The sequence below is a fragment of the Oceanicaulis sp. LC35 genome, assembly GCF_052055585.1.
Classification (GTDB): Bacteria; Pseudomonadota; Alphaproteobacteria; order Caulobacterales; family Maricaulaceae; genus Oceanicaulis.
On record NZ_CP170485.1, the window covers coordinates 1 to 54,340 of the forward strand.

Sequence of the window (54,340 nt, forward strand, 5' to 3'; positions counted from 1 at the left end):
ATGGGGTATTCTCAAGATGCGACGGCGCGCCGGGACGGGATGGATATGACGGATTCCAGCTCGATCGTCGCCGTCTGGCGCGCTGTCCGTGCGCGCTTGCGCGAAGAATGCGGAGACCTGGTCTATGCGGCCGAGATCGCCCGTCTGCGTGTTGAGCTCGATGCGGCGGGCCGCGTCTGCGTAATCTGTCCGAACGAGTTTGGCCGCGCCTGGGTCGAGGACAATGTGGGCGTCCGCCTGCGCGCGCTCTGGGCGAGCGTCGCCGAGCAGGCCTGCGATATTGTCATCTGTACGGAGAAGACGCTCTCCAACACGAAATCGCAGAGCGTCAGCGTGGCGGCTCTGAATGCCGGCGGGGTGTCTGAGACTGCGGCCCTGCCGCCGGTCGAGGCCGTTGAGGCCGAAGCCAAGCGCGAGGCGCGGTTCACCTTTGACACTTTCATGGTGGGCTCGGCGAACATGATGGCGGCGACCGCAGCGCGTGCTGTGGCCAGCGCCGATGCGCCGCCCTTCAATCCGGTCTTCTTCCATGGCGATTACGGCGTGGGCAAATCCCACCTTCTGGCCGCCATCGCCCATTCCGCCTCGCTCAGCGGCAAGCGCCGCAAGGTGCTCTATCTGACGGCGGAAGAATTCCTCAACGGCTTCCAGTCCGCCCTGCGCGCCCGCGACGTCCAGCCCTTCAAGGATCTGGTGCGCGATTGCGACATGCTGCTGATCGACGATGTGCACTTCATCTGCGGCAAGCCGCGGACCGAAGACGAGTTCCTGCAGACCGTCACCGCGCTGATCAGCGCCGAGAAACAGGTCGTGCTCGCCTCTCATTGCGCGCCGTCCCAGCTCAGCGTGTCCGATGACCGTCTGCGCAACATCCTGGCCGGCGGCTTCAACTGCCCGCTGCAGGGCCCCGATCTCGACCTGCGCCGCAAGATCCTCGACTGCAAGATCGCCCAGGCGCGCAATCACTGCCCCGATCTTGAAGTGCCCGAGACCGTGCGCGACTTCCTCGCGGCGCGTGTCACGAGCTCCGCGCGGGAGCTGGAAGGCGTTCTGAACAATATCATCGTGCGCACCGCCTATATGAACCGTCCCGTCACCATGGAGACGGTGGAAGAGGCGCTGGGCGAGCTGCCGGTCAAGGCCGAGCGCCGCATCACGGTGGATGACATCCAGAAGACCGTGGCGTCCTATTTCTCCATCAGTGTGGACGATCTCATCTCCAAGCGCCGCACCAAGGCGGTCGTGCGTCCGCGTCACATCGCCATGTATCTGGCCAAGACGATGACCACGCGCTCGCTTCCGGACATTGGCCGTCGCTTTGGCGGGCGGGACCATTCCACGGTCATTCACGCGGTGAACAAGATCACTGAAACCCTCACCTCGGACGCGGTGCTGGCCGAGGATGTGGAGGCGCTTCGCCGCCGCTTGCGGGGTTAAGCAGCATCAATTGAAAAACGACCGCAAGACCCCCTTCTTGCGGTCGTTTTTTTTAGGCTATGGTGCTTGACCCAAATCAGGCGATTCTCGCCCCCTGTTCTGAATTCTCTGTTCGAGGCGACACATGAAGCTCACGATAGAGCGCGCGATCCTGCTCAAGGCTCTGGGCCACGTTCAGGCCGTCGTGGAGCGCCGCAACACCATTCCGATCCTGTCCAATGTCCTGATCAACGCGTCGGACGGCTTCGCCCGCTTCACCGCGACCGACCTCGACATGGAGATCGTGGAAGAGGCGGAAGCCTCGGTGGAGCGCGAGGGTCTCATCACCGCGCCTGCGCACACCCTGTATGAGATCGCCCGCAAGCTGCCTGAAGGCAGCCAGGTGACGCTGGAGCTGGGCGGCGATGATCCGCGCATTCTTCTGTCGGCCGGCCGGTCACGCTTCAACCTGCCGATCCTGCCGCCGGGCGACTTCCCGGTCATGCCGAGCGAGGATCTGGCGGTCAGCTTCACCGCGCCCGCCAGCGAGATCGCTCGCCTGATCGACAAGACCAAATTCGCCATCTCCACCGAAGAGACGCGCTATTATCTCAACGGCATCCATCTGCACGCCGCCGAGCGCGACGGTCGCAAGACCCTGCGCGCCGTGGCGACCGACGGCCACCGCCTCGCGCTGGCGGAAACCGATCTGCCTGACGGCGCCATGGGCATGCCGGCGGTGATCGTGCCCCGCAAGCCGATCCAGGAATTGCGCCGCCTGCTCGAGGATCTCGACGGCGACGTGGATGTGTCGGTCTCTGAAGGCAAGATCCGCTTCCAGCTGGGCGCGGCCGTGCTGACCTCGAAACTGATCGACGGCACCTTCCCCGACTATGAGCGGGTGATCCCGCGCGGCAATGACAAGGTGATGCGCATTGATCGCGCGCCCTTCGCCCAGGCCGTGGACCGGGTCGCCACCATCAGCCAGGAGAAATCCCGCTCGGTGAAGCTGTCGCTCGCGCCGGGTCAGGTCACCCTCACCGTGAACAATCCTGAAAGCGGCGCCGCCAGCGAAGAGCTGGTCGCCGACTACAGCGCGGACGAGATGACCATCGGTTTCAACGCCCGCTATCTGCTGGATGTGGCCAGCCAGATCGAAGGCGATGAAGCGATTTTCGAGCTTGCTGATTCCGGCTCTCCCACCCGCGTCACCGATTCCGGCGACAAGGATGCGGAATATGTGCTGATGCCGCTGCGGGTGTGACCTCAAGCGGCCCTGATACCGGTGGGCCCGCCGTCACGCGGCTCAAGCTCACCGGTTTTCGCAACTATGCCCGTCTCGATCTCGCGCTCGATGCGCGACCGGTCGCCCTGTTCGGCGAAAACGGCGCGGGCAAGACCAATCTTGTGGAAGCGGTGTCGTTTCTCGGCCCGGGGCGCGGCTTGCGCGCCGCCGGGGCCGACGCCGTGCGTCGTCGCACAGACCAGGGCGTTGATCCGCTCTGGGCGGTCTATGCCGAGGCGATCACGCCTGAAGGCCCGGTTAGCCTCGCCACCGGCGCCGATCCCCAGAACCCGACCCGACGCCGCACGAAACTTGATGGCGCCGCGGCGACCCAGACCGAGCTGGCGCGCCTGATCCCCATGCTGTGGCTGACCCCGCGTGAAGACCGGCTCTGGGCCGGGCCGCGGGCGGACCGGCTGCGCTTCTTTGACCGACTGGTGCTCGCCGCTGCGCCCGATCACGCCAGCTCTGCCAGCGCCTATGAGAAATCCATGAAGGAACGTCAGCGGCTGCTGGACCGGGTGGCCGAGGGCGGTCGGGCTGATCCGGACTGGCTCAATGCGCTGGAAGCGGAAATGGCGGCGTCCGGCGTGGCGCTGGCGGCGGCGAGGCTTGATGCGCTCGCACGTCTTCAGGACGAGATCGACACCCGGCCTGAAAGCCAGTTCCCCAAAGCTGATCTGGCGCTTGATGGCGCGGTGGAGGCGAAACTCGCAGACGGGATGAAGGCGGGAGAGGCGGAAGACTGGTTCGCCGATGAGCTCAAGCGCGTGCGCCCTCGCGACGGCGCTGCTGGCCGGGCGCTGACCGGACCGCATCGCACCGAGCTTGAAGCGCGCCATCGGACCAAGGACCAGCCGGCGGCTGATTGCTCGACCGGAGAACAGAAATCCATGGTGCTGGGTCTGGCGCTGGCGCAGGCCGCTGCGATCCGGCGTCTGTCGGGGCGCGGCCCGGTGCTGATCTTTGACGAGGCGTGCGCGCATCTGGACGCCGCGCGGCGCGACGGGCTCGCTGAAACCGTGCTCGATCTTGGCGTCCAGGCTTTCATGACGGGGGTGGAGCCGGTCTTGTTTGAAGCCTTCGGGACCGGCGCCCAGCGGGTGGAAGTTCGCGATGGCGACGCCCGGCTCTTGGATCAGGGCTGAAGCGGATATTCCGTCTCCACCCGGTAGAGATTGGGGGTGTGCGATTTGCGCGCCCAGCTCGAATACAGATGGAAGCGATCCACCGTGAAGGGCTCGGATTTGAACAGGCCCAGACGTTGCTCGAAGCGCTGCACCCGGCCCGGCTCCACATCCTTGTTCAGATAGGCCAGTGTCACATGGGGCAGATAGGCGCGTGTCTCGATCTCGACGCCGGCCTGTCGAGCGGCTTTGCGACACTGTCGCGCCAGATCCATCAGGGCGGGATGGGGCTCAACCCCCAGCCAGATGGCGCTGGGATCGCCGCCGCCAAAACGGCCCGCCCCTTCCAGATGTAACTCAAACGGCGCAAGCCGGACCTGGCCCAGGGCGGAATCCAGCTCCTCAACCGTGCGCTCATCCAGCTCGCCATAATAGCACAGCGTGATGTGCAGGTTCTCGCGCGGCCGCCAGTTGGCGTCGGGCACGCCGGTCATTTCGGCGCAGGCCTGATCGGCGACGGTTTCAGACAGGGGCAGGGCGGCGAAGACACGGAGCGACATGGCGTCAGGGGGCACGGATGAGCGGATGGCGTCAAGCCGAAGACCGTCTGCATTGATGAAATCCCTTTAATTCTAAAGGGTATTGGCAGGCTTGATAGTTCGGTTTCTCTTGAAACCTGAGCGGAAAACTCCGATATTCGGTTTCAGAACGCGCGCACAGACGCGCACCGGTTTTCTGGTTGAGAAGGACATCATGAACCAGTTTTCACACCCTGCTTATGGCGCACAGACGCTCGACACCTCTGTGGATGCCGGCCTGCGCAGCTTCATGCTGGGCGTTTACAACAAGATGGGCCTCGGCCTGCTGCTCTCCGCCGTGCTTGCCTATGTGGCCGGCACCGTGGATCCGGTAACGCAGCTTGTCTTCAACTCGCCGCTCTACTTCGTGGTGCAATGGGGCCCGATCGTCCTGTTGTTCGGCTCCATGTTCTTCATGCGCAATCCGTCCCCTCTGGGCGCGGCGGTGCTGTACTGGGCGGTCGTCTCCCTGATCGGCACGGGTCTGGGCATCTGGGTGCTGATGGCGGTTGGCGGTACGAGCGCTGAAACCCTGACCGGGACGATCTCGATCACCTTCGGCACGATCGCGCAGGCCTTCGTGATCACCGCGGCGGCCTTCTTCGGCCTCTCGCTTTATGGATACACCACCAAGACGAACCTGCAGCCGATCGGCAGCTTCCTGGTGATGGCGATGATCGGCGTGGTGCTGATCTCCCTGATCAACGTCTTCTTCGTGGAAAGCTCGGCCCTGCAATGGATCATCCAGTTCGCGATCCTCGCCCTGATGGCGGGCGTCGTGGCCTGGCAGACCCAGTCGCTGAAGCTGACCTATGCCGAAGCGCGGGGCGATCAGCGTTCGCTGGGCGTGCTGACTTATTACGGCGCGCTGAACCTCTACATCGCCTTCATCAACATGTTCCAGATCGTCCTGATGATCCTGGGCAATCGCGACTAGGCGAACAGCCTTTCCAGCAAAAACCCCGGAGCCTGGCTCCGGGGTTTTTTGTTGTCAGGACCCGCTCCAGCTGAGCTTTTTGAGCTGATTGTCAAAGACCTTCAGGACATTGGGAAGCTCATGGCCGCGCTTGAGAATGGCGCCGCCCGGCGCCACCACTTTCCATGCGCCCTGTTTGCGGCTGTCCGCCGGTGTTTTCACGATCCGGTAGATCGGCACTTCGGCGGCGTTTCGGAAGATGGAGAACTCGGCGCGATCCTTCAGGCCGTCAATCGCGTAGTCGCGCCATTCGCCGCCCGCGACCATCATGCCGTAGACGCGCAGGATCTGGTCCAGCTCCGTGCGGTGAAACATGACCCGGTCATCACGGGGCCGCGGCGTGGGGAGGGGAGTCAAAGCCATGTCGTTTTGGAAGTCACCTTTGCTCTGGACCTTACGAAGTTTTCACAGTCTGCCGCAATCTCGCCTCAATTTCGTCCTCGGGCAGCCTAACCCCGTCACCACCTTAATCGCGTCGGCTGGCGCATACAAAACCCGCCTGATCTGGATTCACAGCCCCCCCAGCCCCCCGGGTCTGGCGGTGAGCGCCGGTCGACACCTGCTTCCTGACATCGCCAGCAGAATTTTCAGGCTTTGGTCACTCGCAGCCTCTAGAAAGCTGGTGTGAGGGGATGAGGTAAGCTACCCCTGTTACGCCGTTTTTCGCAGCTGACGGGATGATCCGCCGCCCATGATCCGCGCTGACCGCCTGATCAAACGCTTCGCCGGCTTCACCGCCGTGGACGAGGTGTCGTTTACGGTCGAACGCGGCGAGGTGGTTGCGTTCCTCGGGCCCAATGGCGCGGGCAAGTCCACGACCATGCGCATGCTGGCGGGCTGTCTGGAGCCCGATGACGGCCGCGCCCTGATCGCCGATTTCGACTGCCATATCGACCGCCGCGCCGCGCAAACCCATCTGGGTTATCTGCCTGAAGGCGCTCCGGCCTATCCATCCATGACGGCCCGCGGGTTTGTGCGCTTTGGCTTGCGCGCGCGGGGGTATTCCGGCGCCAATCTGGATGAAGCGACGCGTGTGGCGCTCGATCGGGCGCAATTGGGAAAGATGGCGGACAAGGCCATTGGCGCCCTGTCCAAAGGCTACAAGCGCCGCGCGGCGCTGGCGGCCGCCATCGCCCATGATCCGCCCGTACTGATCCTGGATGAGCCCACCGACGGGCTGGACCCGAACCAGAAAGATGGCGTGCGCGCGCTGATCTCCGAGATGGCGCCCAAAAAGGCGATCCTGATCTCCACCCACCTGCTTGATGAGGTGGAGGCGATGTGTTCGCGCGCGGTCATCATCGCTGAAGGCCGGATCAAGGCGGATGCGACGCCTTCTGAAGTGATGGCTCGGTTCGGCGGCTCTCTGGAAAGCGCCTTCCGGGGCCTGACCCGCCCGAGCTATGATCCTGTCCTGTCTGATCGTCCGGGGCCGCGCGCATGACCGGTCTGATCGCCATCTACCGGCGCGAGGTTGCGGCGTATTTCGAGACGCCTCTCGCTTATGTCTTCCTGTCGGTGTTCGCCTTCGCCGCCCCCGCCTTCGCCTGGCGGGTCGGACGCCTGTTTGACACCGGACGCGCAGACCTCAGCCCGCTCTTTGACTACATGCCCTGGCTGTTGCTGGTGCTGATGCCGGCGCTGGCCATGCGCGCCTGGGCGGAAGAGCGTGACCGGGGCACGCTGGAAGTGCTGCTGGCGAGCCCGATCGCGCTGTATGAAATGGTGCTGGGCAAGTTTCTCGCCGCGCTCAGCGTGGCGGCGCTGGCATTGGTGCTGACCTTCCCGATGTGGATGGCGATGAATTATCTGGGCAGTCCCGATAACGCCGCCATCGCCACTGCCTATCTGGGCGCGCTCTTGTTGGCGGGCGGGTATCTGGCGCTCGGTCAGGCGCTGTCCGCCTCCACGCCCAATCAGGTGATCGCGTTTGTGCTGGGTGTAGGCGCGTGCTTCCTGGTCACAGTGTCAGGCGCGCCCTTTGTGCTCGACGCGCTGTCTGCGCACATGCCGGGCGCTGCAGCGGAAGCGCTGGCGGATCTGTCGGCATTGGCCCGGTTTGACAGCCTGCGTCGGGGCGTCATCAGCCTTGCCGATCTCATTTACTTCCTCTCCCTGATAGGCCTCGGGCTCGGGCTCGCCATGGCGCTGATCGATGCGCGCCGGGGAGGCGGACGATGAGCCGGGGCCGTTTCCTGTGGGTGATGATCGCGAGCCTTATCCTGGGCTTTGCGGGCCTGAACATGGCCGCGCGCATCGGGCTGGATGGCGCCCGGCTCGATCTGACCGAACGCAGCCTCTATGCGCTGTCAGACGGGACGCGCGATGTGCTCGAACGGCTCGATGAGCCGATGGCGCTCGATTTCTATTATTCGCGTGCGGAAGCGGCGGGCTATCCCGAATTGCGGGCCTATGGCGCGCGGGTGCGAGAACTGCTGCGCACGCTGTCGGCCCGGTCGGGCGGGGCGCTGCGCCTTGAAGAGATTGATCCGGCGCCGTTTTCTCCGGATGAGGATGCGGCGATTTCCGCCGGCCTCCAGCCCGTGCCGGTCGAAGGTGGCGGGCAAATCTTCTTTGGTCTGGTGGGCCGCAACGCCGTGGATGAGGCGCGCATCATCGGCTTCTTTGATCCGCAGGACGAAGCGCGGCTGGAATATGAGATCGTGCGCCTGATCGCCGAGCTCGAGCGCGCCCGCACCCCGCATCTCGCCATCATCTCCGACCTGCCCTTTGCGCCCGATCGTGAGGGCCGCAGCGGCAATCGCATCATCGACGAGCTCGGGGCGACCTATGAGCTGAGCTGGCTGGAGCCTGATTTCGACGCCATCCCCGAAGAGGCGGATGCGCTTCTGGTGATCCATCCGCCCCTGATGAGCGAGCGTCAGCTCTATCGCATTGACCAGTTCACCCTCGCCAAAGGCCGGGTGATGGTGGCGGTCGATCCGATGGCGCATGTGGCGCTCAAGCCCGGTCCCGATGGCTTGCCGCCGCTCAACGCCCAGCGGGCCACCGATCTGGCGCGCCTGTTTGCGAGCTGGGGCGTGCTGTACGATCGCAATACCGTCGGCATGGATGGCGAGACGGGTTTGCCGGTGCAGATCGTCGAGGCGGGCCGCACCCGCATGCGCGCTTATCCTCTGTGGTTCTCTGTGCCGCCTGCGGGTCTGAACCAGTCCCTGCCGGGTCTTGCGGGCCTGTCGCGGGCGGTCAATCTGGGCTCGCCGGGGGTTCTGGGTTTTGAGCCGGAAACGGGCCTGAACTTTACGCCGCTTCTGTCCACCAGCGCCCAGGGCGCACGGCTGGACGCTGATATCGCCGCTTCAAGCCCCTCGCCGGAAGAGCTGATGCGCGGCTTTGAAGCGGCGCCTGACGCGCCTCTGACGCTGGGCCTGCTGCTGGATGGCCGCTTCCGCACCGCCTTTCCCGACGGTCCGCCCGTGGATGACGGCGCGCCGATCCGGACCGCGCATCTGGACGAGAGCGCCGGGCCGGGCGAGGTGATCGTCCTGGCGGATGTGGATCTGTTTGATCCGGCTTTCTATTTGCGCGCCGATCCGGTTCAGGGCGAACAGGTGGTGGCGGACAATCTGTCTCTGGTGCTCAATCTGGTGGACCGGCTGGCGGGGGATCGCGCGCTTGTGACCTTGCGCTCGCGCTCGCGCTCGGATCGTCCCATGACCCGGGTGGATGCCCTGCGCACGGCGGCCGAAGCGCGCTATCTGACTTTGCAGGACAGCCTGCAGGCGGAGCTGAGCGACGCTGAAGGCCGGCTTGAGGAATTGACGCGTCTGGGCCGGGCTTCGGCGCTGGGCGGGGCGGGGAGTGCAGACGCGGCCGAGGCGGACGCCTTGCGGGCGCAGATCCTGGACGCGCGCGAACGCCTGCGCGAGATCGAGCGCGGCTTCCGTATCGAGATTGATGCGCTGGAAAACCGTCTGATGCTCTGGACGCTGTGGCTGCCGCCGCTGATGGTGCTGGTGTTTGGCGTGATCGCTGCGGTCTGGCGCAGGAGGCATCGGGCATGAGCCGGCCAACGCCGTATAAACGCCGCGGAGTTCAGGCGCTGATCAGCATCGCCGCTGCGTTGGGGCTTCTGGTGCTGGGCAGCGCTGTGGTCTGGCGTGACGCCCGCATCGGTCTGGCGCCAGAGGTTAGCGGCCCGGTCGTGCCCGGCTGGTCCGGGCAGGCGTCCAGCGCTTCGCGGATACGCATCGAGACCGCCGAGGGCGAGTTCGTGATGGCAGAGCGCGAGGGACGCTGGGTCATGGCGAACCGGGGCGATTATCCCGTGCGCGCCGAACGCATCGCCGAGCTTGATACGCTGCTGCAGGGGCTTGAGTTCGCTGAAGCCATGACGCGCGACCCGGACAAGTTCGACCGTCTGGGTCTGGGCGCGCCAGAAACGGGCGGCGACGGCGTCAGGGTGACAGTCAGCAATGATGCGGGCGAGACCCTGGCCGATCTGATCGTCGGGCGCCTGCGCGGTGAGCGCGGGCTTTATGTGCGGCGTCCGGGCGGGGTGCGCGCCTACGCAGCGTCCGGGCCGGTTGCGGGGGCGGATAGCCTGGGTGATGCGGGCCGCTGGATGGGGCTCGATTTCTGGAGCCATGACGCCTCGGCCATTGCACGAGCAGAAATCCAGCCTGAATTCGGGCCTAGCTGGCGCGTCATGCGTGCGGGCGAGGCGCAGCGCTATTATGAGCTGCGTGAACCGTCAGGCTGGCGTCTTGTGACGGCGGGCGCGGCCAATGGCGTGGCGACGGCAGGGGCGCAATTGCGCTTCCGCGACGTCAAACCGGATCAGGAGCTGGTGGGCGCCTATGTGGCCCGCCATGCGGCGGTGACCTTCTCCGGACTTGCTTATGAAATGCTGTTCTTCGCTGAAGGGGATGAGCGCTGGGTGAGCATCGAACTCGCCGCCCTTGCCGATGACGCCGCCCCGCGCGCGGAGCACTTCAACGCCCGGGTCGAGGGCTGGGCGTTTCTGGTCAGCGAGGACGCCTATGAACGTCTGACGCGGGCGCTTGATCAGGTGGCCGAGCCCGTTCGTTAACCCGTATTCACTTTTTGCCTTTGCAACTGTGGGTCACACTTCCAGCTTCACAAGTCTGGGAGGGCGTCATGGAAATCAAACCGATCGTGCTGGCTGTGGCCGCACTTGGCCTGCTGACAGGAACAGCTCTGGCGCAGGAGGATGTGTCTGCGCGCCAGCTTGCGGCCATGGCGCGACTTGCGCCGCTGGCGGGCGACTGGGTGGTCACCGGCGAGGTGATGGGCCCTGAAGGCGCGCAAGCGATGACGCCCGGCACGGCGCAGGCCCACTACGCGTTCAATGAGCGCGGGATCGAGGAGACGGCGCAGATTGATCTGGGCTCTGTGGACGGGCTGACCGAGCTGCGCACCCTCTTTACCTATGATCCCTATCGCGAAGTCTACCGGCTCAGCGTCATGGATGGCGCCTACGGACTTCTGGATATCTATGAGGGCGGGTTTGACGAAGAAGGGCGTCTGGTGACGACCAATCTGCGCGCCGACACGGCCTTCCCCATCGAGGGCGGCCAGCTTCACTTCAAGCTGGTGCATGATTTTACGGGGTCAGAGGGCCATGATTTTGCGGTCTATATGACCGCGGATCGCGGCGAGAGCTGGCTTTTGTACTTCGACCAGCATTTCGCTCCGGCCGATTAGGGCAGCCGCGCGGCGGACAACAGGCGTCCGCCCGGCCCGTCCTGAACCAGCACGACCGCGTCCAGCCCTTCGGCGGTGTCGGGCAGGACGAAGCTCGCCTCCCCGCCCGTCCAGTCCGCAAGCTTCTCGACGGCGCGGACCATGTTGAAATGGGTCATGCGCAGGCCGGCATTGCGGCCGCTCTCGATCTGGCGCTCCTGCACGCCGGGCGCATATTGCACCACCCAGATTTCCGCAGGCGTTGGGCGGTCGCCGGACAGGAAGAGGGTCAGGGCGCCATCGTTCGCCGTTTCAACCCGCGCTGTGGGGATGGGCGCGCTGGCTTCAAGCGCTGATCTGATCCGGTCGGCGTCAAAGCGCAATTGCTCGGGCGCGCCATTGAGGACGAAATGCGGGGTGTAGACCCGCATGGCCTCGCCCGCCTCCACATAGGCTTTCTGACGATCCACAAATTCGGGCATGGCGAACTGGTCGGTCCAGCCATAGGCGTCCCAGTAATTCACGCCCCAGGCCAAAGCGATGACGTCGTCCTCTTCGCCAAATTCGGCCAGAAGCTGATTGGCGGCAGGGCAGAGCGGGCAGCCTTGAGAGGTGAACAGCTCCGCCACGCGCACAGTGTCAGAGGCGGCGGACACAGCCCGCTCGGGCGTCGCCCGCGTCTCTTCAGACGGGGCGGCATGGGCCTGAAACAGGACGGCCAGAACGGAGAGCCACGTAAGCATAAGTGCTTACTAGCCCATATCCGGCTCTCATGTAATTCACAGGGCCGTTATGGCCTGTTTCAAAAGACGGTCTGGCTGAGATCCCGCGTCGCGGGGCACCATTGCGGTTCAACAGGCTTGGGGGTGTCGAGGCGGATGGCGTTGGCGTCTTCGAGTGCGACCTCGCCTTGCTGGACGTCAAATTCCAGCCACATCAGATCGTCTCGCACTCTCGCCTCTGAGAGGCTCATACAGCTGCACTCATTGAGGGAACGTCCTCCCAAGACGAGGGGGCCATAGATGCGCTCAGGCGGGCGTTTGGTGGACCAGTATTCATATCCGGGTCCGGCTTCCACGAGGAATGTTTCGCTTGCTAGTCCTAGTCTGGCGACGACCCACCCCTGACGCAGGCTGTCACTGACCGGCTTGAACAGCGAATAAGGGCTGATGAAGCTCGACCAGGTGGTCATCACCGTCAGGATGGCGATGAAGAGGATCGCTTGAACGCTGGTGACCCAAATCGCCGGGCGTCGATTACGGACGCGAACAAGGTCGATAATCCAAAGGCAAAAGACGGCGGTGAAAGCCAATGCAAAGACGCCGAGAAGGGTCGGCCCGACAGGCGCCTCGCCGTACCAGAAACGCAACAGTTCGCCACAGCCAAACTGGGTGACAACAAACAGCTCTGTCAAACGCCAGCACAGGCCCAACGTGAGCAAGCTGACCAACAGCATCCAGCTGACCGGGCTTTGATAGGCGGCGGTGCTGCGATGCAGGCGGCGTTGGCGTAAGCGTCTCACCGCTCAAGACTATTCCGGGCGGGGAATTGCGGCAAGAAAAACCCGTCTCAGGCGTTTTCGTCTTTGGTTTCGCCGTCTTTCTCATCGGTCGAATTGTACTTCATGACCAGCGGCGCATTGGCCAGCACGAACACGAAGAACAGCGGGAAGGTGCCGAAGAAGCGGAAATTGACCCAGAAGCCTTCGGTCAGCTCAAGGCCTGCGAACCAGCGCGCGCTTTCGGGCACGCCCGCATCCACGATATGCCGCCACATCACCTCGTTCAGCAGCGCCAGGAAGGCGAAGAACAGGGCCCAGCGGATGCCCAGCATCACCCAGGCGTGGTCGGGCAGGGAATAGATCGAGCCGAACAGGCGCTTCCAGACGTTAAAGCCGAGCGCAAAGCTGATCAGGATCGCAAAACAGAAGATCATGTTGATGATCGTCGGCTTGATGAAGATGAAGATCGGATCCTGCAGATAGATCGTCATGCCGCCAAACAGCGTGACGATGACAAAGGTCACCGCCAGCATGGGCGGAAAGCGCTTCTGGGTGATCAGCGCGTAGGCCACGGCGGCTACAGTGGCGAGCATGAAGATGCCCGTCGCCCAGTAGATCGCCTGATCGTCCACCATCCGCTTGGCGATATTGTAGCTGATCATGAAGATCGCGGCGGGGCCCACATCCACCAGCAACTTGGAGCCTTGTCCGATGGGGCTCTTGGAGGTGTCGGTCTGGGCGTCTGACATGGGATGCGGTCCGGCTGCGTTTCAGGAATATCCTTGATGCCCTAATACGCAGGCGGGCGAAAGCCGGATTGGCTAGCCGAGCTGAATTGCGGCGAGGCCGAGCGCCAGCACCACCGCCAACGCAATGCGGCGCACGCCCAGCGGTTCTTTCAGGATCAGCGCCGCCAGGATCGCGCCGAACACCACAGATGTCTCCCTCAGCGCCGCCATGGGGGCGACCGGCGCGTTGGCGTAGGCGTAGAGGGCGAGTCCGTAGGTGGTGACATTGAAGAACGACCCGATCACCGCGCCGCGAAGCTCTGTGCGGGCGATGGCTGGAAGCTGGTCGCCGCGACGGACCCAGGCGGTGAGGGTCAGGCTGGTGGCGCTGAGGACGAAGAACCAGGCGGCGTAGAGCAGCGCCGAGCCGGCCGCCCTGACGCCCGATGCGTCATTGACGGTATAGCTCGCGGTCATCATGGCGGCGGACAGGGCGAAACCGATGGCCGCGGCCTTGGGTGCGCCGCCTTTTTCAGGCCAGGCGAAGGCGATGATGGCGGCGGAGGCGGCCGACAGGCCCAGGATCGCCAGCGGGCTGAGCGGCTCGCCCAGAAAGACAAAGGCGAACAGGCCGGCGATGGCCGGGGCTGCGCCGCGCATGACCGGATAGACCAGATTCATCGATCCGCGCCGGAAAGCGGAGATCATGAGCATGTTGAACGCCCAGATCAGGGCCGCGCCCAGGATCAGAAAGCGCCAGACCTCCCAGCCGGGAACCGGAAACAGGAACAGGACCGGGCTGAGCCAGAGCGCGGAGAAGATGTTGGACAGCGCACGGAAGGTCAGCGTGTCTTCGGCGCGCTTGGTGTAAAGCGCCATGCCGGCATGGGCCATGGCCGAGACGAGGGCAGCCAGAGCGGCAAGGGGCGGGATGGTCTCCATGGACCGCTTCTAGCAGATCAGTCCGCCTGATCCTCAATCACATGCATGTCATCATCTGACAGGCCGAAATGATGGCCGATCTCGTGCACCAGCACATGGGTGATGATCTCGGCGAGGGTCACATTCCCCCGCTCGCACCATTCCAGCAAGATCGGCAGGCGATAGAGGAAGACGTAATCGGGGCCCGGCGCGGGATCGAGCACGGATTTATGAGGCAGGTCGACGCCGTGATATAGCCCGGTCAGCTGATAGGGGCTGTCCATGTTGAAATGATTGAGCGTCGCCTCGTCGGCGAAGTCCGGCGTCTGGATCACCACATTGCCGCACAGGGCGCGGAACTGTTCGGGCAGACCCTCCCAGGCGTGTTGGGCGATCTCGAGAAACTGCGCTTCGTCAGGCGCGGTGAGGCTGGAAAGGTCTCGGGTTCTGAACATGATGCACAGATAGGGGCGGACCGGGGCCGCAACCAGAGCCAGACAGGGCTTGCCGCGGGAACATAAAATGAACATGATGCCCCTATGGCTGTTTCTGATCCCCTTCCCACCGCCCGCGCCAGCAACCCCGCCATTGATGATGCGCGGCTTCTGATGCGCGGCACGGCGCGTTTGCTGATGGATCTGGGGATCACGGCGATCGCCGAATTCACCCTGCCCTGTGGGCGCCGCGCGGATCTGGCCGGGCTGGGCCCCAAGGGCGAGATGGTGATCGTTGAGGTGAAATCGGGCGTGCAGGACTTCCGCACCGATGAGAAATGGCCCGACTATTTCGCCTGGTGCGACCGGTTCTATTTTGCGGTGTCTGACCGCTTTCCGGCCGACATCCTGCCCGATCAGACGGGGCTGATCATTGCGGACGGGTTTGGCGGCGCGGTGGTGCGCGAAAGCCCTGTGGCCAAGCTCGCCCCGGCCCGGCGCAAGGCGCTGACCTTGAAGTTTGCGCGCAACGCCGCCGAGCGCGCGCTGCGGGCGATCTGAGCCAGCTTCAGGAAAAATATCGCCCTTTTCAGCCCTCTCGCGCTGGACGATTGAGGGTTCGCTTTCTAGGCTAGTTGCGGGGAAGAAGGTGCGAGGGGTCGCGCCATTCTTGTGAGGGGGTGGAGCGATGCGAGCTTTCGTACGCTATTTCAATATTGTGTTTATCGTGGCGGCGCTTGTCGTCATCGGACTGGCGGCGACGGGGCTTCTGAACTTGCCCGGCGCGCCCAGCGGGCCCGAAACGCCTGCGGGCAGTCAGGTTGATGCGGGCGAGGTCGGCTTCGCTCCCGCGCCGGAGTTTCTCGAGCCCATAGAACCCGCCCCCTTTGACAGGCTGGCTTTGGCGGAGTCCGCGACCGGGGTTCATTATCGCCTGATCGATCAGCAGACCGATCTGCGCGACGCCATGCCGGTGCGCTATATGCGAACGGTTGCGGATGTGGCGACGCGGCAGGCGGCGGATGCGCTTGCGATGCATCTGATCGACTTCTTTCCCGACTATCAGAGTGTCGAGCTGCACGAGGTCGCCGTCATCCGGAACGGGGTGCGGGAGGATCGATCCGAAGATCTCTTCATCGACCGCATCCAGGTGGAGGATCAGTTGGGGCAGGGCGTGGTCACCGGGCTGGAGCGCGCGCTGGTGCGGATCCCGAATTTGCAGGCCGGCGATACGCTGGAGGTGAGCTGGTCGGTGACGGGCGCCCACCCCAGCATGAATGGCCGGGTCAGCGAATTCATCGGCATTCAGTATTTTGTGAACGCCGCCCGGTCCCGCCTGCGCGTGCTGGCGCCGTCTGACGCCCGGCTGCAGGTGCTGGGCGATGGCGCGGAACCGGACATCGTCCAGTTTGAGGGGTATCAGGGGTTCTTCCTGCCCGAACAGGCGGCGACGGCCTTTACCGATTTTGATCCCTATAACCGCTTTCAGCGCATGCCGGGCTGGATCGTCACCCAGTTTGAGGACTGGGCGGAGGTTCAACGCTGGGGGCATGACCTTTATGAGGTAGGCCGTCCGTCAGCCGATGTGCGCGAGGTTGCAGACCGGATTCGCAGTTCGACCGATGATCCCGAGCTGCAGCTGGTGCGGGCGATCCAGTTCGTTCAGGACCATGTCAATTACTTCGCCATTGCGCTGGGCGAGCAGGGCTATACGCCCGCAAGCCCGGACGAGACGCTGCGAACGCGCAGCGGCGACTGCAAGGCGAAATCGCTCTTGCTTGTCCAGTTGCTCAAGGCCCTCGACATTGAATCCCACGTCGCTCTGGTCAACAGCGTGGACGGCCGGATGCTCGATGAACTGGTGGCGACCCCGCAGGCGTTTGACCATGTGATCGTCCGGGTCAGCTGGCAGGGGCGGCAGTATTGGGTGGATCCCACCGCGAACCTTCAGCGCGGCCTGATGGACCAGCGCGAGCAACCCGATTTCGGCCTCGCCCTTGTTCTGGATGATAGCGACGCGGAACTGGTCGACATGCCCGACCGGGTGCAGGGCGAGCCCTGGACGGATTTCCGCCAGCATTTTTACCTGCCCCAGGGGCCGGACGACGAGCTGGTGATTGATGTCCAGCTGGTCTATCGCGGCGAGTATGCGAACCTGATCCGGGCCGCCTTCGAGAACAGCTCCACGGCGGATCGCGAGGAATTTTTCGTGCAGGCCTACCAGCACTTTGAAGGCGTCGAGCTGGACAATATGGGCTTTCACGACAATGAGCGGGACAATTCCCTGCGCATTGGTCTGGAGCTCAGCGCGCCGCTTTTCTATGGCAAGGCGAACGCCGAGGGCCGGCGCAGCCGGGTGCTCAGAACAGACGCCCTGCTGTACCCGGCCCAGTACCTGATCGAGCTGGATGAGGAGGCGCGCCTGCCCTATCCGATGAGCGCGCATCATGAGGTGCAGGTGCACCTGCCCGGTCCCTCACATATGTGGTCGTTCGAGACCGGCGTGATCGAGGTGGACAATGACGCCTTCGAAAGCAGCCGGACGGTCAGCTATGCCGACAATGTGCTCCAGATCGACTGGCGCCAGGCCTACAAGTCCAGATGGGTGGTGGTGACGCCCGAGCTGATGGAAGATGCGGGGGTCGTTCCCTCCATGGTGTCCTATGAGCTCTATACCGAAATGCCCTGGCTCTAGCGCGAGCCGCCGTCCCGCATGGGGGAGTCCATGATGATCGAGCTTCTCGGACTGGCCGGCTTCAGCGCCCTGCTCGCCACGGGGGCGGGATATGCGGGTCGATGGGGCTGGCGCGGATGGCGCAGCCTGTATGACGCGGGCGGGACGCCGGTTGCGGCTGTTGCGCTGCCGCCCTTCCGGCCGCTGACGCCGGGCGCGTTCGTCTCGTCCAATGATCAGGGCGCGTTTGGTGAGGCTCTGACCCATATCATGATGGCGCAGGCGGGCTGGCGGCCGATCAATGGCAAGCCCGGAACCGGCCCGCAAGGCATTGACGGGGTGTTCGTGCGTCATGGCGAGGACGGGCTTGAAGCCTGCCTGATCGAGACCAAGACCAATGCCAGCCGCTATACGGCCCGCCAGATGTCGGACGCCAAGCTGGGCGAGGACCTGACCCGGCTTTACGTCACCTGCGGAGACCCTGCGCTCGGCGCGCTCTACGCCTGGCTCTACACCGCGCTGGCGGAGAAAGACCCAGCGGTCTCAAAACAGCTCTGGCGGCATCATCTGGCGCGCGGCGCGACCGAACAGCTTGATCTGGACCGGGCGGGAGAAACCACCGGGCCGGTCAGGCTGGCTCCGTGCCATGTCTTCATCGAAGCGCTGGCCGCCAGCCTTGATGAGCTGGATCGTGGCCGGCGCTACTGGACCGGGCTCTACCCGTCCTGAGCGGTCAGCCGGGACACCAGTTCCTCAAAGCCGTCCATCCGCGGGGCGAACCGGGCCTCGACCGCCTGGCGGACTTCGGCGGAGGCGCGATCGGGATGGCCGGCGTTCAGGGGCGGCTCGGGATCATATTCAAGGCCCAGCTGGATGGCGGAGGCGACAGCCTCGCCGGCGATCTCGCGCACCACGCTGAACGCGAAATCAATGCCCGCCGTCACCCCGCCGCCCGAGATCACCCGGCCGTCATGCACGACGCGTTGCCGGACCGGGATCGCGCCAAAGGCGGCCAGATGGTCGTGATAGCGCCAGTGCGTGGTCGCGCGCTTGCCCGTCAGAAGCCCGGCCGCGCCCAGAATGAAGGCGCCGGTGCAAACCGAAGTGACATAGCGGGCGCGCTCGCCCTGATGGCGCACAAACTCAAGAAGCGCCTCATCCTGCATCACCGCGTCCACGCCAAACCCGCCCGGAACGCATAAGAGATCAAGATCGGGCGCGGTCTCCAGCGTGTGAGTGGGCAGGATGAAGGGGCCGCAATCGGTGCGGACCGGCCCGTCTGTCTTGGCGATCAGCACGGTTTGCGCGCCCGGAAGTCGGCTCAGAACCTGCAGCGGTCCTGTGAAATCGAGCTGGGTGAGGTCGTCAAAGAGGAGAAATCCGAGGGTGAAACTCATGAGGCGGTCTCCACAGGGAAGGGCGTGCGAAAACGGGCGCGGAAGTCGCGGGGGCTGACGCCGATCTGGCGCAGGAAGGCGCGGTCGAGCCTTTGCAGGCTGCCAAAGCCGCACAGATCAGCGATGTCGGTGACATGGCGGTCGGTCTCGACCAGAAGGCTCCGGGCCAGATCCAGGCGCAAGCGCTCGACCAGCTGGGCGGGCGACAGGTTCAGCTCGGACCGGGTGAGGCGGCTGAGCGTGCGCGGGGACATGTGAAAGCGGGCGCACATCCCGTCGATCGACCAGTCTGCATCCGGTTCCTTGCGCACGCCCTCACAGACGCGGGCGAGCCGGCTGGCGGGATCAAACTGGGCGGCGAGATCTGTGGCGTACTGGCTTTGCCCGCCGGATCTCAGGCGCGGCACAAGCAGATTGCGTGCGATCTTGAGCGCGATGTCCCGACCGGCCTCCTGTTCCACCAGCGCCAAAGCCAGATCGATGCCGGCTGTCACGCCGGCCGAGCTCCAGACCGGCCCGTCCTGGATATGGATGGCGTCGGGTTCCACGGTGACATCGGGGTAGCGTTCGGCCAGTGGCCGCACGGCGCGCCAATGGGTGGTCAGGCGGCGATTGCGCGCCAGCCCCGCTTCCGCCAGCAGATAGGCGCCCGAGCAGATGGAAATCTGCCGCTCGGCCTGCGCGCCCGCCTTGCGAAGACTGGCCATGAAGGTCGGGTCCGACACGATCTCCTGGACCGGCTGCGGATCGCCGCCAATGCAGATCAGGCTGTGGAAGGACCGGGTTTCAAGGTCTGACAGGGCATGGTCGGCCTGGATGCTGACGCCATGCCCCGAAGTGACAAGACCGGATTCTGGCGCGGCGATGCACAGCGTCCAGCCCAGCCGGGGCGCCAGTCTGGCGGCGCTGGCGAGGACGGAATACGGCCCTGTCAGATCCAGCAGTTCAAAACCGGGATAGATGACAAAGCACACGGTCCGGGCGGGGGCGAAAGAGCTCATGCCCCACTCTAGCCCGGACGGCGCGCGGCCTTAAGTGACCATATAGGTCAATTTGGGCCAATCACTCTTGCAGGTCCCGCCCTAGCGCGGCGCCCGCTTGGCGAGAATGCGCTGCAGGGTGCGGCGGTGCATGTTCAGGCGGCGGGCCGTCTCGGACACATTGTGATTGCACAGCTCGAACACGCGCTGGATATGCTCCCAGCGGACGCGGTCTGCGCTCATCGGGTTTTCCGGCGGGGCGGGTTTGGCGTCAGGCTGGGCCAGCAGCGCCTTGACCACATCATCGGCGTCGGCGGGTTTGGACAGATAGTCCACAGCGCCGGATTTCACCGCGGCCACCGCCGTGGCGATATTGCCGTACCCGGTCAGCATGATGACGCGGCAGTCATCGCGATTTTCATGCAGGGTGCGCACCACGTCCAGACCGTCCCCGTCATCAAGCCGCAAATCCACCACGGCGAAGGCGGGCGGGGTGTTGCGAGCGATCACCATGGCTTCGGCGACGGTGCCGACCGCGTTGATCACGTCAAACCCGCGGCTTTCCATGGCGCGTGACAGACGATTGCGAAACGGCTCGTCATCGTCGACCAGCAGCAGGGTCTTGTCTTCGGGAAGGTCCAGCTCAGTGTGTTCGGTCACGGCCGACAGGCTCCTTTAACCGGGTCGGTTTGTACAGACAGAGTGTCTACTCTCATTCGCCCCTTGTCTGCAAAGGGCGGATGGAAAGCAAGACAGCTCAGGAATTAAGAAATTTTAGCGCGAGAGGTCCGAAGCCCCCACATCGCTCTTGGGTTCGGCCTCAAGCGGCGCCCGGGGCAGGTTGAGCACCACCCTGGCGCCGCCCTGCGGCGTGTTTGTCAGATCGACCCGTCCGCCGATCCGCTCGATCAGGGTGACGGCGATGAACACTCCCAGCCCCAGACCGCCATAGCCGGGCTGACCGCGACGGGTGGTGACATAGGGCTCGCCGAGCTTGGCCAGAATGTCGGGCGGAAAGCCGGGGCCGTCATCCTGCACGCTGATGGTCAGCGTATCGCTGGTCCAGGCGCCGGTGATCTGGACTTCGGATGTGGCGAAATCGACGGCGTTCTCGATGAAATTGCCCAGCCCGTACAACAGCTCGGTCCGGCGCTTGAGGATGGGCGCATCCGGCAGGTCCGGCGGCGGAGCCAGCCGGATGCTGATATGCGCGTCGAGCCCTTTGAGCGGCGCCGCCGCCTCGTCCATCAGCTCCTTGATGCCGATGCGTTCATGCATCTTGTCCGCGGTGCTGTGCGAGGATTGCGACAGGCGCTGGAGAATGTCCCGGCAGCGCTGGGCCTGGGAGATGATCAGGTCCGCGTCCTCGCGCGCGATATCGTCCTGCGCCGCGCGCAGCATTTCCTTGGCGGTCAGCTGGATCGTCGCCAAAGGCGTGCCCAGCTCATGCGCCGCTGCAGCGGCCAGCGCCCCCAGGGCGGACAGACGTTGTTCGCGCGCCAGAACGCTTTGGGTGGCGGCGAGGGCTGCGCCCATGCGCTGGGCTTCAAAGCCGACGCGCCAGGCGTAGATGGCGGTAAAGCCGATGGCGATGGCCAGAGCCACCCAGATGCCGGCGCGATAGGCGGAGGGCAGCACGACGCTTTCCCCGTCCGCCCAGGGCAGGGGCAAATGCCAGATGCTCAGCGAGATCGAGCCGATGATGGCGATGGCCGCAAGGCTCAGCCACCAGCGGCCCGGCAGCGCGGAGACCGCGATGACCACGGGGCCGACCAGCATGACCGAGAACGGGTTGGTCAAACCCCCGGTCAGGGCCAGCAAAACCATCAACTGGATGACGTCATAGGCGAGCTGAAGGAAGGCCTCCCAGTCCTTGGCGAACCGCTGGGTGGGCATGGCGAGGGTGAGCCAGGCGTTGACCCAGGCGCTGGCGGCGATGACAGCCAGGCAGGCGCCCAGGGGCAAATCGAAGCCCAGCCCGTAGAAGACCACGATCACCGCCAGCGTCTGACCGGCGACCGCCAGCCAGCGCAACAGGATGAGCGTGCGCAACCGCACACGACCGAAAATCGGCGTCAGATCCGGGTCCGTATCCAGATCAGACCAGCCAGGTTCAATGCTGTTGTCGCGCACGGCGTTGTTTTTCCTTCAGAACAACTCAACCATACACCTGAAGGCTGTGCGACGCTCAGGTCAACTGGACGTTCTGACGCGCTTTTGAACACGCCTGTCATGCTGCACCGCGATATACAGGGCTCGCATCTGACACAAGAATGTCGTACCTCAGAGAGGATGATTGCGCTGCGCCGGCGCGCTCTCAACCTCAGGACTATCCATGGACTTGAAAAATAGACCGATCTGGCTCTTCCCCGTTATCGCCGCTGTTATAGCCGGAATTGCGGGGGGCGCGCTGATCTGGCTGTCCGCTCAAACCGGGCAAGGCTCCAACGGCTCGGGCGCTGCGCCTGTGCGCATGTCGGGCGAAGCTGATATCGGCGGCCCCTTCACCCTCGTGGATCATACGGGCCGCACCGTGACGGACGAGACCTTCGCGGGTCGTCCCATGCTGATCTATTTCGGCTTCACCTACTGCCCGGACATCTGCCCGACCTCCCTGCAGGTGATGGCCGCGGCGATGGACCGCCTGACGCCTGAACAGCGGGCGGAGTTCCAGCCGCTTCTGATCACTGTCGATCCCGAGCGCGACACGCCCGAAGCCCTGGCGGCCTATGTGAACTCGCCGGCTTTCCCGGAAAGCCTTCTGGGGCTGACCGGCAGCGAGGACCAGATCCGCGAGGCGGCGCGCGCCTATCGCGTCTATTACCGCCGGGTCGATGATGACGGCACGCTAGCGGAATACACCATGGACCATTCCTCGCTCATCTATCTGATGGGCCGGGACGGTGAGTTTGTTGAAGTCTTTCCGCACCAGGCGACGCCGGACCAGATCGCCTCCCGCCTTCAACAGTTTCTAGAGAATAACCCGGCATAATCGTGCTGAGCTGACAGGGCTGCGAGCATCGCGGCTCTGAGGAGAATGGCCATGCTTTACTCTTTCCTGGAAATGAGCCGCGCCGCCATGCTGCCCTGGCGCGCCGCCGCGAACATGACCCGGCGCTCGCTGCGCTCTCCGCTCAATCCGGCGTCCGACACTCTGGCGGGCCGCGCAACGGCCGCCGCTGCGGACCTGTTTGAAAGCCTGACGCGCTATTACGGCAAGCCTGACTGGGAGGTCAGCCCCACCCATGTCAACGACCAGCCGGTCGACATTGATGTCGAGACGGTCTGGAGCAAACCCTTCTGCTCGCTGCTGCATTTCAAGCGTGACCGCCAGGCCTTGGCGAAAGCGCGCGGCGTGAAGGTGTCGCAGATCAAGGACCGTCCGGTGCTGATCGTGGCCCCCATGTCGGGCCACCACGCGACCCTTCTGCGGGGTACGGTCGAAGCCTTCCTGCCTGATCACGAGGTCTACATCACCGACTGGGTGGATGCGCGCAAGGTGTCGGTCGCCGAAGGCCGCTTCGATCTTGATGATTATGTGCTCTATGTGCGCGAGATGATCACTGCGCTGGGCACGAACCCGCATGTGGTCGCGGTGTGCCAGCCCGGCCCGCCGACTTTGGCCGCCATTGCGCTGATGGCCGAGGACAAGGACAAGGCGCGCCCCACCTCGATGACCTTCATGGGGTCTCCCATCGATACCCGCAAATCGCCGACCGTGCCGAACAAGCTGGCTGAAGAGCGCCCGTATGAATGGTTCCGGGACAATCTGATCCAGACGGTTCCGGCGGTCTATCCGGGCGCCATGCGCCGGGTCTATCCGGGCTTCCTGCAGCTGACCGGCTTCATCAACATGAATTTCGAGCGCCATGTGGATGCGCACTGGAACTTCTTCCAGCACATGGTGTCCGGCGATGGCGACAATGCCGACCGGCACCGGGAATTCTATGACGAATACCTCTCGGTGATGGATCTGACCGAGGAATTCTACCTGCAGACCATTTCGGACGTGTTCCAGAAACACACCCTGGCGCGCGGCGAGATGACGGTGGACGGGCGTCTGGTGCGTCCCGAAACCATCACCGATGTGGCTCTGCTGACGGTTGAGGGCGAGAACGACGACATTTCCGGCATTGGCCAGACCCAGGCGGCGCACACGCTGTGCTCGAACCTGCCGGACGATCTGCGGCTGGACCACATCCAGCCCGGCGTCGGCCATTATGGCGTCTTCAACGGGCGGCGTTTCCGTGAGGAGATCGCGCCGAAGATGAAAGCCTTCATGGCCGAGCACGACGCCCGGCGGGCGAAAAGGGCCTAGGCCCTATTCGCCGCCGGTTTCGTCTTCACCCGGTTCATGAGTGACCGTCAGGCCCAGCGTCGCCGCATCGGGCGCGGGGTATTCGGCCAGGGCCGCTGCAGAGACCGGCGCGTCAGGCCGCATCTCGATGCGCAGCACCCCGCCTGACGCAATGAAGTCGTCAATCGCTCCGGCGGCCTGTTGCAGGATGCCTGCTGGCATTTGCGTCCCCGCGAACGCCAATCCCATGCGCGCCATGGCGCCCAGCTGGTCCCGGGCCTGGGTTTCACTCAGGCCTGACTGTTTGGCCATCTGCTCTGTGATGCGGCCCATAAGGGACTGGTCCGCCAGCTCGATCTGCAGATGATGGATCATCAGCGGGGCGAGGGTGCGCGCCGGATCGCCTCCATCCTGACCGGCAAGGGCTGCAGATGCGGCGAGCCCGGTCATTTCCTGATCAAAGGTCAGGGTCAGCCCGTCTTCAAGCCGCAGATAGGTTTCGCCCTCGGTCCAGGCCCGGTCCGCGGCCGGGTCATAGCGGGTCTCGCCGGCAGCGCTGAGCACGATTTCGTCATAACCCAGAAGGTCAAAGCTCTGACGGATGCGTGGGCTTTGCGGGTGTGAGGTCGCCGGGGCGATGCGCAGTTCAGGCAGGGTCAGGGACGAGCTCATCACTACGGTCTCAAGCGCTTCCACCCGGGCGTTCAGCTCGGGCAGGGTGATGAAGACGCCGCCCGCTTCCAGCTCGAGGCCGCGCAGATCGATCAGCTCATAGGGGGCTTGTCCAGGCGCCATCAGGGCGGCGCCAAAGGGCGAACCGCCCTCCAGATCACCCAGTCTGAGGCCTGCCGCTTCCAGATACGCCACGCTCATGGCCATGGGCTGGCCCTGTTCGTCCACGCCTTCCATGGCGTAGTTGGCGAACTCGACCGCGCCCAGCCTGTCACCCTGGGTGAAGTCGGTCAGCCGCACATTGTCCGCGCTCAGGGTGACGGTGAGGTCGGGCGCGTCCTCGATCTGCATGACCGGCGCCACCAGCTCCAGAGCGGCGAAGCCATAGCCGTCTTCAAGCGCGCTCAGCTCATCAAGATCGGCATCCCCGCGCAGCACGCCGGCAATGGCGCGCGCCAGTTCCGGGCTGGGCTCTGACAGGCTCAACGTGGCGGCGTGCAGGGCGCCGTCGGGCGCCTCAATGGCGAGGGTTTCCAGCATCAGCCCGGTGAAGAAAGGCGCATCGTCAAGCATTTGCGGGCCGGTCAGCACCAGCTCGCTCGCTCGCATGCGGCCGCTCTCGAGCATCATCTCGAAATCGCTGAAGACATAGCCGCCGCGTTCAAACCGGCGCTCGCTCCAGCTGGCGCGGCCCTGCTCATCCAGACCGAAAGCGGCCAGGGCCGGTTGCGCCTGCGCTTCGGTGACGGGCCGGTTGTGGCGGTGCTCGGATCCGGCCGTGTCCGGGGCGTCGGGGCCGCAAGCCGCCAGCCCCAGCGACAGAACGAGCGCAAAAGCCAGCGAAGCGCGGCGGGTCAGAACAGCCATGATTGATCCTTGTATCGAGCGGGAGCGGTCAGAGCCTATCCCAAGGCGGACAGCAAACCCAGACACGTCGGCGCTAGGATGTCAGGACCAGGGCGTTATTGCGCCCCGCCGATCCGCCCCAGAAGGTCCGCGATGGGGTCTGCCGGCTCTTCAGCTGGCGCAGGTTCATCGGGTTCCGGGACGCCAGCTTGCGCGTCGGCGCCGGCAACAGGCGGGCTGAGCAGGTTCGCGATCGGGTCATCCTCGCGCGGGCTGTCCGCCAGGAGCGCGTCCAGGCCGCGCGGGGGGACGGGCGCGGTGCTCATGAAGGTGGAGAACACCCGCGCCGGACCCGCGCCGCCCACGGCGCTGTCGGTCGAGGTGTAATCGTCATTGCCCATCCAGACGACCGCGGCGAGCCCGTCCATCCAGCCGGCGAACCAGGCGTCGCGATTGTCATTGGTGGTGCCGGTCTTGCCGCGCACCAGACGCCCGTCCACCTGTGCTCCGCGCGCAGTTCCATAGCTGACGGCGGCGTCAAACAGCTGGTCCATCTGGCGCAGGATGCGGTCGGCCAAGACGCGCTCGCCGAGCATGGGTTCATGCTCATACAGCATCTCGCCCCCGGCGGTGCGCACCGAGAGAATGGCGTAGGCGTCGGCCCGTCGACCGCCATTCATGAAGGGGAGATAGGCCTGACCCAGTTCAAGCGGGGTGACTTCATAAGCGCCCAGCGACAAGGCGTGGGTGTTCTGAAGCGGACTGTTGACGCCCATGCGCTGGGCCGTGCGCATCACCCAGCCCCGGCCGGTGGCTTCGGCCACCTGGACTGCGATGACATTGGAGGAGCGGGCGAAAGCGCGTTCCAGCGTCATCTCGCCCTCATAGCGGTCGCCATAATTCTGCGGCGCCCAATCGCCGTATGAGATCGGCGCGTCCATGAAGACATCCTGCGGACCCAGCCCGCCCTCAAAGGCGGCGGCGTAGACGAAGGGCTTGAAGGCCGAGCCGGGCTGGCGACGGGCATTCACGGCGCGATTGAACGGCGCCTGGGCGTAGTCATGCCCGCCCACCATGGCGCGCACCCCGCCCTGGCTGTCGAGCGCAATCAAGGCGCCTTCGGTCGCCCCGCGCGCCCAGTCCGGGGTTTCAAGGCCCAGATTGAGCGCGGATTCCGCAGCGCGCTGGGCGTCCACATCCAGCGTCGTCCGCACAATCAGATCGCCCTGATGGCCCGGCGCCATCTCGCGCACCTGGGTCATCACCCAGTCTGCAAACCAGCCCGCGCCGGGGCTGGAGCTGCCGCGGGACACCCGGATGGGGGTGGAGGCGGCCTCGATGCGTTCGTCCTGGCTGATCCGGCCCGTGGCGTACATTAGATCAAGCACCACCGTGGCGCGGACCGAGGCGCGGCGGGCGTCATTGGTGGGCGCATAGCGGGAGGGCGCCTTCAGAAGCCCCGCCAGCAGCGCCGCCTCGCCAATGCTCAGCTCGTCCGCCGGTCGGGAGAAGTATCGCCTTGAGGCCGCTTCCGCACCCCAGGCGCCGGCGCCGAAATAGACCCGGTTGAGATACAGGGCGAGGATCTCGTCCTTGGTGAAGCGGTTCTCCAGCCACAGCGCCAGCAGCACTTCCTGCGCCTTGCGCTTGTAGGTGCGCTCGGGGCTCAAAAACAGGTTCTTGGCGAGCTGCTGGGTGATGGTCGAGCCGCCCTGCACCACATGACCGGCGCGGATATTGGACACCATCGCGCGGGCTGTGCCGATCAGATCGATGCCGAAATGGCTGTAAAAACGGCGATCCTCCACCGCGATCACGGCATCGGCCAGATTTTGCGGCAGGGCGTCGGCGGTGATGACCGCGCTGGTGGACTGGCCGCGTCGGGCGATGGTGCGGCCTTCGCGGTCCAGCAACACCACTTCGCCGGTATGCGGCGCCGGTTCGATCGTGCTGAGATCGGGCAGGGTGCGCGCCAGATACACCACGCCGCCCACACCCAGAAGTCCGCCAAGGATGATGGTGACGACAAGCGCGCGCAGCCAGACCGGCATGGAACCGGATTTGCGTCGGGATGTGCGCGAGGCTCGGGTCATCAGGGGGTCCGCCGTTTGTGACCTGTCCTTGATGCAGCCTGCGTCGTTAAGGCCGCGTGAACTATAAAGGCGGGCCTGCGTGCTTGCGCTCTGCACGCAAGCAGGGGAAGGTGGCCCGCATACAGAGGGGAGCCGCCATGACCATTCGCCGTATCATCCGCGTCGCCGCGCCGCTGGCCGTGCTGCTGGCCGTCTCAGGCTGCGCCATGTTTCCCGATGGCAATTCCACCTGCACGGGGCAGGGCCCCAATTCGGGCAGCTGGCCGTATTGCGCGCCGTCTGATCCGGGCGGGCCGGGCCCGGCCGATGACCCGATCGATCCGACGGGACGGGGCGTGCGCGGCTAGGCGAGTCCGGCCGTCACGAAAACATCACTCAGCTTTCCTGCGAGCATGGGTACAGTCCCTCCCCTGACATGACGTTCGGTATGGGGGATGACCATGAACCGTTTGACCGTTCTGCTGTTTGCGCCGTTTCTGGCGGTCGCCTGCTCTCCGGCGGAGACGCCGTCCGAGCGCGTCGAGGCGGAGGTTTCCGCCCCGCACTGGCGCACGCTGGATGGCCAGCCCACGCAAGTGATCGCCCATCGTGGCGCATCGGGCCTGCGCCCTGAACACAGCCAGGCCGCCTATCAGCTGGCGCTTGATCTGGGCGCGGATGTCATCGAGCCCGATCTGGTCATGTCGTCAGACGGCGTGCTGATCGTGCGTCACGATCCCTTCCTGTCCCATTCCACCGATATCGCGAACCGGCCTGAATTCGCCGATCGCCGGGTGGAGATGATGGGTCAGGAAGACTGGTGGATTCCGACCTTCACTGCCGCCGAGCTGACCACCCTGACAGCTCGCCAGTCCATGGATGATCGCGACCAGTCCTATAACGGCCAGTTTCCGGTGCTGACCTTTGACCAGTTCCTCGATTTCGTCGCGGCCGAGGAAGACCGGTGCGAATGCGTGATCGCGATCGAGCCGGAAGTGAAATACCCCGCCGAGCTGACGGCGATGGGTCTCGATCCGCTGCCCGCCCTGATCGCGTCGCTTGAGGCGCATGATCTCAACCGCGCCGATGCGCCGGTGATGATCCAGTCCTTTGATGCGGACTTCCTTGAGCGTCTGAACGCAGTGTCCGACGTGCCGCTGGCCATGCTCTATGCGGGCCCCGAGGCCGAGGGCGCGAATGCGGGTGGCCGTTCGCTTGAAGAGATTGCGCAGTTCGCCGACGGGATCGGCGCCTACAAGACGCTGATCTTCACCCCCGAGGGCGAGAGCACCGGCTTTGTCGCTCAGGCCCATGCGCTGGGGCTGGGCGTGCATGTCTGGACCGTGCGCGATGATCGCGAGCCGGTGGTGGGCGAGAGCGTGCAGGACGAGCTGCGCGCGCTTTATGCCGAGGGTGTGGATGGCGTCTTCGCCGACTTCCCCGGCACCGCCGTCGCCGCGCGCGACCAGATGGCCGCGGAGTAAGCCGACCTGAACCGGGTCGGGGCTCCGCGCCCCGGCCCGTCAGGGCCGCAAGGCCAAAGGCCGCCCGCAGCGAAGCGAGGATTAAAAGCCCGCAGGGCTTGAGAAACAATCAGCCCGTCAGGGACGGAAGGGCATAAAGTCAAATCCAAACAACAAAAAGCGCCCGCCGGAAAGCTCCGGCGGGCGTTATCTTGTCACCCGTAGAAGGGAAGAAGGGCTTAGCCTTCTTTCTTCTTGCCGCGCGGCTCGATGCCGCGACCGGTGGTGCGCTCGGCGATACGCGCGGACTTACCGCGGCGATCACGCAGATAGTACAGCTTGGCGCGGCGCACTTTACCTTTGCGCTTGACCTCGATGGACTCGATCAGCGGGCTGTAGACCGGCCAGACGCGCTCGACGCCTTCGCCGAAGCTGATCTTGCGCACGGTGAAGTTCTCGTTCAGGCCGCCGCCGGAGCGGGCGATGCAGACGCCTTCGAAACGCTGGACGCGCTGGCGGTCGCCTTCGCGGATCCACACGTTCACGGTCAGCGTGTCACCCGGGGAGAATTCCGGAATTTTCTTGTCGCCGAGCACGCGGACGGCTTCTTCCTGCTCGAGCTGTTGGATCAGGTTCATGGCTCTTCTCCTTGACGCCGCTGATATCTCGTCCAGAGATCGGGTCGGCGCAGTCGCGTTATTTGTTCGGCCTGTTCCTTACGCCACCGGGCGATCCGGCCATGATCGCCTGACAGCAAAACGTCCGGGATTTCGTGCCCGTCCCATTCACGCGGTCGCGTGTAGTGGGGGTATTCGAGCAGATCACCCTCAAAACTCTCGTCTTCGGTGCTCTCGAGCTTGCCGAGAACGCCGGGGATCAGCCGCACACAGGCCTCGATGAGGACCATGGCGGGGGCTTCCCCCCCGGCGAGCACGGCGTCGCCGACACTCACCTCGTCCATGCCGCGCGCTTCGATGACCCGTTGGTCGAGACCTTCGAAGCGGCCGCAAAAGACAATAACGCCCGGACCCGCCGCCCACTCCCGGACCATGGTCTGGGAGAGCGGCTTGCCGCGAGGCGTCAGATAGATCAACGGCCGTCCATCCCTTGGCAGACTGTCGATCGCCGCTGCCGCAACATCGGGGCGCAGCACCATTCCTGGGCCGCCGCCAGCCGGCGTGTCGTCAACGGAGGCGTGCTTATGACGGGAAAACGACCGGATGTCCACCGTTTCAAGCGCCCAGAGTCCGTTCTTTCTTGCAGTCTCCAGCAAGGAGACCCCAAGCGGACCCGGAAAAGCGTCCGGATAGAGGGTGAGCACCGAGGCGTTAAACGTCATGGCGCGCGCTTATGGGGCGCCAAAGCCTGCGACGCAAGGACAGAAGGGAGTCGCCGCGGCTATGGACAGTCGCAAACTTATCCACCCCCTCTGAAAGCTGCGCCATACTCGGCCTCGTTCCTTCCAGGGCGGGCGGCCGGCGCGTTCAGGCTGGGAGGAGCGGGATGTCCCGAGGACAGAGGCTGTAACGCGGCCTTTGTGCGAAAAGGCGGGCCCTCACCGGGCGGTCCAGGGCAGCGGCGTCTGATGAGGCGACGACTGCACCGGCGGCGCGACAGCGCAGAAGTCTCCGGACGGTGACCCCGACAAATCATCTCAAGCGCGGGAGCCGGGTCAGGCTTCCAACTGCTTACCTTCAACACAAGACGCCCCGCTCCCGCGCGACCCGTCTGTGCTTCACCCCTGCGTTGGTGCGCGGGGCTGTTGGTGTTTCTCCTTCTCCTTCTCCCCATAGGCCCGTGCGGGCTTTGCCAAGACATTCATTGTCATCCCGGCCTTGAGCCGGGATCGACCCGTTTCGTTTCTGTGATCAGAACAGAGCGGTTCCGGTAGATCCCGGATCGCTGCGCGTCCGGGATGACACTGTCATGTCTCTGGACTGTGAAACTGTCATTCGCCGGTTTATCCGGCGAACCCATGCCGTGACCTGTGATTAAATCAACCGGCATTGATCGGCAGGACAAGCCGTCCGATGACCTTAGGAGACGGAGCGTGAATTCCCGGGCGAGCGGAGCGAAGACCCGGGACCTCCCTCCACGTAACGCGCCCAATCCTGATGGAGGCCCCGGCTCGGCGCTGCGCTTGGCCGGGGTTTCAGAGGCTATTCGCCTTCCTTTTCATCGCCCTCGATGACTTCGGGTGGATTGGCGACGAGCTTGCCGGCCTTCAGGTCCACATGGGGGGCGGCGTCCTTGGTGAAGGGCAGGAACCAGACCCCGTCCGGGCCTGAGATTTCCAGAAGATCGCCCGCGCCGTAATCCTGCACCGACTTGATCTTGCCCAGTGTCTCGCCCTCAAGGTTCTCCACATTCAGGCCAATGAGGTCGGAATAATAGAACTCGTCCTCATCAAGCTCTGGCAGAGCTCTGTGGGGCACATGCAAGAGCGTGCCCTTCATCGCCTGCACCTGTTCGCGGGTGAGGTTTTCCTCCAGCCGCACGATCACCGTGCCATTGGGGCCGGGCCTGGCCTGGGTCGGGGTCAGGATTACCGCGCCGGTTTTATCCAGGAACGGGCCATAGCTGCACACCTGTGAAGCGTCGCCGAAGGGTTTGAGCTTGGCGTCTCCGCGCACCCCGTGGGCGCCCGCGACAGCAGCGATGACGACGAGCTCTTCTTTGGGTGCGGGCATGGCGAGATCCTTTTCTGCGCCCTCTGTGCCCAAAGATGGCCCAAGGCTCAAGATGGGTGCTGCGCGCGGGCTCTGTCTTAATGGAGATTTGAAAAATTTGATGTAAAGGCTTTGAGCGCCCTTATGCGTTGGCTCGCCTCCTCAAAAGGACGTTCAGATCATCCATGACGAGGGGGGGTGTGGATAATGAAACGGGCTGTCGCCTTGGCGTTTGCAGGTGTTGTGGTCTTGAGCGGCTGTGAAACCGCGTCCCTGACCAGTCAGTATGCGTTTCCCGAGGAAGGCCGCGCCTATCATTACGGCAATTTCTGCGGTCCCGGGGTGCCGGTGCGGGTCAGTGAAGACCCGGCGCTTCAGCTTGAGGTCCTCAATACGCTGGTTCCGGTGGACGGCATTGACGCCATCTGCCGCGCCCATGACATCTGCTATGAAACCCACGGGCGCGATCATCCCGGCTGTGATTACGCGATGGTGGGCGCCCTGGGCTATTTCTCCGAAGCGTCCGTGCCCGAAGGTCTGTTCGCCATGACCAGCGATGAGGAGGATGCCTGCATCAACCTCGCTCATGAAATCCAGACGCCGTTTCACACCAAGTTCGCCTTCGGGCGGGGTCTGGAGAACCGGGCGCGTCTGGAGCGCACGGATGCCGAGACGGAAGCCTATGAGCGGCTTCAGGCGCAGAACAATACCGACACGATCCTGGCCTTCCTTGGCAATGACGACGCCCAGCGTGCGCTCGATGAACGCCTTGATACCCGATCCATCGGGGAGGTGAGCGGGCTGCGAAACTCGTTGGAGACCGCCGCCTTCACCGCCCTGTCGCGGATGCTGACGGGCTTTCCCGACACGCCGGGGACCTGCAATGCGGTTCCTGTTCAGGCCCTGCAGTCCAGCTTCACCTGCCATTTTGACCATTTTGAAGAGCGCATGGTCAGCTCTCGCGGCGATCTTGAGGCCGTCAATCTGGAGCGTATGTCGATGAATGGCTGTAACACGGTCAAGCGGATCACTCCCTAGGGCATGCCGCCCTGGAAGGCTTCGGTCTCGCCCGCGCTCACTTCGTAAAGCGTGACGGGGGCGCGGCAGCCGGGCTGGGCGCATTTGAGCGCGGTCTCCACCTCATCAAGATGGGCGTGGGCCAGCGCGCGGCGGGCCAGCAATTCCTGCACGGTGTAATAGCGCGCCGCGCTGCAAGCGGTGCAGAAGGCTTCGAGCCGGGCATGCGGGTCGAGATCGTCAAGGCGCAGTTCGGTTTTCCAGGTCATCACCAGAAGTCCTCGGCATAAGGAATGCGTGTGAAGGCGATCTTGCCGCCGGCATAGCCGCCGGGCGGCGGGGTCCAGACCCCTTGGGTCACCAGCGATTTGGCGTAGCGGCTGTTGATGGAGTCGATGGCGTCCTGAAGCGCATTGCGGCGGGCGCGATCCTCAGGCTTGTCGTCAATCAGCCAGTCGGTCTGGGTGACGCCTGGATCATCCAGATCGCACAGATACATGCCCGCCCGCATGGGCCGCGCGCGCGGGTCCGCCCGCTGGGCGGCGGCCCACAGCGTATCCAGCGCTTTCAGGCAATCGCGATCGGTGCGGGCGCTGTGCAGGGGCAATTCCCCGCTCCACCCGCCCTCGATATGACGCAGCCACAGACCCATCCGCCCGGCGGTGCGGCCATCACGGCGCATGCGGCGGGCGGCTTTTACGGTCAGAAGCCGGGCGCAGTCATAGGCGCTGGGCCAGCTGCGATGGCTGGGCGGCAGGACGCGGCCATGGCCGTACATGCGCCGCTTGGCGGGTTCGGCATGGACCGCATAGCCGTGCAGGGCGTACCAGAAGCGCTCGCCTCCCACATTGCGCCACAGGGCGCGCATTTGCTTGGGCTGCATGGCCCACAGCGCCTTCATGTCCGCCACACCGGCCTTCAGCAGGCGCTTGCGCATGGAGGAGCCAATGCCCGGCGCTTCATCAAGGGGACGTTTGAGCAAGGGGCCGGGCAGATCCTCGGGCCGCCAGATGGTCAGCCCGTCGGGCTTTCCCAGCTTGCAGGCCATCTTGGCGAGGAAGCGATTGGGCGCCATGCCGATCGAGCAAGTGACAACGCCGTCCGTCTGGGCGGCGATGCGCGCCTTGATGGCTTTGGAGACGCCTTCAGGATCGGCGATGGCGCGGCCGTCGAGGGGACAGGTCAGCTCGTCAATGGATTTGACCGCGCCAATGGGCAGCACGGCCCTAATCTCGGCGATCATCAGGGCGTGCATGCGGCGATAAAGATCGGGCTTCTGATCCACCAGGATCATGTCGGGCACCGCCTCGCGGGCCTCGCGCACGGTCATCACCGAGCTTGCGCCCTTCGCCTTGGCTTCTTTCGAGGCGGCGATGATGCAGGTATTGCGCGCGCCCTGCATGGGGATCACCCCGACCGGGCGGCCCCGCAGGCGTGGATCGGCGTATTGCTCGACGCTTGCAAAGAAGCTGTCAAAGTCGAGATAGAGCTGCTCGATGGTCTCTGGCTTGCGCATGATCTTTGTTCCGCAGGCGGCTGTCCGCTACAGAACAAAAATAGAACAAATGCGTTCACCGGGAAAGCGGGAAGAGTCAGATCGGGGGCTGAATCCCTGACCCGAGATGTGAAAAACCCCGCCGCATTTCCACGGCGGGGTTGATCAAACAGCTGAGACAGAAGGTCTTATTCAGACGCTTCTTCAGCAGCAGCCTCTTCGGCCGGGGCTTCTTCTTCAGCCGGAGCCGCAGCGGCTTCCGCTTCAGCAGCCTTCTTGGCTTCTTCTTTTTCGGCGCGTTCAGCAGCGCGCTCTTTGGCTTTCTCGCCCGGCTCGCCCTTTTTCGGGTTGTTGCCGTGGGTCCATTCGTAGACGCCAGCGTCTTTCAGGAAGCGCGCGACGCGGTCAGACGGCTGGGCGCCTTTCTTGATCCACTCGGCGGCTTTCTCGGTGTCCACGGCGATGCGGTTCTCGTGGTCTTTGGGCAGCATCGGGTTGTAGTGACCGATTTTCTCGATGAAGCGGCCATCGCGCGGCATGCGGGAATCGGTGACGACGATGCGGTAGTACGGACGCTTCTTGGCGCCGCCGCGGGCGAGACGAATTTTAACAGACATGGTTGTGGTCCTTTAAGGTCATTTTTTCTTCGAGAGGCCGAGCGGTAGGCCATCCGGCCCCAGGGGTCCGCCAATGCCTGGCAGTCCCTGTTTGCCTGGGCCGCCCAGCCCCGGCAGGTCTGCGCCCTTGGGCGCGTGTCCTTTGAGAAGATCGGACGCCGCGTCGCCGAGACCCGGAGGCATGCCGCCTCCCATGCCCGGCATTCCGCCGCCCATACCAGCCATTCCGGGCATGCCGGGGAAACCCCCTTTTTTGCCCTTCTTGCCCATCTTCTTCATCATGTCCGCCATCTGGCGGTGCATTTTCAAAAGCTTGTTCACTTCCGGCACTTCAACGCCCGAGCCGAGCGCGATACGGCGCTTGCGGCTGGCCTTGAGTAGATCCGGTTTGGCGCGCTCTTCGCGGGTCATCGACAGGATGATCGCTTCCTGACGCTTGAGCATCTTGTCGTCAAAGCCGGCATTGGCCATCTGGGCCTTCGCCGCCTTGTTCATGCCCGGCAGGAAGCCCATCAGCCCCGCAACGCCGCCCATTTTCTGAAGCTGGCGCAGCTGGTCGGCCATGTCGTCGAGATCGAACTTGCCCTTGGCCATTTTCTTGGCGAGGCGTTCGGCTTTCTCGTGATCGACCTCGGCGGCGGCTTTTTCCACCAGCGAGACGATATCGCCGCGCCCCAGAATGCGGCCTGCAAGGCGCTTGGCGTCAAAGGCGTCAAGGCCATCAACCTTTTCAGAGACGCCCAGGAACTTGATCGGCAGGCCCGTGACCCAGCGCATGGACAGCGCGGCGCCGCCGCGGCCATCGCCATCCATCCGGGTCAGCACAAGGCCGGTCAGCTTCAGACGCTCGTCAAAGCGTTTGGCGGTCTCCACCGCGTCCTGACCGGTCAGGCTGTCGGCCACCAGAAGGGTTTCGCGCGGCCGCGCCACTTCGGCGATCCTGGCGGCTTCGCCCATCATCTCTTCATCGATGGACGTGCGGCCCGCGGTATCCAGGATCACCACGTCATAGCCCTGAAGGCGACCCGCGCTCATGGCGCGCTTGGCGATCTCGACGGCGGACTGGCCCGCCACGATCGGCAGGCAGGCGACGCCGGCCTTCTCGGCCATCTGCGCCAATTGCTCCATCGCCGCCGGACGGCGGGTGTCGAGCGAGGCGACGAGGACTTTCTTCTTCTCGCGCTCGGAAATGCGCTTGGCGAGCTTGGCGGTGGTGGTGGTCTTGCCCGAACCCTGAAGACCCGCCATCAGGATCGCCACAGGCGGTTCGCCGGTAAGGTTGAGCCCTTCGGGTTCGCCTTCGCCGCCCAGCAGCTCCACAAGACCGTCATGGACGATCTTGATGACCTGCTGGCCGGGGCTGACCGAGCGGATGACCTCTTCACCAATCGCCTTGTCGCGGACCTTGGTGGTGAAGTCCTTCACCGCCGGCAGGGCGACGTCGGCCTCCAGAAGCGCCACGCGGATCTCGCGCAGCGCGGCGTCCACATCCTTTTCCGAGAGCGCGCCGCGCCCGGTCAGGCTGTCAAAGACGCCGGAAAGCCGTTCTGAAAGTGAGTCGAACATGTGTTCGCCTGCCCTGGTCCGCTTCTGGTCACACCCAAGAAGGTGTGTGTGAAACGCGCACGCCGCAACCGCCCCACTGGACGAGCCTTCGTCGAGCGGGGGACCTCGCCCGCCTCCAAGCGTTCACTCCTGATCAATGCAGGACGCCGTGTGCGGGTAAGGCAAGCGGAGAGACGCTTGCGTGAAGCGTGGGCGTTTACGCGGGGGGCGGGGAAGAGTCAAGGGAAAGCGGGATTGTGGGGTTTGCTGACTTCCATTCTCTCCATCCATCCCCTACCTGTCAGCGCAATGATCCCGCCTCTGCCCGAAAGGCCTGCCATGCTGACGATCGCTTTCCAGATGGACCCCATCACCCAAGTCAATGTCAACGCGGACTCCACCTTTGACATTGCGCTGGAAGCCTTTGGGCGCGGCCATGAGATCTGGGTGTATGAACCCAAACATCTGAGCCTTGAGAACGGCAAGGTCCGCGCGACGGCGCAACGGGTCACCGCCATGCAGCGGGTGCAGGGCGAGCATGTGACCCTGAGCGCGCCTGAAGTGCTGGACCTGCACACGGTGGATGCGGTCTTCCTGCGTCAGGACCCGCCCTTTGACATGAGCTATATCACCACCACCCACATTCTTGAGCATCTGATGCCCGAAGTGCTGGTGGTTAATGATCCGCGCCATGTGCGCGATACGCCCGAAAAACTGTTCGTGACGACGTTTGAAGGCGTGATGCCGCCCACCCTGATCACCAGCTCTGAAGACGAAATTCGCGACTTCTTCGAGCGCCATGGCCGGGACATCATCGTCAAACCGCTGTTCGGCAATGGCGGGGCGGGCGTGTTCCGCATCCGCGATACGGCGGAAAACATCGCCTCGCTGGTGGAGCTGTTCGGTCAGACCAGCCGTGATCCGCTGATGGCCCAAGCCTTCGTTCCGGACGTTCGCAATGGCGACAAGCGCGTGATCCTGGTGGATGGCGAGCCGGTGGGCGCGATCAACCGCGTGCCGGCCGAGGGCGAAGTGCGCGCCAACATGCATGTGGGCGGCAAGGCGGTGCAGTCTGACCTGACCGAGCGCGATCTCGAGATTTGTCGCATTATCGGGCCGGAGCTCAAGCGTCGCGGCCTCGTCTTTGTGGGCATTGACGTGATTGGCGATTACCTGACCGAGATCAACGTCACCTCCCCCACCGGCATTCAGGAATTGCGCCGCTTCTCCGGCGTCGATGTGTCGGCTCTGCTGATCGACTGGGTGGAAGCCCAGCGGGGGTAGGCGCATCATGATCGATACCGACACCCTGCATCTGCAATGGGCGCTGAGCTATCCCTTCCCGCGTCCGCAAACACCCTTCATCTTTCTCGATGGCGCGACCTGGCCCCTGATGCAGACGAGCGGCGGGTTTGGCGACTGGATCATTGATCACGCCAAGGGGCCGATGCGGATGGCCGATGCGCTGGGCGAACAGCGACTGTCAGAATTTGAACGCGGCGCCTATCACGCCGTGGCGGCGGTGGGTTCGAACGCCGCGCCCGCTCAATTGCGCCGCAAGTTTCGCGATCATCTTGATGACGTCGCCATTCCGGTGATCCAGATCAACGTGCCTGACCATGTGGTCGCCTATGCCAACCGCATTGCGGTCTATGGCTCGATCCCGGCGACGCTGGTGGAGCGCCCCGGCGGTTCGGTCCGGGTCTGGGCCACGCTTCTGACCGCGCGTGATTACGCCATCATGAATGGCACCGAAGATCGTGGCGAGATTTATGACGGCGTGCCGATCAGCCCGATCCATGTGCCCGAAGCGATCGAGAACCCGTTTGAAGCCTATGCCTGCCTGACGGGCTCGCTCCCCCTGCGTGTCTCCGCTTTCCCCTCAGAGGGCTGTGGCTGGCCCGTGGGCGGCCAGTGGGAAGCGCAATCAGCCGCCATCCGTGCGCTGGGCCTTGATCTGTCGGTGGATCATTTCGTTCTGGAAAACACCGCTGATCCCGAGCTGCGGCTGACAAGAGATCTGGCGCTGTCGAAGGTGCGGTAGAAAAGCGGCTTGCGGGGCGTCGCGAGCTGTCGTCATGCTCTCCCGGCTAAAGATCAGGAGGGGATCATGAAGTACGGGCTGACATTTCTCGCAGGGGTGATTGTCGGGGCGGCGCTGGTGATTGCGGCGGGCCTGTTCATGGGCCGCCAGATCGCCGTGACGCCGGAGCTTCCGGGCGCGAGCCTGACCGAAGACGACGCGCCGTCAGACAACGGATAAGTCACTTCCTCAACGTGAAACCCCGGCCAAGCGCAGCGCCGAGCCGGGGTCTCTATCAGGATAGAGCGCTTAAGCGGAGGGAGGTCCCGGGTCTTCGCTGACGCTCGCCCGGGATTTCAGCCCTATTTCTTCAGCCAGCCCTTGTTGACCACCACTTCGGCGATCTGGACGGCGTTGAGGGCTGCGCCCTTGCGCAGATTGTCCGACACGATCCACATGGCGAGGCCGTTCTCGACGGTGGGGTCGTTGCGGATGCGGCTGACGAAGGTGGCGAATTCACCGACGCTTTCCACCGGGGTGACGAATTGCGGTTCGTCCTCGTCGGCGCGGTCGATCACCATCAGGCCCGGCGCTTCGCGCAGCAGGTTGCGGGCATCCTCGGCGGAGAGTTCCTTTTCGAGCTCCAGATGCGCGGCGACGCAATGGCCGACGAACACCGGCACGCGGGCGCAGGTGGCGAACAGCTTGATCTTGGGGTCGAGGATTTTCTTGGTCTCGACCGTCATCTTCCACTCTTCCTTGGTGGAGCCATCCTCCATGAAGACGTCGATTTTCGGGATGACGTTGAAGGCGATCTGCTTGGGGAAGACTTCCGGTTCGACCGGGTCGTTGACGTAGATCGCCTTGGTCTGGTTCCACAGCTCGTCCATCGCCTCGCGGCCGCCGCCGGAGGTGGACTGATAGGTCGAGCAATTGGCCCGGATGATCCCCGCCGCATCATGGATGGGTTTGAGCGCCACCACGGTCTGGATGGTGGAGCAATTGGGGTTGGCGATGATGTTCTTCTTCGGGCGTTCGTTGAGCGTGTCCGGGTTCACCTCGGGCACCACCAGCGGCACGTCCGGATCCATGCGCCAGGCGCTGGAATTGTCGATCACGAGCGCGCCGGCCTTGGCGATCCTGGGCGACATCTCGCGCGACACATCCCCGCCTGCGCTCATCAGCACGATGTCGACAGTGGAATAGTCAAACGTGTCCGCGTCCTTGATGGTCAGGGTCTTGTCGCCATAGGAGACTTCGCGGCCCACGGATTTGCGGCTGGCAAGCGCGTAGACGGTTTCGGCGGGGAAGAGGCGTTCCTCGAGGATGGTCAGCATTTCCTGACCGACAGCGCCCGTGGCGCCCAGAACGGCGACGTTGAGACCCATGGATCTCTCCTTCAGATGATATTGCTCTGCACAATGACGCAGGCTCAGACAAAGAAAAACCCCCGGGGCCGGTCTGGCCCCGGGGGTTTTCACACCGGATCGACCAGACCTTAGGCCAGGCTGGGGTCAATCTTCTTGCACGCTTCCACAAGGCCTTTCACGGAATCAACCGAGTGGTCGAACATGTCCTGCTCGTCCTTGTTCAGGGTGATTTCGACGACCTTCTCCACGCCGCCAGCGCCGATCTGCACCGGAACGCCCACATAGAGGTTGTCGACGCCGAACTGGCCGGTCAGGTGCGCGGCGCAGGGCAGGACGCGTTTCTTGTCATTGAGATAGGATTTGGCCATGGCGATGGCGCTTTCCGCCGGAGCGTAGAAGGCCGAGCCATTGCCCAGAAGGCCGACGATCTCGCCGCCGCCCTTGCGGGTGCGGTCCACGATGGCGTCGATTTTCTCGTCAGACGACCAGCCCATTTTCACCATGTCCGGCACCGGGATGCCGGCGACGGTGGAGTAACGGGTCAGCGGCACCATGGTGTCGCCATGGCCGCCCATCACGAAGGCGGTGACGTCTTCCACGGACACGTTGAATTCTTCAGCCAGGAACCAGCGGAAGCGCGCGGCGTCCAGGACGCCCGCCATGCCGACCACTTTGTTGTGGGGCAGGCCGGAGAATTCGCGCAGCGCCCAGACCATGGCGTCCAGCGGGTTGGTGATGCAGATCACGAAGGCGTTCGGGGCGTGCTTCTTGATGCCTTCGCCGACCGACTTCATGACCTTGAGGTTGATTTCCAGAAGGTCATCGCGAGACATGCCCGGCTTGCGCGGCACGCCGGCGGTGACGATGCAGACATCCGCGCCCGCGATCGGGGTGTAGTCCTCGACCGAACCGCCGGTCAGGTGGCTGTCCTTGCCGAAGACGGGGCTCGCCTCGCACAGATCCAGCGCCTTGCCCTTGGCGGTGCCTTCATTGAGGTCCATCAGGACCACATCGCCCAGCTCTTCACGAGCTGCGATATGGGCCAGGGTGCCGCCGATCATGCCGGCGCCGATAAGGGCGATCTTTTTGCGAGCCATGGAATTACTCCTCAAGCCTTACGAGGGGATGCGCCTTTGATGCAGGCGCGAAGACAGGTGAGCCTGATCTACTCCCCTCGGCGCGGAAGTGCAATGCGCCGAAGGGAGAAGACCGCTCACAGGCCTGTCAGTCTCCCAGCCAATGCATGAAGCTGGCGTTGCGGATGTGCTCGCCGCCCATTTCCAGACCTACGGTCATGGCCGGCGGATCGCTTTGCGGTATGTCGCCGGGTTCTTGCAGGGCGTCAGCCTGGATCATGCCGGAAATCAGGATGTCGCCGAGTTCGCCGTCATGAGCGCGGAACTCGAATGCGCCATCGGTCAGGGTCAGATCGTGCGGGCGGATGCGGCGATTGTCGACAAAATAGGTTGAGCCCATCTCGTTGATGGCGGTGTCGCCCCCGACCGGGTTCAGGCTCAGCCAGACCGGGATCTCGTCAGGGTTTTCACCGGCTTCACGCCAGAACATGAAATCGGTGCTGTGCCCGACGAAAATATGGTCGATGGACCATCCTGCGACCGCGATGTCATTCATCGGAACGAAATAGCCGCTGGCGTCATAGCTCGTCCCGATCTCGAACTCGCCGGTTGCTACAGACTGCGCGGCGGCGGGTTCGGAGGGGGCGGTAGCGTCGACAGAGTCAGAGCATGCGGTCGCCAGCAAAAGGGCGGTTAGACCAAGTGTAATACGGACCATGATGCGTCTCCCCAGACTATGGTCTGCGGAGTGTGCCCCAGGCCGGAGCGTCCGTCACTCTGCTTGCGAGACATCCTCGCCCACCCGGCGCTCGGCGGCCAGATAGGCATGCCCGCTCATCTCCATCAGGCGTGACACGGTGCGTTGGAATTCGAACGCATAATCGCCTTCGGGATAAAGTTTGGAGGCTTCGGCGGCCGCGCTCATGATCAGCTTGGTCTTCACTTCGTAGAGGGCGTCGATCAGCGTCACGAAACGCTTGGCGGCGTCGCGCTTGCCCGGCGTCAGCAATGGCGCGCGGTCGATCATCACGGTGTGGAAGGTTTCCGCCACCATCAGATAATCCGCCGGACCCAGCGGCCGGGCGCACAATTCGTCAAAGGTGAAGCGCGCCACGCCCGCCGCCTGACGCGGCACCACCAGCTCACGCCCGTTCACGTCGAGAATGCAGGTCTGCACCCTGGCGCCGCGGGTCAGACGCTTGAAGGCGCTGTCCATCGCTGAATCCGCTTCAGAGCCCAGCGGATGGTAGAACACCGGCGCGGCTTCAAGCTGTTCGAGGCGGTAATCACGCCCGGAATCAAGCTCGCGCACATCCAGCGTCTGTTTGATCAGCTCGATAAAGGGCTCAAAGAGTTGCCGGTTCAGGCCGTTCTTATACAGATCATCGGGATGGCGGTTGGATGTGGCGACCATCACCACGCCCTCGGCGAACAGACCGTCAAACAGGCGGCCCAGGATCATCGCATCGCCCACATCGGTGACCTGAAGCTCGTCAAAGCACAAAAGGCGGGTCTGCTTGGCCAGCGCTTTCGCCACGCGCGGCAAAGGATCGGAATCCTTTTTCTCGCGCTCATGGGTGATGCGGGCCTGAATCTCCTGCAGGAACTGGTGAAAGTGGACGCGGCGCTTCTTCGCGACCGGGGCGGCGTCAAAGAACAGATCCATCATCAGGGATTTGCCGGTCCCCACCCCGCCATAAAGGTACAGGCCCTTTGGTGAAGGTTTGGACTTGCTGAAGAAACCGGACTTGCCTTCGTTCCACTCAGCCAGTTCATCGCACAGCGCCTGCAGGTGTTCGGCGATTTGCGCCTGTCCGGGATCGGGCTGCAGCCGCCCTTCGGCCACCGCCTGTTTCAGGCTGTCCACAGGACCCATACTCAAAGGCTCCAGAGCAGAGCTGCGGCCGCGATCAGAGCAAAGCTGACAGCGGCGGCGAGCCAGACAAGGGCGGGGCGTTGCAAGGTGCGCATGGCCGCCTCGATACAATGATGCGCCCGCCCCGCCAAGACGCAGACGCTTATACCCTTATGAGGTTGCAGAAGGATTGCGAGGGGATGACAAGCGTGTAGCCCGTCAGCCCATCCAGCCTTCAAGCTCTGACCGCCAATGATCCGGCAGGGGCTTCGGGCGACGGGTTTGCCGGTCCACATAGACATGGACGAAGAACCCCTCGGCGGCGGCGGTGTCTTCGCCCGCTTTGAAGATGGCGATCTCATAGCGCACCGAGCTGGAGCCGATGCGCGCCACCTTCACCCCCGCTTCCAATTGATCAGGAAAGGCGGTGGCGGCGTGATAGCGACAGCCGGTCTCCACCACGAGGCCGATGGTCTCGCCATGCTCGATGTCGAGAAGGCCCGCGCGGGCCAAACGCCGGTTCACGGCGGTGTCGAAGAAGCCGTAATAGACGACATTGTTGACGTGGCCGTAGACATCATTGTCCGCCCAGCGGGTTTCGATGGGCTCAAATTGGCTAAAATCCGCTCGCCTCGCCGGGGCCTGACGCTCTGCGCTCACAGGATTTCCTCATACATCGCCACGATGGAGTCGTAGGTCATCTCGCGCGGATTGTTTGGCAGCAGGCGATCATTCGCGGCCACGTCTTCAGCCATTTTCGGCACGTCATTATGGCTGATGCCCAGTTCTGACAGACGACGCTCGATGCCCACGGCCTCGGCGATGCGGTCCATCTCGTCGATCAGGCCGGTCGAGCCGGGCTTCAGGCCCAGATGCGCGGAAATCTCCGCATACTGACTTTCGGCTTCAGGTGCGTTGTAACGCAGCACCGGCGGTAGGACGACGGCGTTTGAAAGCCCGTGCGGCACATGGAACATGCCGCCCAGCGGATAGGCCATGGCGTGCACGCCCGCGCAGGGCGAGTTGGAGAAGGCCTGCCCCGCCAGCATGGCGCCCAGCAGCATGTCGCCGCGCGCCTCGCGATCCGAGCCGTCTTCGCAGGCGCGCAGGATCGAGCCGTGCAAGAGCTTCAGCGCGGTCAGCGCCAGCGCATCCGACATCGGGTTCTTCGATCGGCGATTGGTATAGGCCTCGATGGCGTGAACCATGGCGTCAATGCCGGTATAGGCGGTGGGGTGGCGCGGCAGGCCCAGCGTCAGATCCGCATCCAGGATCGCCATGTCCGCATACAGAGGGTCCGCGGCGATCCCGCGTTTGGAGGTCGCCCCGGTGGTCAGCACGGCCACATTGGTGACTTCAGAGCCCGTACCCGCCGTGGTCGGCAACAGGATCAGCGGCGGACGGCTCGCCTTGACCTGCTGGACGCCATACATGGTGGACAGCGCTTGCTCGCCGGACAGCAAGAGCGCGACGACCTTTGCGGTGTCCATCGGGCTGCCGCCGCCAAAGCCGATCACGGCCTCTGCGCCAAACTCCTGGCCTTCCTGAACCGCTTCGAAGACGGTGCTTTCGGGCGGGTCAGCGACCACCTTGTCATAGACATGCACCTCAAGGCCCGCATCCTTCAGCCCCGCCAGCGCCGCATCCGCGAGCCCCGCCTTGCGAACGCCCTGATCGGTGACGAACAGGATGCGTTTTGCGCCCTTCAGCGCCGGGGCGGCGGTTTCTGCGAGGCGCGCGCTGGAGCCCGGTTCAAACAGGGTTTTGGGGACCGTGGTGAAGGTGAAAGCGGTGGTCATGATGGTCGGCTCCTCCCGTCTGCGGGCTCGCACTGCGCGGATGCGTCGCGTGTGTTATGAGCGGGGTCTCTTTATGCGGACCCTCGAAACAGGCACAGTATGCCTGTCTTTTTCACCCAGACCAGCCCGGCTGGCCAGCCATAGGAGGCGACTATGCTCGACGAACAGTCCACATCCATTCCGGATATGGGTCGCGCCTATTATGACCCCCTCGTGCAGGATGCGGGCAATGGCCTGACGGGTCCCGGCGGAGCGCTCTATCGCTACGCCATCCGGCCTGAAGGCTATCGTCTGGATGAGAGCGATTTCATCGCCGACAGCTGGCAGCTCAAGCGCCAGCCTGATTACACCCCTGCTGAGCATGCCCGTTGGCGTCTCCTGTTCGAGAACCAGCGCAAGATGTTGCCGGGCCGCGCCTGCAAGGACTTCATGGAGGGGTTCGAGCAGCTTGAGCATTTGTTCAAGGACGGCATTCCCAGCTTTGACGACATCAACGCCATCCTCAAACCCGCCACGGGCTGGACGGTGGTGCCGGTGCCCGAGCTGATCCCGGACAACATCTTCTTCTGGCATCTGGAGAACCGCCGCTTCCCGGCGGGCGTCTTCATTCGCGGCGGCAATCCGAAGACCAAAAAGGTCAAGGAGGCCAATCAGGGCCGCGCGCCGGAGTTTGTGGAATACACCGCAGTGGAGGACGACCTCTTCTATCTGCAGGAGCCGGACACCTTCCACGACATTTTCGGCCATGTGCCGATGCTGATGAACCCGTTCTTTGCGGACTATATCCAGGCCTATGGCGCGGGTGGTCGGCGGGCGATCGAGTATAATCGCCTGAAGAATTTCGGCTCGGTCTACTGGTACACGGTGGAGTTCGGCCTGATCCTGGAAGAGGGCGAGCTGCGCGTCTATGGCGCGGGCATCCTGTCGAGCCCGGACGAAACCCTGTTCTCGCTCTACTCAGACAGCCCGCACCGCATCAAGATGGTGCCCGAGCGGGTGATGCGCACCGATTATGTGATCAGCGATTTTCAGGAAACCTACTTCGTCGTGGATTCCATCAAGGCGCTGTATGAAAGCACCGCCGGTCGCGATTTCACCCCGATCTACAAGAAGCTGCCCGCCGGCTTCACCTACGCCACCACCGCAGCCCTCGACACCGATGTGATCGTGACCGAGGGCACGCAGGAATACAAATTCTGCGGCGGCAAGGGCAAACCCCGCGCGGTCGAGCACATGCAGGCGATCCGCGAACAGCACAAGCGGTAGGGTTCTGGCTTGAAAGCACAAAAAAGCCCCGGCGTCTCCGCCGGGGCTTTCGTGTATTGGAGAGGGGGTGAACCCTACTCCATCGTCGGGATGATGAAGGCCTGATCGGACACCTGACCGGACGGCCAGCGCTGGGTCACCGTCTTGATCTTGGTGAAGAAGCGCACGCCTTCCATGCCGTGCTGGTTGGCGTCCCCGAACGAAGACCGCTTCCAGCCGCCAAAGGTGTGATAGGCGACCGGCACCGGGATCGGCACGTTCACGCCGACCATGCCCACATTGACCTTGGAGGCGAATTCCCGCGCGGCGAGGCCGTTGCGGGTGAAGATCGCCACGCCATTGCCGTACTGGTGCTCGCTGGGCAGCTTGGCGGCCTCTTCGAGATCCTTGGCGCGCACGATCTGCAGCACCGGGCCGAAGATTTCTTCCTGATAGGTCTTCATGTCGGCGGTGACATGGTCAAACAGGGACGGGCCGATGAAATAGCCCTTCTCATGACCTTGCAGCTTGAAGTTTCGACCGTCGATCAGGAGCTTCGCGCCCTCGTCCACACCCATCTGGATATAGCCTTCGACCTTCTCCTTGTGCGCCTGGGAGACGACCGGGCCGTACTGGGCGTCAGGATCGGTGGAGGCGCCGGGGGTCAGCTTCTCGATCTCGGGGATCAGCTTTTCCAGGAGGCGATCGGCGGTGTCGTCACCGACAGGAACCGCCACGGGAAGCGCCATGCAGCGCTCGCCAGCCGAGCCATAGGCCGAACCGACCAGGTCTTGCACGACCTGATCCAGATCGGCGTCAGGCAGGATGATGCCGTGGTTCTTGGCGCCGCCCATGGCCTGCACGCGCTTGGCGTTCGCCGTGCCGCGCGAATAGACGTACTGGGCGATGTCGGAAGAGCCCACAAAGCTCACCGCCTTGATGTCGGGATGGTCGAGGATCGCATCGACCGCTTCCTTGTCGCCATGGACGACGTTCAGGATGCCATCCGGCAGGCCCGCTTCCTTCATCAGCTCGGCAAGGCGCACCGGCACGGACGGGTCTTTCTCGGACGGCTTGAGGATGAAGGCGTTGCCGCAGGCGATGGCCACGCCGAACATCCACATCGGGATCATGGCGGGGAAGTTAAACGGGGTGATGCCCGCCACCACGCCCAGGGCCTGACGCATGGAATACACATCGATGCTGGGGCCGGCGCCTTCGGTGTATTCGCCCTTCATCAGATGCGGCACGCCGCAGGCGAATTCGATCACTTCCAGACCACGCTGCACATCGCCCTTGGCGTCAGCGACGACCTTGCCGTGTTCGGACGCCAGCAGCACCGCCAGCTCGTCCATGTTCTCTTCCAGCAATTGCTTGAACTTGAACATGACGCGGGCGCGGCGTTGCGGGTTCACTGCGGCCCATTCGGGCTGCGCCGCCTTGGCGATGGCGACCGCTTCGTCCATTTCCTTGACGCTGGCGAGCGCGACCTTGGCCTGCACCTCGCCGGTGTTGGGATCATAGACGTCGCCGAACCGGCCTGAGGCGCCGGGGACAGCCTTGCCGTTGATGAAGTGATGGATATCGCGATGGGCGGACATGGGGCTTCCTCCGTCAGGCCGGTCTGTAGGTGGACTGAACGCCGGCTCGTTTGTGTGTTGGGCCGGGTTTAACGCCGCGCAGGGCGGCTTGTCGAGCGCCCGGCGGCGCTTGTGACCGCTAGCGTGCGGACAGGGTCGCGGTTTGACCGTCTCCGGTTTCTCCGCGCCAGCCCTCTTCGGTGAACACGCCGGAGAACACGCTGGCGCCCGTGGGGTCGAACAGGTTCAGCGTCTGGTCTGCATCCCGATAGCTCCAGAAGGTCGTCATCGACACGCTGGCCGGGCACTGGGGCATGGCGGTGGCGAAGCCCGATGCGTCGCGCTGGTCGAGATTGGTTTCCGGCAGGGGCGCAGCCGTGGCGTCCAGCAGCAGCTCACAGCTCTCTGCAGGCGTGGTCAGCGTATAGATCCCGCCTTCGGGCGCCGCCGCCTGAAGCAGGGCGAAAAGGCCGATGAGTGAGGACAACATGGTCAGGCTCCTGCAGAGGCTAGACGCTGGCCGGTTGGTCAGCGCCGGGATCGTAACAGAGCCGCGTCCCAAGTCACCTCACACACCCAGACACAGATCAGGCATCGGGACGGGCGTGCGCAAACCAGCCCTGTGTGCGGTTGGCGAAGGCGACCAGCGACAGCATGACCGGCACTTCCACCAGCACGCCCACAACGGTCGCGAGCGCCGCGCCGGAATTGAGCCCGAACAGGGAGATCGCCACCGCCACCGCCAGCTCGAAGAAGTTCGAGGTGCCAATGAGCGCGCAGGGCGCAGCAATGCTGAAAGGCGTCCGGGCCAGCCATGCGGCGCCATAGGCGAGGGCGAAAATGCCGTAGGACTGGATCAGGAGCGGGACGGAGATCATCGCGATCACCACCGGCTGGGTCAGAAGCGTCCGTCCCTGAAAGCCGAACAGGATCACCACGGTCGCGATCAGGCCCAGAATGGAGAGCGGCTTGATCTGTGCGGTGAAGGCGCTGACCGCAGCCTCACCCTCCGCCGTGTCACGGCCGCGGGTGATCAGATGGCGCACCACAGCGCCCGCGCACAGGGGCGCGATCACGTACAGCCCCACCGAGATCATCAAAGTGCTCCAGGGCACGCTGACCTCGGTCACGCCCAGCAAAAGCGCCACGATCGGAGCAAAGGCGAAGACCATGATCAGGTCATTGGCGGCGACCTGCACCAGGGTGTAGTTCGCATCCCCGCGCGTCAGCTGAGACCAGACAAATACCATCGCGGTGCACGGCGCTGCGCCCAGAATGATCAGCCCTGCGATATAGGCCTGGGCGTCCTGAGGCTGCAGGAAGGGCGCAAAGACAAATTCGAAGAACAGGACGGCCAGCCCGGCCATGGTGAAGGGCTTGATCAGCCAGTTCACGATGAGGGTGATGGCGAGGCCCTTGGGGCGCGCTCCGATATGGCGCAGGCTTGTGAGGTCGATATTGACCATCATCGGGAAGACCATCAGCCAGATCAGCACGGCGACCGGAAGGTTCACCCGGGCGATTTCGAGGCTGGCGAGCGCAGCGAAGGCGTTCGGGACCAGCGCGCCAAGCGCCGTGCCCAGCACAATGGCGCCGCCCACCCAGACCGACAGCCATTTTTCGAAAAACCCGATGCCGCCTGCTGACGGCGCCGTGTCCTGCGTGTCAGAGACGCTCATTGCCCGGCCTCATGCGCAGCTTTCAGGATGGCGAGGCGCTGCTCGCTGTTGGCGTCGAGAATGCCCGCGTCCAGACAGGACTGGATGCGGGTCCTGAGCGCTTGATAGGTCGTTTCAAATCCGGCTTCTGCTTCCGGGCCATCGGGCAGGGCGGCGGGGTCGGGCAGGCCCCAATGGACGCGCACGGGCGCGCCGGGCCAGATCGGACAGGGCTCGGAGGCGGCGGAATCACATACCGTGATCACCACATCCATTTGCGGAGCGTCGGGCGCCTCGAACTCATCCCAGCTTTTCGAGCGCAGATCATCAACCGTCAGACCATGGCGCTGCAGCGTGGACAGGGCGTAGGGATTGGGGCGGCCTGAGGGTTTTGACCCGGCCGAATACGCTGCTACCTTGCCCTCGCTCAGCGAGGACCAGAGCGCTTCAGCCAGGATGGAACGCGCCGAGTTTCCGGTGCACAGGACAAGTAGATTCATAAGGCGCTCCGCTTGGTTGAATCGCATTCAGCCTCTATAATGCGAGACTTATATATTTCAGGACTAGTTGAAATGAAAGAGCCGAAATTGTCACCTGAAGGTGCGGCCAACCAGTTCGGCGCGCTGGCGCACGAGACCCGTCTGGTCGTGTTCCGGGCTGTGATGAGCGCAGGCCCTGAGGGCGTGTCCGCCGGCGATCTGGCGGATCAGGCTCAGGTCACGCCCAGCAATCTGTCGGCGCATCTGACCGTGCTGGTGAATGCGGGCCTTCTGCATGTGCGCAAGGATGGCCGCCGCCGGTTCTATTCCGCGACCCTGCCGGCCGTCAGCAACCTGCTCAATTTCCTGATTGTGGAATGCTGTGACGGCCATCCCGAGATTTGCGATCTCGCCGTGTCTGATCTTGCGGGCTTGCAGAAAGCCGCTTGCTAGCCTGTTCTGGCGGCATGACCTCTTCTGACCCTTCCCAGGCGCATGTGGTGGACCAGCTCATTGAAGAGCGGGCCGTCCGCCTGTCCGCCAATCCTGTGCTCTGGCCCTGGGTGAAGCGCGTCTTCTATCCGCTGCTGGGCTATCGCCGGGCGCGGGACATTGCCGATGCGCTGGCCGACAAGTCGGGCCGCGAGGCGATGGACTGGGCGCAGGATTTCCTGTCCATGACCACCGTCGAGGCCGGGCTCGATCATGTGCCCGAAACCGGCCCCTGCGTGATCACCGCCAACCATCCCGGCGGCATTGCGGACGGCATCGCGGTCTGGCAGGCGCTCAAGGCGCGCCGCCCTGACATGGTGTTCTTCGCCAACCGCGACGCCATCCGGGTCTGCGAAGGCCTGGCCGATGTCGTCATCCCGGTGGAATGGCGCGAAGGCCATCGCAACCGGGAGAAAACCCGCGATACGCTCAAGCGCGCCATCACCGCCTTTCAGGAGGGGCGCTGCATCGTGGTCTTCCCCGCAGGCCGCATGTCCGCCTGGGACTGGCGCAGTTTCAGCCTGCAGGATTCTGACTGGCAGCCCACCGCCGTCAGTCTGGCGCGCAAGTTCAAGGCCCCGATCATCTCGCTGGGCGTGCGCCAGCGCATGTCGCTCTGGTTCTATTCCCTTGGTCTGATCCACGAGGAATTGCGCCACATGACCGTGTTTCACGAGCTTCTGGCCAAGAAGCGCGCGCGCTACCGCCTGCTGTTCGGCGCGCCCATGGACCCGCTGGAGCTGGCGGGCGACGAGCAGATCGCCAGCGAGTCCTTGCGCCTCTGCAGCCAGGGGCTGGCCCGTCAGGCCTGAGAGGGGGCCTCATCGTCTGAGACCGCATACCAGTTGACGTTACGCGTCATGTACATGGTCAGCGCCAGTGACAGGAAGGCCAGTCCGGCTCCGATCAGCAAAGCGTAATCTTCCAACAGCAACAGCATGTATTGCAGGGCGTAGGTCAGAACCAGCGTGAGTGCGACCAGCAGGCCTCGCCCGAAGCTCTTGAATGCTGTCATGGCGTATAGCCCGCTGATGCCGATTGTTGCGCCAGACGCGGCCAGGTAGGCGGGCTGGATCAGCCAGTGCTCGGAGAGCGCCAGAAGCATCAGATAGAAGATCACCTGGGCCAGCCCGATCAGCACATATTGGGCGGCGTGGATGCGTTTTTTGCCATTGGCTTCGATCAGGAACACCATCAGCAGAGTGAAGCTGAGGAAGAAGAATGCATATTTCAGCGCCCGGCTGACCCGCACATAGCCATCGGTCGGGGTAACCAGATTGACGGTGAACAGGGCGTCGTCGGCGCGCATCATGTTAAAGCCAGCCCCCTCGCGCCAGCTTGCTGGTACGCCGCGCGCCAGATAGGGCACGGACCAGCTGGCTTCAAAGTCCTGATCCGTGATCGTCCGGTCCTGGGGCAGGTAGGCTCCGTCAAAGCCGGGATGAGGCCAGTCGCCGCGAATAGCGGCACGGGTCTGACGTCCAGAGGGCGTGAGCGAGAGGCGCTGGGCGCCGGACAACGTCATTTGCGCCTGAAAGTCAAAGCTGGCCCCTTCGGTCAGGTCGGGCAGGCGGGCCGAGACGCCGCGCCAACTTGCCTCTGTCCCGCGCCGTTGGGGTCGATCAAAGCCGGAACCCGGCTCGAAGCTGAGTGGGTCCGGACGCCCGTCAATCGTGAAGGACAGATCAGCGTTGATCCCTCGAAGATCGCTGAAGGCTAGAACCAGCTCAGCGCCTGACCAGCGGATTTCGCCATTTCGGGGCGTCAGAGGCGCGAGGTCACTGGGGGTGAACCGACCGCTGAATTCCAGATCGGCCTGATAGACCGGAACATCATAGATCGCGCGTCGACGGATATCGGTATCGAGATTGACCGTCACGTCCAGCGTTTCGGGAGAGATAACCAGAGTTTCCGTTCGAATGCGGGTTTCCTGGCGTTCCTCTTCACCGGTGTTCACGAGCACGGTTTCAGTAATATCGACAGGCAGGAGGAGAAAAGGTCCACGGACGATCTGAGGGCCGCCATAGGCGGCGCCGACTTCCTGTGCAACCAAGTCGGCGCGATTGGCCCGTTCCCACGCCAGCATGTTCACAAACAATAATGGCAGGCCCAGCACCAGAACCAGCGCTCCGACCAGAAGAATTTTCAAACCGAGCGAACGCCCGCGTCCAGTATTGGATTTGTCCATGACCGGCCTCCCTGTCCCTCAACCAGTACGCGCACCTTGGCGGACAATTAGGGACAAAGCGAGGCCGGACTTGGCTTAGATACGGGCAAGCCCTGGGCTAGCGCGCCAGCAAACGCTCGACATGATCCCGCCAGGGGGTCGGGGCATGGCCCAGAAGCGTGGCGAGGTCGGTGCTGGCGCTTTCCAGCGCGCCCAGTTTCATCCCCGCATCGCTATCAGCGAGAATGTTGGCGAAGCCTTCAGGCACGCCGTGCTCGATCAGAACGCCGGCATAGGCGTCCGGCGTCATGTCGGCATAGTGGATATCCTGGCCTGTGATGGCGGATGCGGCCTGAGCCAATTGAGCAAGCGTCAAACCCGGCTGGCCGGCCAGCTCATATACGCGCCCGGCATGATTGGCAGGATCGAGCAGCACGGTGACGGCGGCTTCGGCATAGTCGGCGCGCTTGGCGGCGTTGATGACGCCGGTTCCGGCGGCGCCCGCCAGAACGCCATTGGCGACCGCGCCTTTCAGGCTCTCGTCATAGTTCTCAAGATACCAGCTATTGCGCAGGATCACGGTCTGAAGGCCGGACCGGGCCAGTTCGGCCTCGGTTTCGCGATGCTCGACAGCGAGCTGCATCGGGCTGACATCGGCCTTGAGAATGCTGGTGTAGACGAGGGTTTTCACGCCTGCGCTCTTCGCCGCCTCGATAACGGCGTGGTGCTGGCGCGCGCGCTGTCCGACCTCTGAAGAGGAGATCAGCAGCACGGTCTCGACCCCGTCAAAGGCCGTTCTCAGGGTTTCAGGAGCGTCATAGTCGGCCTGGCGCAGGGTGACCGCGCCCGTTTGAAGACCGGCGGCCTTTTCAGGGTTGCGCACGGCGGCGATGACGGGGGTTTGCGGGGCGCGGCGGACCAGTGCGTTCAGCACGTGGCGGCCCAGCTGGCCATTGGCTCCGGTGACGGCGATCATGGTCTGTCCTCCATTGGGTACGGGATCTGGTTGACAGATAGCCACTCACTTACGAAGAGTAAGTACGTACAGAAATGTAAGTATGGAAATTTCTCATGCCGTCTGCACCTGCTGCGCCAAGGCTGGATCGTGATCCCGTTGTTTTGTCGAGCCTTTGCCCGTCCCGGGATGTGCTGCGCCATGTGACCAGCACCTGGGCGATGCTGGTGTTCTATGTGCTGCGCGAAGGCCCTTACCGGTTCAGCGCCCTGCGACGCCGGATCGACGGCGTGTCCGAACGCATGCTGGCGCAGACCCTGAAAGTGCTGGTGGAGGACGGCTTCGTGCTGCGAACCGCCCATGATGTCGTCCCGCCCCATGTGGAGTACGAGCTGACCCCGCTGGGCCATGAGATGGCCGAACGCGCCAGCGCCCTCGCGGAATGGATCGAGGCCAACGCCCATGAAGTGCTGGCGGCGCGCGCGCGGGCGCAGGCGGGATAAACGTCCGTGGCGCCTTAAAGCTCTGGCCTTGATCGCGTCTTGAGCCAGTAGAGCCACAATCCGATGACGGCCAGCACACTGACGGCGAGGGTGATGACAGATTCCTCGGGACCTGCCGCCCCGCCAGACAGCCAGTCCGGGCCTTGATAGCGGCTTTGCAGCGGGGCGATATCCCGCCATTCCTCAATGCCGGTCAGCGGCAAACCGCTCAGGACAATGGTGAAATTCCACAAGGCGTGGTTCAGTGTCGCCGCCCAGACATTGCGGGTGATCAGATAGACCAGCGTCCACAGAACGCCCAGCAGAAGCCCGGTCGCAAGCGAGACCCATCCCGCCCAGTTGGGATTGAAGAAATGCAGCACCGAGAACAGAAGGCTGGGGGCGATCAGCGCTGTATAGGCCCCCAACGCCTCCTCGACTGCGGGGACGATGACGCCGCGAAACAGGATTTCCTCAAACGCGGCGGCGGCCAGAAGGGTCAGGGCGACATTCGCCATCGGGCCCAGGGGGCGAATGCCAGACACTTCATAGGCGCCTGTTATCAGCATGCCGAGCATGGACAGGGCGATCAGCGCGGAGCCCAGCCCGCCCCAGATCAGGAGCGGGACGGGCCTAAGCGCCAGCGGACTGGCGGGTCGTTTGACGATAAAGTGCAGATAGAGCCAGAAGCTGCCTGCAAAACTCATGAGCATGCAGACGCGCCGCAGGACCGAGACCACAGCCTCATCCATCACGAACAGGCGCTCAAGGCCCGGGATCAG

General features: G+C 64.0%; 57 protein-coding genes (1 of these 57 cut by a window edge). 24 read left to right on the forward strand and 33 right to left on the reverse strand.

What is annotated here, in order from left to right; all coding sequences use genetic code 11:
• From dnaA to recF, 3 genes are all read left to right on the forward strand, one after another.
• On the forward strand, positions 1-1,437 hold the full coding sequence (dnaA, locus tag ACFELO_RS00005) for a chromosomal replication initiator protein DnaA (RefSeq protein ID WP_440958525.1): 1,437 nt from the start codon (positions 1-3) through the stop codon (positions 1,435-1,437).
• A gap of 124 nt (positions 1,438-1,561) precedes the next feature.
• The gene (gene dnaN / locus ACFELO_RS00010) at positions 1,562-2,680 is read left to right on the forward strand and encodes a DNA polymerase III subunit beta (protein WP_009802307.1); all 1,119 of its coding nucleotides are present in this window, start codon (positions 1,562-1,564) and stop codon (positions 2,678-2,680) included.
• On the forward strand, positions 2,677-3,849 hold the full coding sequence (recF, locus tag ACFELO_RS00015; protein ID WP_440958526.1) for a DNA replication/repair protein RecF: 1,173 nt from the start codon (positions 2,677-2,679) through the stop codon (positions 3,847-3,849). The genes dnaN and recF overlap by 4 nt, the downstream gene beginning before the upstream one ends.
• On the opposite strand, the gene thpR is transcribed toward recF, so the two are convergent.
• Positions 3,840-4,388 carry an RNA 2',3'-cyclic phosphodiesterase gene (thpR, locus tag ACFELO_RS00020; protein ID WP_440958527.1) on the reverse strand — a complete coding sequence of 183 codons (549 nt, stop codon included), beginning with the start codon at positions 4,386-4,388 and terminating at the stop codon, positions 3,840-3,842. The two genes, recF and thpR, sit on opposite strands and share 10 nt — an antisense overlap.
• Positions 4,389-4,581: 193 nt before the next feature.
• Between thpR and ACFELO_RS00025 the strand changes: the two genes are divergently transcribed.
• Positions 4,582-5,343, forward strand: coding sequence for a Bax inhibitor-1/YccA family protein (locus ACFELO_RS00025; protein ID WP_440958528.1), 762 nt, complete (start codon positions 4,582-4,584; stop codon positions 5,341-5,343).
• A gap of 54 nt (positions 5,344-5,397) precedes the next feature.
• On the opposite strand, the gene ACFELO_RS00030 is transcribed toward ACFELO_RS00025, so the two are convergent.
• On the reverse strand, positions 5,398-5,745 hold the full coding sequence (locus tag ACFELO_RS00030) for a DUF2794 domain-containing protein (protein WP_440958529.1): 348 nt from the start codon (positions 5,743-5,745) through the stop codon (positions 5,398-5,400).
• A gap of 328 nt (positions 5,746-6,073) precedes the next feature.
• Between ACFELO_RS00030 and ACFELO_RS00035 the strand changes: the two genes are divergently transcribed.
• The 5 genes from ACFELO_RS00035 (at position 6,074) to ACFELO_RS00055 (ending at position 11,070) form a co-directional block, all read left to right on the forward strand.
• Positions 6,074-6,826 (forward strand): ABC transporter ATP-binding protein, encoded by a 753-nt coding sequence (locus ACFELO_RS00035; protein WP_440958530.1) that lies wholly within the window; start codon positions 6,074-6,076, stop codon positions 6,824-6,826.
• The gene (locus ACFELO_RS00040; protein ID WP_440958531.1) at positions 6,823-7,563 is read left to right on the forward strand and encodes an ABC transporter permease; all 741 of its coding nucleotides are present in this window, start codon (positions 6,823-6,825) and stop codon (positions 7,561-7,563) included. Before ACFELO_RS00035 ends, ACFELO_RS00040 begins: the two co-directional genes overlap by 4 nt.
• Positions 7,560-9,407: a Gldg family protein gene (locus ACFELO_RS00045; RefSeq protein WP_440958532.1), complete on the forward strand. Its 1,848-nt coding sequence runs from the start codon at positions 7,560-7,562 to the stop codon at positions 9,405-9,407. Before ACFELO_RS00040 ends, ACFELO_RS00045 begins: the two co-directional genes overlap by 4 nt.
• The gene (locus ACFELO_RS00050; RefSeq protein WP_440958533.1) at positions 9,404-10,435 is read left to right on the forward strand and encodes a DUF4340 domain-containing protein; all 1,032 of its coding nucleotides are present in this window, start codon (positions 9,404-9,406) and stop codon (positions 10,433-10,435) included. Before ACFELO_RS00045 ends, ACFELO_RS00050 begins: the two co-directional genes overlap by 4 nt.
• A 68-nt stretch (positions 10,436-10,503) precedes the next feature.
• The gene (locus ACFELO_RS00055) at positions 10,504-11,070 is read left to right on the forward strand and encodes a DUF1579 family protein (RefSeq protein ID WP_440958534.1); all 567 of its coding nucleotides are present in this window, start codon (positions 10,504-10,506) and stop codon (positions 11,068-11,070) included.
• On the opposite strand, the gene ACFELO_RS00060 is transcribed toward ACFELO_RS00055, so the two are convergent.
• The 5 genes from ACFELO_RS00060 to ACFELO_RS00080 all read right to left on the reverse strand — a co-directional run bounded on the left by ACFELO_RS00060 (position 11,067) and on the right by ACFELO_RS00080 (position 14,729).
• Positions 11,067-11,792 carry a DUF1223 domain-containing protein gene (locus ACFELO_RS00060; protein ID WP_440958535.1) on the reverse strand — a complete coding sequence of 242 codons (726 nt, stop codon included), beginning with the start codon at positions 11,790-11,792 and terminating at the stop codon, positions 11,067-11,069. The genes ACFELO_RS00055 and ACFELO_RS00060 overlap by 4 nt on opposite strands.
• Positions 11,793-11,851: 59 nt before the next feature.
• Complete coding sequence (locus tag ACFELO_RS00065) at positions 11,852-12,571, reverse strand: hypothetical protein (protein WP_440958536.1); 720 nt, start codon at positions 12,569-12,571, stop codon at positions 11,852-11,854.
• A 47-nt stretch (positions 12,572-12,618) separates the two neighbouring features.
• The gene (locus tag ACFELO_RS00070) at positions 12,619-13,299 is read right to left on the reverse strand and encodes an inner membrane-spanning protein YciB (RefSeq protein WP_440958537.1); all 681 of its coding nucleotides are present in this window, start codon (positions 13,297-13,299) and stop codon (positions 12,619-12,621) included.
• Between the two features lie 72 nt (positions 13,300-13,371).
• On the reverse strand, positions 13,372-14,220 hold the full coding sequence (locus ACFELO_RS00075) for an EamA family transporter (RefSeq protein WP_440958538.1): 849 nt from the start codon (positions 14,218-14,220) through the stop codon (positions 13,372-13,374).
• A gap of 17 nt (positions 14,221-14,237) precedes the next feature.
• Positions 14,238-14,729 carry a metallopeptidase family protein gene (locus ACFELO_RS00080; RefSeq protein WP_440958539.1) on the reverse strand — a complete coding sequence of 164 codons (492 nt, stop codon included), beginning with the start codon at positions 14,727-14,729 and terminating at the stop codon, positions 14,238-14,240.
• Between the two features lie 9 nt (positions 14,730-14,738).
• Between ACFELO_RS00080 and mmcB the strand changes: the two genes are divergently transcribed.
• The 3 genes from mmcB (at position 14,739) to ACFELO_RS00095 (ending at position 18,036) form a co-directional block, all read left to right on the forward strand.
• Positions 14,739-15,194 (forward strand): DNA repair putative endonuclease MmcB, encoded by a 456-nt coding sequence (gene mmcB / locus ACFELO_RS00085; protein WP_440958540.1) that lies wholly within the window; start codon positions 14,739-14,741, stop codon positions 15,192-15,194.
• Positions 15,195-15,321: 127 nt separating this feature from the next.
• The gene (locus tag ACFELO_RS00090) at positions 15,322-17,328 is read left to right on the forward strand and encodes a DUF3857 domain-containing protein (RefSeq protein ID WP_440958541.1); all 2,007 of its coding nucleotides are present in this window, start codon (positions 15,322-15,324) and stop codon (positions 17,326-17,328) included.
• A 30-nt stretch (positions 17,329-17,358) separates the two neighbouring features.
• Positions 17,359-18,036 (forward strand): hypothetical protein, encoded by a 678-nt coding sequence (locus tag ACFELO_RS00095; protein ID WP_440958542.1) that lies wholly within the window; start codon positions 17,359-17,361, stop codon positions 18,034-18,036.
• Here ACFELO_RS00095 and ACFELO_RS00100 read toward each other — a convergent pair.
• The 4 genes from ACFELO_RS00100 to ACFELO_RS00115 all read right to left on the reverse strand — a co-directional run bounded on the left by ACFELO_RS00100 (position 18,024) and on the right by ACFELO_RS00115 (position 21,817).
• On the reverse strand, positions 18,024-18,704 hold the full coding sequence (locus ACFELO_RS00100) for a DJ-1/PfpI family protein (protein ID WP_440958543.1): 681 nt from the start codon (positions 18,702-18,704) through the stop codon (positions 18,024-18,026). The two genes, ACFELO_RS00095 and ACFELO_RS00100, sit on opposite strands and share 13 nt — an antisense overlap.
• Positions 18,701-19,705, reverse strand: a complete 1,005-nt coding sequence (locus tag ACFELO_RS00105; protein WP_440958544.1) for a GlxA family transcriptional regulator — start codon at positions 19,703-19,705, stop codon at positions 18,701-18,703. Before ACFELO_RS00105 ends, ACFELO_RS00100 begins: the two co-directional genes overlap by 4 nt.
• Positions 19,706-19,786: 81 nt before the next feature.
• A complete protein-coding gene (locus ACFELO_RS00110; RefSeq protein WP_440958545.1) occupies positions 19,787-20,344 on the reverse strand; it encodes an ActR/PrrA/RegA family redox response regulator transcription factor in 558 nt (185 codons plus the stop codon).
• Between the two features lie 114 nt (positions 20,345-20,458).
• The gene (locus ACFELO_RS00115) at positions 20,459-21,817 is read right to left on the reverse strand and encodes an ActS/PrrB/RegB family redox-sensitive histidine kinase (RefSeq protein WP_440958546.1); all 1,359 of its coding nucleotides are present in this window, start codon (positions 21,815-21,817) and stop codon (positions 20,459-20,461) included.
• A 202-nt stretch (positions 21,818-22,019) separates the two neighbouring features.
• On the opposite strand from ACFELO_RS00115, the gene ACFELO_RS00120 reads away from it, so the two are divergent.
• Together ACFELO_RS00120 and ACFELO_RS00125 are read left to right on the forward strand one after the other, a co-directional pair.
• Complete coding sequence (locus tag ACFELO_RS00120; protein ID WP_440958547.1) at positions 22,020-22,676, forward strand: SCO family protein; 657 nt, start codon at positions 22,020-22,022, stop codon at positions 22,674-22,676.
• Positions 22,677-22,727: 51 nt separating this feature from the next.
• The gene (locus tag ACFELO_RS00125) at positions 22,728-24,002 is read left to right on the forward strand and encodes a polyhydroxyalkanoate depolymerase (RefSeq protein ID WP_440958548.1); all 1,275 of its coding nucleotides are present in this window, start codon (positions 22,728-22,730) and stop codon (positions 24,000-24,002) included.
• Positions 24,003-24,005: 3 nt separating this feature from the next.
• Here ACFELO_RS00125 and ACFELO_RS00130 read toward each other — a convergent pair whose 3' ends face one another.
• Entirely contained in the window at positions 24,006-25,520 is a 1,515-nt protein-coding gene (locus ACFELO_RS00130; protein WP_440958549.1) for a hypothetical protein, read from the reverse strand.
• Positions 25,521-25,615: 95 nt separating this feature from the next.
• Complete coding sequence (locus tag ACFELO_RS00135; protein WP_440958550.1) at positions 25,616-27,592, reverse strand: transglycosylase domain-containing protein; 1,977 nt, start codon at positions 27,590-27,592, stop codon at positions 25,616-25,618.
• Between the two features lie 137 nt (positions 27,593-27,729).
• Between ACFELO_RS00135 and ACFELO_RS00140 the strand changes: the two genes are divergently transcribed.
• Together ACFELO_RS00140 and ACFELO_RS00145 are read left to right on the forward strand one after the other, a co-directional pair.
• Positions 27,730-27,939, forward strand: a complete 210-nt coding sequence (locus ACFELO_RS00140; RefSeq protein ID WP_440958551.1) for a hypothetical protein — start codon at positions 27,730-27,732, stop codon at positions 27,937-27,939.
• Between the two features lie 93 nt (positions 27,940-28,032).
• The gene (locus ACFELO_RS00145) at positions 28,033-29,055 is read left to right on the forward strand and encodes a glycerophosphodiester phosphodiesterase family protein (RefSeq protein ID WP_440958552.1); all 1,023 of its coding nucleotides are present in this window, start codon (positions 28,033-28,035) and stop codon (positions 29,053-29,055) included.
• A gap of 218 nt (positions 29,056-29,273) precedes the next feature.
• Here ACFELO_RS00145 and rplS read toward each other — a convergent pair whose 3' ends face one another.
• The 3 genes from rplS to rimM form a co-directional block, all read right to left on the reverse strand.
• Positions 29,274-29,672: a 50S ribosomal protein L19 gene (gene rplS / locus ACFELO_RS00150; protein WP_440958553.1), complete on the reverse strand. Its 399-nt coding sequence runs from the start codon at positions 29,670-29,672 to the stop codon at positions 29,274-29,276.
• Positions 29,669-30,373 (reverse strand): tRNA (guanosine(37)-N1)-methyltransferase TrmD, encoded by a 705-nt coding sequence (gene trmD, locus ACFELO_RS00155; RefSeq protein WP_306015115.1) that lies wholly within the window; start codon positions 30,371-30,373, stop codon positions 29,669-29,671. The genes rplS and trmD overlap by 4 nt, the downstream gene beginning before the upstream one ends.
• An 820-nt stretch (positions 30,374-31,193) precedes the next feature.
• Positions 31,194-31,724 (reverse strand): ribosome maturation factor RimM, encoded by a 531-nt coding sequence (gene rimM, locus ACFELO_RS00160; protein WP_440958554.1) that lies wholly within the window; start codon positions 31,722-31,724, stop codon positions 31,194-31,196.
• Between the two features lie 186 nt (positions 31,725-31,910).
• On the opposite strand from rimM, the gene ACFELO_RS00165 reads away from it, so the two are divergent.
• Positions 31,911-32,741: a hypothetical protein gene (locus tag ACFELO_RS00165; RefSeq protein ID WP_440958555.1), complete on the forward strand. Its 831-nt coding sequence runs from the start codon at positions 31,911-31,913 to the stop codon at positions 32,739-32,741.
• Here ACFELO_RS00165 and ACFELO_RS00170 read toward each other — a convergent pair.
• The 4 genes from ACFELO_RS00170 to ffh form a co-directional block, all read right to left on the reverse strand.
• A complete protein-coding gene (locus ACFELO_RS00170; protein WP_440958556.1) occupies positions 32,738-32,989 on the reverse strand; it encodes a hypothetical protein in 252 nt (83 codons plus the stop codon). The two genes, ACFELO_RS00165 and ACFELO_RS00170, sit on opposite strands and share 4 nt — an antisense overlap.
• Entirely contained in the window at positions 32,989-34,236 is a 1,248-nt protein-coding gene (locus ACFELO_RS00175) for a Y-family DNA polymerase (RefSeq protein WP_440958557.1), read from the reverse strand. Before ACFELO_RS00175 ends, ACFELO_RS00170 begins: the two co-directional genes overlap by 1 nt.
• Before the next feature lie 167 nt (positions 34,237-34,403).
• A complete protein-coding gene (rpsP, locus tag ACFELO_RS00180; protein ID WP_440958558.1) occupies positions 34,404-34,832 on the reverse strand; it encodes a 30S ribosomal protein S16 in 429 nt (142 codons plus the stop codon).
• A gap of 18 nt (positions 34,833-34,850) precedes the next feature.
• A complete protein-coding gene (ffh, locus tag ACFELO_RS00185; protein WP_440958559.1) occupies positions 34,851-36,398 on the reverse strand; it encodes a signal recognition particle protein in 1,548 nt (515 codons plus the stop codon).
• A gap of 318 nt (positions 36,399-36,716) precedes the next feature.
• On the opposite strand from ffh, the gene gshB reads away from it, so the two are divergent.
• The 3 genes from gshB (at position 36,717) to ACFELO_RS00200 (ending at position 38,640) form a co-directional block, all read left to right on the forward strand.
• On the forward strand, positions 36,717-37,661 hold the full coding sequence (gshB, locus tag ACFELO_RS00190; RefSeq protein WP_440958560.1) for a glutathione synthase: 945 nt from the start codon (positions 36,717-36,719) through the stop codon (positions 37,659-37,661).
• Between the two features lie 7 nt (positions 37,662-37,668).
• On the forward strand, positions 37,669-38,421 hold the full coding sequence (locus tag ACFELO_RS00195; RefSeq protein WP_440958561.1) for a hypothetical protein: 753 nt from the start codon (positions 37,669-37,671) through the stop codon (positions 38,419-38,421).
• A gap of 66 nt (positions 38,422-38,487) precedes the next feature.
• Positions 38,488-38,640, forward strand: a complete 153-nt coding sequence (locus tag ACFELO_RS00200; protein WP_440958562.1) for a hypothetical protein — start codon at positions 38,488-38,490, stop codon at positions 38,638-38,640.
• 122 nt (positions 38,641-38,762) lie between these two features.
• Here ACFELO_RS00200 and ACFELO_RS00205 read toward each other — a convergent pair whose 3' ends face one another.
• The 6 genes from ACFELO_RS00205 to ACFELO_RS00230 form a co-directional block, all read right to left on the reverse strand.
• Complete coding sequence (locus ACFELO_RS00205) at positions 38,763-39,788, reverse strand: aspartate-semialdehyde dehydrogenase (protein WP_440958563.1); 1,026 nt, start codon at positions 39,786-39,788, stop codon at positions 38,763-38,765.
• A 110-nt stretch (positions 39,789-39,898) separates the two neighbouring features.
• Positions 39,899-40,867, reverse strand: a complete 969-nt coding sequence (gene mdh / locus ACFELO_RS00210) for a malate dehydrogenase (RefSeq protein ID WP_440958564.1) — start codon at positions 40,865-40,867, stop codon at positions 39,899-39,901.
• Positions 40,868-40,994: 127 nt separating this feature from the next.
• On the reverse strand, positions 40,995-41,564 hold the full coding sequence (locus ACFELO_RS00215) for a hypothetical protein (protein ID WP_440958565.1): 570 nt from the start codon (positions 41,562-41,564) through the stop codon (positions 40,995-40,997).
• Between the two features lie 54 nt (positions 41,565-41,618).
• Complete coding sequence (gene zapE / locus ACFELO_RS00220) at positions 41,619-42,722, reverse strand: cell division protein ZapE (protein ID WP_440958566.1); 1,104 nt, start codon at positions 42,720-42,722, stop codon at positions 41,619-41,621.
• Between the two features lie 198 nt (positions 42,723-42,920).
• Positions 42,921-43,361: an acyl-CoA thioesterase gene (locus ACFELO_RS00225; protein WP_440958567.1), complete on the reverse strand. Its 441-nt coding sequence runs from the start codon at positions 43,359-43,361 to the stop codon at positions 42,921-42,923.
• A complete protein-coding gene (locus ACFELO_RS00230) occupies positions 43,358-44,500 on the reverse strand; it encodes an iron-containing alcohol dehydrogenase (RefSeq protein WP_440958568.1) in 1,143 nt (380 codons plus the stop codon). Before ACFELO_RS00230 ends, ACFELO_RS00225 begins: the two co-directional genes overlap by 4 nt.
• Positions 44,501-44,653: 153 nt before the next feature.
• Between ACFELO_RS00230 and ACFELO_RS00235 the strand changes: the two genes are divergently transcribed.
• On the forward strand, positions 44,654-45,766 hold the full coding sequence (locus ACFELO_RS00235; protein ID WP_440958569.1) for a phenylalanine 4-monooxygenase: 1,113 nt from the start codon (positions 44,654-44,656) through the stop codon (positions 45,764-45,766).
• 74 nt (positions 45,767-45,840) lie between these two features.
• Here the strand turns inward: ACFELO_RS00235 and ACFELO_RS00240 are convergent, their stop codons facing one another.
• The 4 genes from ACFELO_RS00240 to ACFELO_RS00255 all read right to left on the reverse strand — a co-directional run bounded on the left by ACFELO_RS00240 (position 45,841) and on the right by ACFELO_RS00255 (position 49,483).
• Complete coding sequence (locus ACFELO_RS00240) at positions 45,841-47,346, reverse strand: CoA-acylating methylmalonate-semialdehyde dehydrogenase (protein WP_440958570.1); 1,506 nt, start codon at positions 47,344-47,346, stop codon at positions 45,841-45,843.
• A 118-nt stretch (positions 47,347-47,464) separates the two neighbouring features.
• Positions 47,465-47,815 (reverse strand): hypothetical protein, encoded by a 351-nt coding sequence (locus tag ACFELO_RS00245; RefSeq protein WP_440958571.1) that lies wholly within the window; start codon positions 47,813-47,815, stop codon positions 47,465-47,467.
• A gap of 97 nt (positions 47,816-47,912) precedes the next feature.
• On the reverse strand, positions 47,913-49,004 hold the full coding sequence (gene arsB, locus ACFELO_RS00250; protein ID WP_440958572.1) for an ACR3 family arsenite efflux transporter: 1,092 nt from the start codon (positions 49,002-49,004) through the stop codon (positions 47,913-47,915).
• The gene (locus tag ACFELO_RS00255; protein WP_440958573.1) at positions 49,001-49,483 is read right to left on the reverse strand and encodes an arsenate reductase ArsC; all 483 of its coding nucleotides are present in this window, start codon (positions 49,481-49,483) and stop codon (positions 49,001-49,003) included. The genes arsB and ACFELO_RS00255 overlap by 4 nt, the downstream gene beginning before the upstream one ends.
• Before the next feature lie 72 nt (positions 49,484-49,555).
• Between ACFELO_RS00255 and ACFELO_RS00260 the strand changes: the two genes are divergently transcribed.
• Together ACFELO_RS00260 and ACFELO_RS00265 are read left to right on the forward strand one after the other, a co-directional pair.
• Positions 49,556-49,915 (forward strand): ArsR/SmtB family transcription factor, encoded by a 360-nt coding sequence (locus ACFELO_RS00260; RefSeq protein ID WP_440958574.1) that lies wholly within the window; start codon positions 49,556-49,558, stop codon positions 49,913-49,915.
• Positions 49,916-49,929: 14 nt separating this feature from the next.
• Positions 49,930-50,766 carry a 1-acyl-sn-glycerol-3-phosphate acyltransferase gene (locus ACFELO_RS00265; RefSeq protein ID WP_440958575.1) on the forward strand — a complete coding sequence of 279 codons (837 nt, stop codon included), beginning with the start codon at positions 49,930-49,932 and terminating at the stop codon, positions 50,764-50,766.
• On the opposite strand, the gene creD is transcribed toward ACFELO_RS00265, so the two are convergent.
• Together creD and ACFELO_RS00275 are read right to left on the reverse strand one after the other, a co-directional pair.
• Entirely contained in the window at positions 50,757-52,142 is a 1,386-nt protein-coding gene (gene creD, locus ACFELO_RS00270; protein WP_440958576.1) for a cell envelope integrity protein CreD, read from the reverse strand. The two genes, ACFELO_RS00265 and creD, sit on opposite strands and share 10 nt — an antisense overlap.
• A 97-nt stretch (positions 52,143-52,239) precedes the next feature.
• Complete coding sequence (locus ACFELO_RS00275) at positions 52,240-53,097, reverse strand: SDR family oxidoreductase (RefSeq protein WP_440958577.1); 858 nt, start codon at positions 53,095-53,097, stop codon at positions 52,240-52,242.
• A 95-nt stretch (positions 53,098-53,192) separates the two neighbouring features.
• Between ACFELO_RS00275 and ACFELO_RS00280 the strand changes: the two genes are divergently transcribed.
• Positions 53,193-53,579, forward strand: coding sequence for a winged helix-turn-helix transcriptional regulator (locus ACFELO_RS00280; RefSeq protein WP_440958578.1), 387 nt, complete (start codon positions 53,193-53,195; stop codon positions 53,577-53,579).
• 14 nt (positions 53,580-53,593) lie between these two features.
• Here ACFELO_RS00280 and ACFELO_RS00285 read toward each other — a convergent pair whose 3' ends face one another.
• Positions 53,594-54,340, reverse strand: partial view of a lysostaphin resistance A-like protein gene (locus tag ACFELO_RS00285; protein ID WP_440958579.1) — the 3' portion only. The gene runs 90 nt beyond the window's last position; 747 of the gene's 837 nt are visible here — the last part of the coding sequence; its start codon lies off the right edge, out of view — the gene reads right to left on this strand; the stop codon is at positions 53,594-53,596.

Bases quoted from the DNA above. Each gene is read 5' to 3' on its own strand.
- dnaA (WP_440958525.1), top strand. From the start codon at position 1: ATGGGGTATTCTCAAGATGCGACGGCGCGCCGGGACGGGATGGATATG.
- dnaN (WP_009802307.1), top strand. From the start codon at position 1,562: ATGAAGCTCACGATAGAGCGCGCGATCCTGCTCAAGGCTCTGGGCCAC.
- thpR (WP_440958527.1), bottom strand. From the start codon at position 4,388: ATGTCGCTCCGTGTCTTCGCCGCCCTGCCCCTGTCTGAAACCGTCGCC.
- ACFELO_RS00025 (WP_440958528.1), top strand. From the start codon at position 4,582: ATGAACCAGTTTTCACACCCTGCTTATGGCGCACAGACGCTCGACACC.
- ACFELO_RS00030 (WP_440958529.1), bottom strand. From the start codon at position 5,745: ATGGCTTTGACTCCCCTCCCCACGCCGCGGCCCCGTGATGACCGGGTC.
- ACFELO_RS00035 (WP_440958530.1), top strand. From the start codon at position 6,074: ATGATCCGCGCTGACCGCCTGATCAAACGCTTCGCCGGCTTCACCGCC.
- ACFELO_RS00040 (WP_440958531.1), top strand. From the start codon at position 6,823: ATGACCGGTCTGATCGCCATCTACCGGCGCGAGGTTGCGGCGTATTTC.
- ACFELO_RS00045 (WP_440958532.1), top strand. From the start codon at position 7,560: ATGAGCCGGGGCCGTTTCCTGTGGGTGATGATCGCGAGCCTTATCCTG.
- ACFELO_RS00050 (WP_440958533.1), top strand. From the start codon at position 9,404: ATGAGCCGGCCAACGCCGTATAAACGCCGCGGAGTTCAGGCGCTGATC.
- ACFELO_RS00055 (WP_440958534.1), top strand. From the start codon at position 10,504: ATGGAAATCAAACCGATCGTGCTGGCTGTGGCCGCACTTGGCCTGCTG.
- ACFELO_RS00060 (WP_440958535.1), bottom strand. From the start codon at position 11,792: ATGCTTACGTGGCTCTCCGTTCTGGCCGTCCTGTTTCAGGCCCATGCC.
- ACFELO_RS00070 (WP_440958537.1), bottom strand. From the start codon at position 13,299: ATGTCAGACGCCCAGACCGACACCTCCAAGAGCCCCATCGGACAAGGC.
- ACFELO_RS00075 (WP_440958538.1), bottom strand. From the start codon at position 14,220: ATGGAGACCATCCCGCCCCTTGCCGCTCTGGCTGCCCTCGTCTCGGCC.
- ACFELO_RS00080 (WP_440958539.1), bottom strand. From the start codon at position 14,729: ATGTTCATTTTATGTTCCCGCGGCAAGCCCTGTCTGGCTCTGGTTGCG.
- mmcB (WP_440958540.1), top strand. From the start codon at position 14,739: ATGGCTGTTTCTGATCCCCTTCCCACCGCCCGCGCCAGCAACCCCGCC.
- ACFELO_RS00090 (WP_440958541.1), top strand. From the start codon at position 15,322: ATGCGAGCTTTCGTACGCTATTTCAATATTGTGTTTATCGTGGCGGCG.
- ACFELO_RS00095 (WP_440958542.1), top strand. From the start codon at position 17,359: ATGATGATCGAGCTTCTCGGACTGGCCGGCTTCAGCGCCCTGCTCGCC.
- ACFELO_RS00100 (WP_440958543.1), bottom strand. From the start codon at position 18,704: ATGAGTTTCACCCTCGGATTTCTCCTCTTTGACGACCTCACCCAGCTC.
- ACFELO_RS00105 (WP_440958544.1), bottom strand. From the start codon at position 19,705: ATGAGCTCTTTCGCCCCCGCCCGGACCGTGTGCTTTGTCATCTATCCC.
- ACFELO_RS00120 (WP_440958547.1), top strand. From the start codon at position 22,020: ATGGACTTGAAAAATAGACCGATCTGGCTCTTCCCCGTTATCGCCGCT.
- ACFELO_RS00125 (WP_440958548.1), top strand. From the start codon at position 22,728: ATGCTTTACTCTTTCCTGGAAATGAGCCGCGCCGCCATGCTGCCCTGG.
- ACFELO_RS00130 (WP_440958549.1), bottom strand. From the start codon at position 25,520: ATGGCTGTTCTGACCCGCCGCGCTTCGCTGGCTTTTGCGCTCGTTCTG.
- ACFELO_RS00135 (WP_440958550.1), bottom strand. From the start codon at position 27,592: ATGACCCGAGCCTCGCGCACATCCCGACGCAAATCCGGTTCCATGCCG.
- ACFELO_RS00140 (WP_440958551.1), top strand. From the start codon at position 27,730: ATGACCATTCGCCGTATCATCCGCGTCGCCGCGCCGCTGGCCGTGCTG.
- ACFELO_RS00145 (WP_440958552.1), top strand. From the start codon at position 28,033: ATGAACCGTTTGACCGTTCTGCTGTTTGCGCCGTTTCTGGCGGTCGCC.
- rplS (WP_440958553.1), bottom strand. From the start codon at position 29,672: ATGAACCTGATCCAACAGCTCGAGCAGGAAGAAGCCGTCCGCGTGCTC.
- trmD (WP_306015115.1), bottom strand. From the start codon at position 30,373: ATGACGTTTAACGCCTCGGTGCTCACCCTCTATCCGGACGCTTTTCCG.
- rimM (WP_440958554.1), bottom strand. From the start codon at position 31,724: ATGCCCGCACCCAAAGAAGAGCTCGTCGTCATCGCTGCTGTCGCGGGC.
- ACFELO_RS00165 (WP_440958555.1), top strand. From the start codon at position 31,911: ATGAAACGGGCTGTCGCCTTGGCGTTTGCAGGTGTTGTGGTCTTGAGC.
- ACFELO_RS00170 (WP_440958556.1), bottom strand. From the start codon at position 32,989: ATGACCTGGAAAACCGAACTGCGCCTTGACGATCTCGACCCGCATGCC.
- ACFELO_RS00175 (WP_440958557.1), bottom strand. From the start codon at position 34,236: ATGCGCAAGCCAGAGACCATCGAGCAGCTCTATCTCGACTTTGACAGC.
- rpsP (WP_440958558.1), bottom strand. From the start codon at position 34,832: ATGTCTGTTAAAATTCGTCTCGCCCGCGGCGGCGCCAAGAAGCGTCCG.
- ffh (WP_440958559.1), bottom strand. From the start codon at position 36,398: ATGTTCGACTCACTTTCAGAACGGCTTTCCGGCGTCTTTGACAGCCTG.
- gshB (WP_440958560.1), top strand. From the start codon at position 36,717: ATGCTGACGATCGCTTTCCAGATGGACCCCATCACCCAAGTCAATGTC.
- ACFELO_RS00195 (WP_440958561.1), top strand. From the start codon at position 37,669: ATGATCGATACCGACACCCTGCATCTGCAATGGGCGCTGAGCTATCCC.
- ACFELO_RS00200 (WP_440958562.1), top strand. From the start codon at position 38,488: ATGAAGTACGGGCTGACATTTCTCGCAGGGGTGATTGTCGGGGCGGCG.
- ACFELO_RS00205 (WP_440958563.1), bottom strand. From the start codon at position 39,788: ATGGGTCTCAACGTCGCCGTTCTGGGCGCCACGGGCGCTGTCGGTCAG.
- mdh (WP_440958564.1), bottom strand. From the start codon at position 40,867: ATGGCTCGCAAAAAGATCGCCCTTATCGGCGCCGGCATGATCGGCGGC.
- ACFELO_RS00215 (WP_440958565.1), bottom strand. From the start codon at position 41,564: ATGGTCCGTATTACACTTGGTCTAACCGCCCTTTTGCTGGCGACCGCA.
- zapE (WP_440958566.1), bottom strand. From the start codon at position 42,722: ATGGGTCCTGTGGACAGCCTGAAACAGGCGGTGGCCGAAGGGCGGCTG.
- ACFELO_RS00230 (WP_440958568.1), bottom strand. From the start codon at position 44,500: ATGACCACCGCTTTCACCTTCACCACGGTCCCCAAAACCCTGTTTGAA.
- ACFELO_RS00235 (WP_440958569.1), top strand. From the start codon at position 44,654: ATGCTCGACGAACAGTCCACATCCATTCCGGATATGGGTCGCGCCTAT.
- ACFELO_RS00240 (WP_440958570.1), bottom strand. From the start codon at position 47,346: ATGTCCGCCCATCGCGATATCCATCACTTCATCAACGGCAAGGCTGTC.
- ACFELO_RS00245 (WP_440958571.1), bottom strand. From the start codon at position 47,815: ATGTTGTCCTCACTCATCGGCCTTTTCGCCCTGCTTCAGGCGGCGGCG.
- arsB (WP_440958572.1), bottom strand. From the start codon at position 49,004: ATGAGCGTCTCTGACACGCAGGACACGGCGCCGTCAGCAGGCGGCATC.
- ACFELO_RS00255 (WP_440958573.1), bottom strand. From the start codon at position 49,483: ATGAATCTACTTGTCCTGTGCACCGGAAACTCGGCGCGTTCCATCCTG.
- ACFELO_RS00260 (WP_440958574.1), top strand. From the start codon at position 49,556: ATGAAAGAGCCGAAATTGTCACCTGAAGGTGCGGCCAACCAGTTCGGC.
- ACFELO_RS00265 (WP_440958575.1), top strand. From the start codon at position 49,930: ATGACCTCTTCTGACCCTTCCCAGGCGCATGTGGTGGACCAGCTCATT.
- creD (WP_440958576.1), bottom strand. From the start codon at position 52,142: ATGGACAAATCCAATACTGGACGCGGGCGTTCGCTCGGTTTGAAAATT.
- ACFELO_RS00275 (WP_440958577.1), bottom strand. From the start codon at position 53,097: ATGATCGCCGTCACCGGAGCCAATGGCCAGCTGGGCCGCCACGTGCTG.
- ACFELO_RS00280 (WP_440958578.1), top strand. From the start codon at position 53,193: ATGCCGTCTGCACCTGCTGCGCCAAGGCTGGATCGTGATCCCGTTGTT.